46 protein-coding genes and 1 pseudogene are annotated in these 47,647 nt (G+C 75.1%); 19 read left to right on the top strand and 28 right to left on the bottom strand.

The genetic code is table 11. The features are described from left to right. Nucleotides 1-177: 177 nt before the first annotated feature. The gene (locus tag ACIA8Q_RS25385; protein ID WP_360213661.1) at nucleotides 178-1,278 is read right to left on the bottom strand and encodes a chemotaxis protein; all 1,101 of its coding nucleotides are present in this window, start codon (nucleotides 1,276-1,278) and stop codon (nucleotides 178-180) included. A gap of 213 nt (nucleotides 1,279-1,491) precedes the next feature. Here ACIA8Q_RS25385 and ACIA8Q_RS25380 point away from each other — a divergent pair, with 213 nt between their 5' ends. Further along, complete coding sequence (locus ACIA8Q_RS25380) at nucleotides 1,492-1,713, top strand: hypothetical protein (RefSeq protein ID WP_360213659.1); 222 nt, start codon at nucleotides 1,492-1,494, stop codon at nucleotides 1,711-1,713. Nucleotides 1,714-1,836: 123 nt separating this feature from the next. On the opposite strand, the gene ACIA8Q_RS25375 is transcribed toward ACIA8Q_RS25380, so the two are convergent. The 3 genes from ACIA8Q_RS25375 to ACIA8Q_RS25365 all read right to left on the bottom strand — a co-directional run bounded on the left by ACIA8Q_RS25375 (nucleotide 1,837) and on the right by ACIA8Q_RS25365 (nucleotide 5,234). After that, on the bottom strand, nucleotides 1,837-3,405 hold the full coding sequence (locus tag ACIA8Q_RS25375) for a sigma-70 family RNA polymerase sigma factor (RefSeq protein WP_360213657.1): 1,569 nt from the start codon (nucleotides 3,403-3,405) through the stop codon (nucleotides 1,837-1,839). A 145-nt stretch (nucleotides 3,406-3,550) separates the two neighbouring features. Continuing rightward, nucleotides 3,551-4,372: a CAP domain-containing protein gene (locus tag ACIA8Q_RS25370; RefSeq protein WP_360213655.1), complete on the bottom strand. Its 822-nt coding sequence runs from the start codon at nucleotides 4,370-4,372 to the stop codon at nucleotides 3,551-3,553. 394 nt (nucleotides 4,373-4,766) lie between these two features. Continuing rightward, nucleotides 4,767-5,234, bottom strand: coding sequence for a GNAT family N-acetyltransferase (locus tag ACIA8Q_RS25365; RefSeq protein WP_360213653.1), 468 nt, complete (start codon nucleotides 5,232-5,234; stop codon nucleotides 4,767-4,769). 234 nt (nucleotides 5,235-5,468) lie between these two features. Here ACIA8Q_RS25365 and ACIA8Q_RS25360 point away from each other — a divergent pair, with 234 nt between their 5' ends. The 5 genes from ACIA8Q_RS25360 (at nucleotide 5,469) to ACIA8Q_RS25340 (ending at nucleotide 9,617) form a co-directional block, all read left to right on the top strand. Further along, a complete protein-coding gene (locus ACIA8Q_RS25360; protein ID WP_360213651.1) occupies nucleotides 5,469-7,010 on the top strand; it encodes an ATP-dependent DNA ligase in 1,542 nt (513 codons plus the stop codon). Nucleotides 7,011-7,205: 195 nt separating this feature from the next. Next, nucleotides 7,206-7,466: a ferredoxin gene (locus ACIA8Q_RS25355; protein ID WP_360213649.1), complete on the top strand. Its 261-nt coding sequence runs from the start codon at nucleotides 7,206-7,208 to the stop codon at nucleotides 7,464-7,466. Nucleotides 7,467-7,570: 104 nt separating this feature from the next. Continuing rightward, complete coding sequence (locus tag ACIA8Q_RS25350) at nucleotides 7,571-8,788, top strand: cytochrome P450 (protein WP_387904132.1); 1,218 nt, start codon at nucleotides 7,571-7,573, stop codon at nucleotides 8,786-8,788. A 226-nt stretch (nucleotides 8,789-9,014) separates the two neighbouring features. Further along, nucleotides 9,015-9,179: a hypothetical protein gene (locus tag ACIA8Q_RS25345; RefSeq protein ID WP_360213647.1), complete on the top strand. Its 165-nt coding sequence runs from the start codon at nucleotides 9,015-9,017 to the stop codon at nucleotides 9,177-9,179. A gap of 99 nt (nucleotides 9,180-9,278) precedes the next feature. Beyond that, complete coding sequence (locus ACIA8Q_RS25340; protein ID WP_360213645.1) at nucleotides 9,279-9,617, top strand: hypothetical protein; 339 nt, start codon at nucleotides 9,279-9,281, stop codon at nucleotides 9,615-9,617. A 138-nt stretch (nucleotides 9,618-9,755) separates the two neighbouring features. On the opposite strand, the gene ACIA8Q_RS25335 is transcribed toward ACIA8Q_RS25340, so the two are convergent. From ACIA8Q_RS25335 to ACIA8Q_RS25310, 6 genes are all read right to left on the bottom strand, one after another. Further along, nucleotides 9,756-10,652: a hypothetical protein gene (locus ACIA8Q_RS25335; RefSeq protein WP_360213643.1), complete on the bottom strand. Its 897-nt coding sequence runs from the start codon at nucleotides 10,650-10,652 to the stop codon at nucleotides 9,756-9,758. A 36-nt stretch (nucleotides 10,653-10,688) separates the two neighbouring features. Next, nucleotides 10,689-10,973 carry a DUF427 domain-containing protein gene (locus tag ACIA8Q_RS25330; protein ID WP_360213641.1) on the bottom strand — a complete coding sequence of 95 codons (285 nt, stop codon included), beginning with the start codon at nucleotides 10,971-10,973 and terminating at the stop codon, nucleotides 10,689-10,691. Nucleotides 10,974-11,052: 79 nt separating this feature from the next. After that, nucleotides 11,053-11,289 carry a DUF6296 family protein gene (locus ACIA8Q_RS25325; RefSeq protein WP_360213639.1) on the bottom strand — a complete coding sequence of 79 codons (237 nt, stop codon included), beginning with the start codon at nucleotides 11,287-11,289 and terminating at the stop codon, nucleotides 11,053-11,055. A gap of 55 nt (nucleotides 11,290-11,344) precedes the next feature. Further along, nucleotides 11,345-11,581 (bottom strand): DUF2277 domain-containing protein, encoded by a 237-nt coding sequence (locus ACIA8Q_RS25320; protein WP_360213637.1) that lies wholly within the window; start codon nucleotides 11,579-11,581, stop codon nucleotides 11,345-11,347. Between the two features lie 45 nt (nucleotides 11,582-11,626). Beyond that, the gene (locus tag ACIA8Q_RS25315; protein WP_360213635.1) at nucleotides 11,627-12,166 is read right to left on the bottom strand and encodes a gamma carbonic anhydrase family protein; all 540 of its coding nucleotides are present in this window, start codon (nucleotides 12,164-12,166) and stop codon (nucleotides 11,627-11,629) included. Between the two features lie 164 nt (nucleotides 12,167-12,330). Continuing rightward, a complete protein-coding gene (locus ACIA8Q_RS25310; RefSeq protein ID WP_360220272.1) occupies nucleotides 12,331-12,897 on the bottom strand; it encodes a DJ-1/PfpI family protein in 567 nt (188 codons plus the stop codon). Between the two features lie 260 nt (nucleotides 12,898-13,157). Here ACIA8Q_RS25310 and ACIA8Q_RS25305 point away from each other — a divergent pair, with 260 nt between their 5' ends. Both ACIA8Q_RS25305 and ACIA8Q_RS25300 read left to right on the top strand, forming a co-directional pair. Further along, a complete protein-coding gene (locus ACIA8Q_RS25305; RefSeq protein ID WP_396317723.1) occupies nucleotides 13,158-13,703 on the top strand; it encodes an RBBP9/YdeN family alpha/beta hydrolase in 546 nt (181 codons plus the stop codon). Nucleotides 13,704-13,722: 19 nt separating this feature from the next. Further along, a complete protein-coding gene (locus ACIA8Q_RS25300; protein WP_360220266.1) occupies nucleotides 13,723-14,319 on the top strand; it encodes a hypothetical protein in 597 nt (198 codons plus the stop codon). A 108-nt stretch (nucleotides 14,320-14,427) separates the two neighbouring features. On the opposite strand, the gene ACIA8Q_RS25295 is transcribed toward ACIA8Q_RS25300, so the two are convergent. The 7 genes from ACIA8Q_RS25295 to map all read right to left on the bottom strand — a co-directional run bounded on the left by ACIA8Q_RS25295 (nucleotide 14,428) and on the right by map (nucleotide 21,643). After that, nucleotides 14,428-14,724, bottom strand: coding sequence for a hypothetical protein (locus ACIA8Q_RS25295; RefSeq protein WP_360220264.1), 297 nt, complete (start codon nucleotides 14,722-14,724; stop codon nucleotides 14,428-14,430). A 116-nt stretch (nucleotides 14,725-14,840) separates the two neighbouring features. Further along, a complete protein-coding gene (locus ACIA8Q_RS25290) occupies nucleotides 14,841-17,123 on the bottom strand; it encodes a transglycosylase domain-containing protein (RefSeq protein ID WP_363364637.1) in 2,283 nt (760 codons plus the stop codon). A 181-nt stretch (nucleotides 17,124-17,304) separates the two neighbouring features. Further along, a complete protein-coding gene (locus ACIA8Q_RS25285) occupies nucleotides 17,305-18,798 on the bottom strand; it encodes an alpha/beta hydrolase (RefSeq protein WP_396317722.1) in 1,494 nt (497 codons plus the stop codon). 147 nt (nucleotides 18,799-18,945) lie between these two features. Beyond that, nucleotides 18,946-19,371 (bottom strand): acyl-CoA thioesterase, encoded by a 426-nt coding sequence (locus ACIA8Q_RS25280; protein WP_387904112.1) that lies wholly within the window; start codon nucleotides 19,369-19,371, stop codon nucleotides 18,946-18,948. Between the two features lie 81 nt (nucleotides 19,372-19,452). Next, complete coding sequence (locus tag ACIA8Q_RS25275; protein ID WP_396317740.1) at nucleotides 19,453-20,130, bottom strand: HAD-IA family hydrolase; 678 nt, start codon at nucleotides 20,128-20,130, stop codon at nucleotides 19,453-19,455. A 117-nt stretch (nucleotides 20,131-20,247) separates the two neighbouring features. Next, nucleotides 20,248-20,745, bottom strand: a complete 498-nt coding sequence (locus tag ACIA8Q_RS25270; RefSeq protein ID WP_387904111.1) for a hypothetical protein — start codon at nucleotides 20,743-20,745, stop codon at nucleotides 20,248-20,250. Between the two features lie 130 nt (nucleotides 20,746-20,875). Beyond that, nucleotides 20,876-21,643, bottom strand: coding sequence for a type I methionyl aminopeptidase (gene map, locus ACIA8Q_RS25265; RefSeq protein WP_360220246.1), 768 nt, complete (start codon nucleotides 21,641-21,643; stop codon nucleotides 20,876-20,878). 126 nt (nucleotides 21,644-21,769) lie between these two features. Between map and ACIA8Q_RS25260 the strand changes: the two genes are divergently transcribed. Further along, the gene (locus tag ACIA8Q_RS25260; protein WP_360220243.1) at nucleotides 21,770-22,039 is read left to right on the top strand and encodes a helix-turn-helix transcriptional regulator; all 270 of its coding nucleotides are present in this window, start codon (nucleotides 21,770-21,772) and stop codon (nucleotides 22,037-22,039) included. A gap of 219 nt (nucleotides 22,040-22,258) precedes the next feature. On the opposite strand, the gene ACIA8Q_RS25255 is transcribed toward ACIA8Q_RS25260, so the two are convergent. From ACIA8Q_RS25255 to ACIA8Q_RS25230, 6 genes are all read right to left on the bottom strand, one after another. Next, the gene (locus ACIA8Q_RS25255; RefSeq protein ID WP_360220240.1) at nucleotides 22,259-23,650 is read right to left on the bottom strand and encodes an ABC transporter substrate-binding protein; all 1,392 of its coding nucleotides are present in this window, start codon (nucleotides 23,648-23,650) and stop codon (nucleotides 22,259-22,261) included. A 154-nt stretch (nucleotides 23,651-23,804) separates the two neighbouring features. Beyond that, nucleotides 23,805-24,710 (bottom strand): carbohydrate ABC transporter permease, encoded by a 906-nt coding sequence (locus ACIA8Q_RS25250; RefSeq protein WP_360220237.1) that lies wholly within the window; start codon nucleotides 24,708-24,710, stop codon nucleotides 23,805-23,807. Next, complete coding sequence (locus ACIA8Q_RS25245; protein WP_360220234.1) at nucleotides 24,707-25,627, bottom strand: sugar ABC transporter permease; 921 nt, start codon at nucleotides 25,625-25,627, stop codon at nucleotides 24,707-24,709. The genes ACIA8Q_RS25250 and ACIA8Q_RS25245 overlap by 4 nt, the downstream gene beginning before the upstream one ends. 300 nt (nucleotides 25,628-25,927) lie before the next feature. Then, nucleotides 25,928-26,689 carry a glucose 1-dehydrogenase gene (locus tag ACIA8Q_RS25240; protein WP_360220231.1) on the bottom strand — a complete coding sequence of 254 codons (762 nt, stop codon included), beginning with the start codon at nucleotides 26,687-26,689 and terminating at the stop codon, nucleotides 25,928-25,930. Next, the gene (locus ACIA8Q_RS25235; protein WP_396317721.1) at nucleotides 26,686-28,080 is read right to left on the bottom strand and encodes an MFS transporter; all 1,395 of its coding nucleotides are present in this window, start codon (nucleotides 28,078-28,080) and stop codon (nucleotides 26,686-26,688) included. Before ACIA8Q_RS25235 ends, ACIA8Q_RS25240 begins: the two co-directional genes overlap by 4 nt. A 76-nt stretch (nucleotides 28,081-28,156) precedes the next feature. Then, the gene (locus tag ACIA8Q_RS25230; protein WP_360220225.1) at nucleotides 28,157-28,738 is read right to left on the bottom strand and encodes a TetR family transcriptional regulator; all 582 of its coding nucleotides are present in this window, start codon (nucleotides 28,736-28,738) and stop codon (nucleotides 28,157-28,159) included. Between the two features lie 146 nt (nucleotides 28,739-28,884). Between ACIA8Q_RS25230 and ACIA8Q_RS25225 the strand changes: the two genes are divergently transcribed. Continuing rightward, nucleotides 28,885-29,370: a DoxX family protein gene (locus ACIA8Q_RS25225; RefSeq protein ID WP_396317720.1), complete on the top strand. Its 486-nt coding sequence runs from the start codon at nucleotides 28,885-28,887 to the stop codon at nucleotides 29,368-29,370. Nucleotides 29,371-29,507: 137 nt separating this feature from the next. Here the strand turns inward: ACIA8Q_RS25225 and ACIA8Q_RS25220 are convergent, their stop codons facing one another. Both ACIA8Q_RS25220 and ACIA8Q_RS25215 read right to left on the bottom strand, forming a co-directional pair. After that, complete coding sequence (locus ACIA8Q_RS25220; protein ID WP_360220219.1) at nucleotides 29,508-29,804, bottom strand: MTH1187 family thiamine-binding protein; 297 nt, start codon at nucleotides 29,802-29,804, stop codon at nucleotides 29,508-29,510. 241 nt (nucleotides 29,805-30,045) lie between these two features. After that, nucleotides 30,046-31,530: a SulP family inorganic anion transporter gene (locus ACIA8Q_RS25215; protein WP_360220275.1), complete on the bottom strand. Its 1,485-nt coding sequence runs from the start codon at nucleotides 31,528-31,530 to the stop codon at nucleotides 30,046-30,048. Nucleotides 31,531-32,447: 917 nt separating this feature from the next. Here ACIA8Q_RS25215 and gcl point away from each other — a divergent pair. The 3 genes from gcl (at nucleotide 32,448) to ACIA8Q_RS25200 (ending at nucleotide 36,271) form a co-directional block, all read left to right on the top strand. Further along, the gene (gene gcl / locus ACIA8Q_RS25210) at nucleotides 32,448-34,229 is read left to right on the top strand and encodes a glyoxylate carboligase (protein WP_360220216.1); all 1,782 of its coding nucleotides are present in this window, start codon (nucleotides 32,448-32,450) and stop codon (nucleotides 34,227-34,229) included. 193 nt (nucleotides 34,230-34,422) lie between these two features. Beyond that, nucleotides 34,423-34,911, top strand: coding sequence for a glutathione peroxidase (locus ACIA8Q_RS25205; protein WP_360220213.1), 489 nt, complete (start codon nucleotides 34,423-34,425; stop codon nucleotides 34,909-34,911). 145 nt (nucleotides 34,912-35,056) lie between these two features. After that, the gene (locus tag ACIA8Q_RS25200; protein WP_360220210.1) at nucleotides 35,057-36,271 is read left to right on the top strand and encodes a metallophosphoesterase; all 1,215 of its coding nucleotides are present in this window, start codon (nucleotides 35,057-35,059) and stop codon (nucleotides 36,269-36,271) included. Nucleotides 36,272-36,313: 42 nt separating this feature from the next. Here the strand turns inward: ACIA8Q_RS25200 and ACIA8Q_RS25195 are convergent, their stop codons facing one another. After that, nucleotides 36,314-37,237, bottom strand: coding sequence for a LysR family transcriptional regulator (locus ACIA8Q_RS25195; protein WP_396317719.1), 924 nt, complete (start codon nucleotides 37,235-37,237; stop codon nucleotides 36,314-36,316). A gap of 96 nt (nucleotides 37,238-37,333) precedes the next feature. Between ACIA8Q_RS25195 and ACIA8Q_RS25190 the strand changes: the two genes are divergently transcribed. The 4 genes from ACIA8Q_RS25190 (at nucleotide 37,334) to ACIA8Q_RS25175 (ending at nucleotide 41,419) form a co-directional block, all read left to right on the top strand. Beyond that, nucleotides 37,334-38,038, top strand: coding sequence for a succinate dehydrogenase cytochrome b subunit (locus ACIA8Q_RS25190; RefSeq protein WP_360220204.1), 705 nt, complete (start codon nucleotides 37,334-37,336; stop codon nucleotides 38,036-38,038). Further along, nucleotides 38,035-39,981: a fumarate reductase/succinate dehydrogenase flavoprotein subunit gene (locus ACIA8Q_RS25185; protein WP_396317718.1), complete on the top strand. Its 1,947-nt coding sequence runs from the start codon at nucleotides 38,035-38,037 to the stop codon at nucleotides 39,979-39,981. Before ACIA8Q_RS25190 ends, ACIA8Q_RS25185 begins: the two co-directional genes overlap by 4 nt. Beyond that, nucleotides 39,978-40,715, top strand: coding sequence for a succinate dehydrogenase/fumarate reductase iron-sulfur subunit (locus ACIA8Q_RS25180; RefSeq protein ID WP_360220198.1), 738 nt, complete (start codon nucleotides 39,978-39,980; stop codon nucleotides 40,713-40,715). Before ACIA8Q_RS25185 ends, ACIA8Q_RS25180 begins: the two co-directional genes overlap by 4 nt. A 401-nt stretch (nucleotides 40,716-41,116) precedes the next feature. Continuing rightward, nucleotides 41,117-41,419 carry a hypothetical protein gene (locus ACIA8Q_RS25175; RefSeq protein WP_360220195.1) on the top strand — a complete coding sequence of 101 codons (303 nt, stop codon included), beginning with the start codon at nucleotides 41,117-41,119 and terminating at the stop codon, nucleotides 41,417-41,419. A gap of 66 nt (nucleotides 41,420-41,485) precedes the next feature. Here ACIA8Q_RS25175 and ACIA8Q_RS25170 read toward each other — a convergent pair whose 3' ends face one another. Continuing rightward, nucleotides 41,486-42,421, bottom strand: coding sequence for a DUF2797 domain-containing protein (locus ACIA8Q_RS25170; protein ID WP_360220192.1), 936 nt, complete (start codon nucleotides 42,419-42,421; stop codon nucleotides 41,486-41,488). Nucleotides 42,422-42,597: 176 nt separating this feature from the next. Next, nucleotides 42,598-44,793 (bottom strand): FUSC family protein, encoded by a 2,196-nt coding sequence (locus tag ACIA8Q_RS25165; RefSeq protein WP_396317717.1) that lies wholly within the window; start codon nucleotides 44,791-44,793, stop codon nucleotides 42,598-42,600. 427 nt (nucleotides 44,794-45,220) lie between these two features. Between ACIA8Q_RS25165 and ACIA8Q_RS25160 the strand changes: the two genes are divergently transcribed. Then, complete coding sequence (locus ACIA8Q_RS25160; RefSeq protein ID WP_360220186.1) at nucleotides 45,221-47,368, top strand: restriction endonuclease; 2,148 nt, start codon at nucleotides 45,221-45,223, stop codon at nucleotides 47,366-47,368. A gap of 174 nt (nucleotides 47,369-47,542) precedes the next feature. After that, a pseudogene (locus ACIA8Q_RS25155) lies at nucleotides 47,543-47,647 on the top strand (ABC transporter ATP-binding protein); the annotation flags it as partial.

Here is a 47,647-nt window from a genome sequence, read left to right as displayed (position 1 = left end):
TCGACCCCCACCCCCGGCGCCCCCGGGCGTCCGTCCTACCCGGGCGTCCGGGGCGCGCCCGCCCCCAGCTCTAACCCAGCGGGGGGGCCCCCGCGGGGGGGGGGCCCGCACCACGGGGCCGCGTCGGCGCCGGCCGACGGTGGTGGCCGGAGGCCGGGCGGGTCGGTGCCGGGAGGGTCAGTACCGTAGGACGGCGGCGATGCGGCCGCGGGACGCGAGGTCGCCGGTGGGGACGAACTGCACCTTGGCCCCGGTGTCGAGAGCACGCTCGACGATCTCGTCGACCATGTCCTCGCGGACGTCGGGCTCACCGGCGGGCGCCGGGACGAGGTGGTTGTCCGTCACCCGGACGGGCTCCCAGTAGTCCTCCTCGACCGCGACCACGGCGGCCCGGCCCTCGCTGACGGACTGCCAGACCTCGTCCATGCCGGCGGCCAGGCCCTTCACGCCCTGGGCCTGGTCCAAGCGCTCCTGCAGCTCGGTCACCGCCCTGCGGCCCTGCTCGGCGACGGCGGCCCGGACGGCCTCCGCCACCGCGGCGGCGGAGGCGTGGCCGAGGCCGCCGCGGGAGACCTGGGCGGCGGCCCGCTTGGCGGCGCCGCCGACCTCGTCGAGCAGCGAGAGCGCCGCCGCCTCGCCGAGCACGAAGAGCGGCCGGTTGTCCGCCTCCAGCACGGCGGCCAGCGCGGTGTCGGCCGAGCGCAGGAAGCGGCGGGTCTCCTCGTCGCGGAAGGTGCTCGGCACGTCCCCGATCCGTTCCTGGCGCTCGACGTCCCAGTCGGGCCGGACGTGGTCGACGGGGAAGCCTCCCCCGGTGTGCTCGACCAGGGTCGTCCCGCTCCCCCCGAACAGGGCGGCGCGGTCGGCGGCCACGGTCAGCACCCAGAAGGGCGCACCCCCGGCGTGGGCGGCGACCAGGTTGCGGGTCAGGAAGGTGTCCGACACCACGACCCGGGCCGGCACCGGGCGCGGCAGGGACCACACCTGGTACTCGCCGGGCGCCGCGAAGATCACCAGGCCGTCCTCGGCGTGCACGAGGTCGACCTCGGTGAGCGCGCGGTCCAGCTGTTCGACGACGTCCAGCCGGTCGGCCCGGCTGACGGCCTCGTCGGCGTGCAACCGGTTCTTCGCCTCGGCGACGAGGTTGCGCAGACGGACCGGGTCCTGGCTGTTTTCGGGCTCGCTGCGGTGGGTGGGCAGCAGGACGGAGACGGCCGGGTAGCGCCGGGGGCGGCGCAGCTCGGCGAGGACGGCCGGGGAGAGCTCGGCTGCGTGCATCGGTTGCCCTTCGTGTCGCGGTGGAGGTCCTGACAGGTCCTGGCGGCGACTCCGACACACGGCGAATCGACCGATTTGCCGGAATCATTCCCGACCCCTCCCCATCCCACCGCCCTCCCATACCTCCCGCCACCGGAAAGGTCGCCCGGCGTCGGCCCCGACCCGTAACCCGGGCGGCCCATTCTCGTTGGGCCTGCCATGAAGAAGCGCAGCATGCTTGCCGTTGCCTCGCTCGCCGTGGGCTTCGTCGCCTCGCTGACCGCGCCGAGCGCGCACGCCAGCGCCGTCGGGGGGCAGGACGGTACGCCCGGGCCGTCGACGAGCGCGCCCGACGCGCTGCCCGGGCAGGTCGGGGACGCCGGGGGCGTCGTCGGCGAGGCCACCGGGTTCGTGACCGGGTCCGCGGACGGCCTGGTCGGGGTCACCCCCGCCTAGCGAGGCCGCCCGCCGCCCCGGCCCCCTCCGGCCGCGACCCCTCCGACCACAGCGACTCCGGCCAGGGGCTTTCCGACCACGGCGGGCCCGACCGGGCCCGCCCCGGCCCGGCCGGTCGGGGCGTCAGCTCAGCGGCGCGCCCAGGTCCTGGGTCCAGTAGCCGCCGGCCGGGCCGGTGGCCACGCCGACGCCGACGTCCTTGAAGCCGCAGTCCAGCATGTTGGACTGGTGGATGCCGCCGTCCATCCAGCGCGTGAACACCACGGCGGGCGCGGTCGGCCCCCGGTCGAGGTTCTCGCCCCACTGGGACCAGCGGTAGCCGGCCGCGGTGATCCTGGCGTCGGTGCGGACCCCGTCGGGGTTGACGTGGTCGAAGAACCCGCGCGCGACCATGTCCTCGGCGTGCTTCTGGGCGGCGGCGTGCAGCCGGGTGTCGATCCGCAGCGGGGCGCAGCCGACCTTGGCGCGCTCGGCGTTGACCAGGTCGACGAGCTGCCGCTCCGGGCTGGGCGGCGGGGCCGCGACCGACCGGGTGGCGGTGGGCGTCGCGCTGGGCGTGGGCGTGCCGGCGGGAGTGTCGGTGGGCGTCGGCGCGGGCGCCGGGGTGGCGGCGAGGGTGACCGGGGCGGCGACCGGGGTGGCGGTGGCCGTCGGGGTGTCCACCACCGGGGTGTCGAGGGCGGCGGCCGGGGTGGTGGGCTCGGGAGCCGCCTCGACCGGGGTCTCGGCGGGGCGCGACCAGACCAGGGCGAGGGTGGTGACGGCCACCACCGCGACCGCCCCGCTCGCCAGGACGGCCTTGCGGGCGGCCGTCCCGGCCCAGCCGCCGTGGGCGCCCGCGGCGCCGTGGCCGGCGGCGGAGCCCTGGGCGCCGGCGACGGTGGCGGCGGTGTGCTGGAAGTGCAGCAGTGCGGGCGAGTCGAACGGGATCGGGACGAGGGCGAGGCCGGCCAGCAGTCCTTCGGCGGGGAAGAGGTCGCGGCCGAGCCGGTCGCAGGTGACGCAGCTGCGGATGTGGCGGGCGATGCGCTTGCGCCACACGGAGTTCGGGGTGCCGTCGAACCCGACGGTGACCTCGGCGAGTTCGGGGCATCGGGGGTAGGCGCCGAGGGCCCGGACGACGACCCGGCCGGCTTCGAGCTGCTTCTTCATCCGCTGGACCCGGACGGCGGTGTGCTGCGGGCTCAGGTCGAGGGATTCGGCGAGCTCGGCGCGGGTGAGCTCGCCGCTGGCCTCCAGCCACCAGAGGGAGAGCAGTTCGCGGTCGTCGGGGTCGAGCCAGCGGGTGGCCTCGGCGACCTCCCGGCGCTGGCCGGAGAGGCCGAGGCGCAGGATGGTGAGGTCGGTGAAGTCGGCCCGCGGGTCCGGGACCTCCCAGGTCTCGTCGAGGCCGCCGACGGTGGGCTGCTGCTGCCCGGCGGCGTGGCGCCGGCGGACCTGGTTCATGGTGATGGCGACCAACCAGGACCGGAAGCAGTCCGGGTCGCGCAGCCCGTCGAGGCCGTCCAGGGCGCGGATCATCGTCTCCTGGGCGACGTCGTCGACGTCGGCGTGGCCGCCGAGGGCGCGGCCGGCCACGTTGTAGACGAGCGGCAGCCAGGCGGCGACCAGCGCCTCCTGCGCCTGCCGGTCGCCCGCCTGGGCCGCGCGTACCAGGGTGGTCCCGGTCCTGTTCTGCACGTCAGCGTTCATGGTCCGCACTCCGTCTTGCCGTGTTCCGTCCGCCGATGCCTCCTCGGAGACCCGTGGGGAGTGATCAGATAACAACAATGTTCGCGGAATCGGAAAATCGGCCTGGACCAATGGGCTGGACCGGAGGCTGGACCAAGGGGGCCGATCAGGCCGGGGCGGCGAAGACCTGGGTCCACCACGGACCGCCGGACCCGGTCCGCACGCCCACCCCGAGCTGCTTGAACGCGCAGTTCAGGATGTTCGCGCGGTGGCCCGGGCTGTTCATCCAGGCGTCCATCACCGCGGCCGGGTCCTGCTGGCCGCGGGCGATGTTCTCGCCCCAGGTGCTCCAGCGGTAGCCGACCGCCTCGATCCGGTGGTCGGCGTGGTACCCCTCGGGGCTGGCGTGGTCGAAGTAGTTGCGGTTCGCCATGTCGTCGCTGTGCGACTGGGCGGCGCTGGCCAGCCGGGACTCGGCGGTGACCGGGCCGCAACCGGCCTTGGCGCGTTCGGCGTTGACCAGGTCGACGACCTGCTGGGCGTACGAGGGGGAGGCGCCGCCGCCCACCGGAGCGGGCGCGGCGGTGCTCGCGGCGGCGGACCCGCCGCTGCGCGGCGTGCCGGTCGGGGTGCCGGTGGACTTGGCGGTGGCGGTCGGGCTCGGCTTCGTGGTGGCGGTCGGGCTCGTGGTGGCGGTCGCGGTGGCGGTGGGCGAGGGCGTGGCGGTCGCGGTCGGGGAGGCCGGGGCGGTGGAGCCGGTCGGGGTCGGCGCCGGCTCGGTGGCGGACATGTTGACCGGGGCCCCGGACGCGCCGAAGTCGGCTCCCCCGGCGCCCGGCACCTGGATGCCGTCGTGCGTGCCGGCCTCCGCGGCGATCAGCGCGGCCGCCACCGCCTCCTGGCCCGCCTGGTCGCGGTCGGTCTGCTTGCCGCCGTACGCCGCGTAGCCGGCCCCGGCGAGGGCGGCGAGCAGCCCGGTGCCTGCCACCGCGGCGACGACCGCGGTGACCGGTCCGAGCGGGCCGCGCCTCCGGCCCCTTCGGCTCCGGCCTCCGTGGTGTTCCGCGTGCCGCTGGGCGGCCCGGCGGGCGGAGCGTCCGGGCGCTCCGCCCCGCACGCCCCCCTCGGCGCCGTTCGCCGGGAGGATGGTCGTCCTGTCGTCGCTGTTCACGTGGCCACGCTTTCTGTCCGGGTCGGCCGTCGGGTGCCGACACCTGGGAGACCCTCCGGCGGCGCGCGGATAACAGAAAGTCCGAACGAATGTCCGGCGGAGTCGTCACGGGCCCGGTCCCGCCGCGGTCCGCGGCGGCGCGGGCGCCCGGTGACACGCCGCCGCGGTGACACGCCGCCGCGGTGGACCGGCGGCCGGTGGGGCCGGCGGATCAGGGCTGGTCGGGGGCCATGTCGTAGGTGACGAACATCGTCCGGGTGGCCACCTGGTCGTACTTGCTGCGGGCCCGGTGGTTGTCGTCCGCGGTGATCCAGCGGACGGTGGTCCAGCCGCGCTCGGCGGCGATCTCCCGCAGGCGCGCCAGCAGCTCGTCCACCGCACCGCCGCCGCGCACCCCGGGGGCGACGAACAGGTCGTCCAGGAAACCGCCGACGGCGCCGTGCAGGGGGCGCGAGAACGGGCGGTAGTGGGCCAGGCCGACCGGCGTCCCCCCGGCGTCGCGGACCAGCAGGCCCCACAGCTCGTGCTCCGGGTCGGTGAGCCAGGACCAGACCAGTTCGGCCTTCTGCTCCGGCATCGGCACCCGGTAGAACGCGCAGTAGCCGCGGAAGAGTTCGCGCCAGGCGGGGTAGTCGGCGGCTTCCGGCGCGCCGACGGTCCAGCGGGTGGTGGTGGTCAACTCGGTCTCCTCGGTCGGGCGGGCCCGGGATCGCCGGGCCGCGTGTGGCGCCAGCATGACGGCCCGTCGGCCCCGCGCCGATCTCCGCCGCGGACAGGACCGACCGTCCGCGTACTCCACTCCGGCGGTGTACCGGATGCGCGCCACCGTGCGGGGCCCGCCGCGGTCGCCGATCCTGGACCAGGCCGCCCGGATCCGTCGGCGGCCGCACCGGGACCACCCGAGGAGCGCCTCATGCGGCTGCGGCACCTGGCCCTCACCTCCCGCGCCGTGGCGGCCGAACCCGGACGGCGGGCCAAGACCACGCTGCTCGCGGACTGCCTGCGCGAGCTGGGCCCGGCCGAGGCCCCGTCGGCGGTGGCCCTGCTCTCGGGCGAGTCGCAGCGGCTGCGCACCGGGATCGGCCCGGCCGGCCTGCGCGACCTGCCGCCGCCCGCCGCCGGGGCCTCCCTCGGCGTGCGGGAGACCGAACGGGAGCTGGAGCGGATCGCCGCGGTGCACGGGACGGGCGCGCAGGCCGAGCGGCGGCGGCTGCTCACCGGGCTCTTCGCGCGGGCGACGGAGGTCGAGCAGGCGTTCCTGCGCGCGGTGTTGGTCGGCGACCTGCGCCAGGGCGCGCTGGACGCGGTGGTCGGCAACGCCGTCGCACTGGCCGCCGGGGTGCCGGCGGCGGAGGTGCGGCGGGCGCTGATGTTCCGCGGCTCGGCCCGCGCGGTGGCCGAGGCCGCGCTGAGCGGCGGGGTGCCCGCGCTGGCGGCGTTCCGGCTGGAGGTCGGCCGGGCCGTGCGGCCGATGCTCGCCGCCTCCGCGCCGGACGTGGTCTCGGCCCTGGAGCGCACCGGGCCGGCCGCCCTGGAGTGGAAGCTGGACGGCGTCCGGATCCAGGTGCACCGGGACGGCGGGGAGGTCGCGGTGTTCACCCGCGGCCTGGACGACATCACCGCGCGCGTCCCCGAGGTGGTCGAGGCCGCGCTCGCCCTGCCGCTGCGCTCCGCGGTGCTGGACGGCGAGGCGATCGCGCTCGGGCCCGACGGACGGCCGCGCCCGTTCCAGGAGACCGCCGCGCGCACCGCGTCCCGCCGGGATCCGGACCGGCTGCGGGCCGAGGTCCCGCTCCACGCCTACTTCTTCGACCTGCTGCACCGGGACGGCGAGGACCTGGTGGACCGACCGGGCCGGGAGCGCTGGGCGGCGCTCGCCGAGGCGGTCCCGGACGGCCTGCGGGTGGCCAGGACGGAGACCGGCGACACCGAGCGGGCCCTGGCGTTCTTCCGCGACACCCTGGCGCTCGGCCACGAGGGCGTGCTGGTCAAGGACCAGGCGGCCGGCTACGCCGCCGGACGCCGCGGGGCAGGATGGATCAAGGTGAAGCCCCGGCACACCCTGGACCTGGTGGTGCTGGCCGCCGAGTGGGGCAGCGGGCGGCGGCGCGGGTTCCTCAGCAACCTGCACCTGGGCGCCCGGGCGGCGGACGAACCCGGGGCCGCCCCCTGGGTGATGCTCGGCAAGACCTTCAAGGGGCTCACCGACGAGGTGCTCGCCTGGCAGACCGCCGAACTCCTGGCCCGCGAGACGGACCGGGACGACTGGACGGTTCGGGTCCGACCGGAACTGGTCGTGGAGATCGCCTTCGACGGCGTCCAGCGCAGCCCCCGCTACCCGGCCGGGCTGGCGCTGCGGTTCGCCCGGGTGGTGCGCTACCGGCCGGACAAGACCGCGGCCGAGGCCGACACCCTCGCCGCCGTCCGGGAAATCGCGGCCGCCGAGGGGCTGTGAACCGTACGTTGACGGAGTAACGTCAATTCAAACCTCCGGTACCGCGGTCGAGTTCCGAACCCGTACCGAATCGGCCAATCTGGACGATCCCGGCACCGCACCCTCCGTGGACGCAGGACTGGCGGTTAGGTTGGCAATGACAACGAGAGGCGGCCGCCGGACGCCCGGCGCCGCCCTGGCGAGAGGTGCCCACCCATGCAGGTGAGCGTCGACCGGGACCGCTGCTGCAGCTCCGGCATGTGCGTCATGAACGCCCCCGAGATCTTCGACCAGGACGACCGGGACAGCCTGGTGAGGCTCCGTCAGACCGAGTTCCGGCCCGAGCAGTTCGCGGTGCTGAGACTCGCAGCCCAGCTCTGCCCCGGCGGCGCGATCAGCGTCGTCGAGCCCGCGCCGGGGACCGGGTCCGACCACGCGGCGGAGTCCGAGCCGCAGCCGGCCGCGGACGCGGGCTGACCGCGGGCGCCGGCCCGCCGGCGCCCAGGACCGCCGCCGGACCACGACATCACTCCCGACACCGATTCCCCCACCGAGGACACGCGACGCAAGGAGACCCCACCTTGACGAGCACACCCACCACCCGGGCCGTGCCGATGCCGGCCCCGCGCGACACCGGCTGCCCGTTCAGCCCGCCGCCCGCCTACACCGAGGCCGCCGCGACCGCGGCCGTCACCCGCGCCGACCTGCCGGGCGGCGAGTCCTGCTGGCTCGCCACCGGCTACGCCGAGGTCCGCACCGTGCTGTCCGACCGCCGGTTCAGCGCGGACATCCGCCACCCGGCCTTCCCGATGCTGGTGGCCGGCCGCCGGGAGCTGATCCTCGCCAGTCCCCCCAGCTTCCTGCGGCTCGACGACCCCGAGCACGCCCGGCAGCGCCGGATGGTCACCGGCGACTTCCTGGTCAAGCGGGTCGAGGCGATGCGCCCCGACATCCAGCGGATCGTCGACGAGGCGCTCGACCGGATGACCGGGGGCAGGGACGGGGCCGACCTCGTCGCCGACTTCGCCCTGCCCGTCCCCTCGCTGGTGATCTGCCTGCTGCTGGGCGTCCCGTACCAGGACCGGGACCGCTTCCAGGGCCTCAGCCGGACGCTGCTCAGCAAGCACAGCACGGTCGAGGAGGTCTCCGCCGCCCAGGACGAGCTGCTGGACTACCTCGGCGACCTCACCTCCCGCAAGCGGGAGGAGCCGGGCGAGGACATCCTCAGCCGGCTCGCCGTCCGGGACGACCTCACCCCGCGCGAGGTCGCCGCCACCGGCCTGCTGCTGCTGATCGCGGGGCACGAGACGACCGCGAACATGATCGCGCTCTCCACCGCCCTGCTGCTCGAACAGCCCGACCAGATCCCCCGGCTCGCCGATCCCGCCGCACTGCCCGGCGCGGTGGAGGAGCTGCTGCGCCACCTCACCATCGTGGACAGCGGACTGCCCCGGGTGGCGCTGGAGGACGTCGAGCTCGGCGGCACCCTGATCCGGGCCGGGGAGGGCGTGATCGCGCTGCTCTCCACCGCCAACCAGGACGAGGAGCTCTTCGGCGGCGCCGACCGACGACCGGTCCACGAGCTCGACCTGGACCGGGACGCCAGGCGGCACATGGCCTTCGGCTTCGGCGTGCACCAGTGCCTCGGACAGCCGCTGGCCCGCGCGGAGCTCCAGATCGCCCTGGCCACGCTCTTCCGCCGGCTGCCCGGCCTGCGGCTGTCGGCCCCGCGGGAGGAGCTGGAGTTCCGCTCCGAGGCGCTCATCTACGGGATGCGGTCGCTGCCCGTCACCTGGTGACGCTCGCGGCGGACGGCGGGGCACCGCACGGACGGGCACTGCACGGACGGTCGGCGCTCCGCCGGGCCGCCGAGTCCGACCGGACGGCGCCCCCGCCCGGCCGCGGACCGGTCACCCGGCTGGCCCCGGCGGCGGGGTGGAGGCACGCTGGAGGGGAGGGACAGACCCGACCGGGTCACGCCTGCGGTCAGGCGCGCCCGGGCCGGCCGATCGGACGGAGCCCGCGATGACCGACATGAGCGAACGGTTCGAGGTGAGCACCGACCGCGACGAGGACGTCCGCGCCGCGGATCCCGAGGAGGGCGTCACCTCGATGCAGAACCTGCACGCGCAGGAGACCTCCCAGGCGGAGGGCGAGCCCACTCCGGACGAGTGGGGCGTGGACGGCTGAACATCCGTGAGCAGCGGCCGCCCGGCGGGACCGGGCGGCCTTCGTGACCGCAGGTGTCGCTGCCCCGGCGGCGACCCACCGGCGGGGGAGGATAAGCGCATGACCGAACACGATCAAACCAGCGGGCAGACCCGACCGCCCGTCGACCCGCACACCACGTGGGCGACCTGGACCACCCAGTCGATCATCAGCGGGCCCGGCGGGGTCACCACCGCCGAAGTCGGCCCGATCTCCGGCGACCTCACCGTGCACACCACCTGGGTGGACGGCGAGGCCCGGCTGACCGTGCAGTACACCGGCGCACTGGACTGGTACACGGTGGCGGGAAGCCCGGTGGCGGCCGCCGACGAGATCACCGCCCGGGCGATCCACCAGGCCATGGTCAACGCCGTCAAGGCCGGCCGCGGCGCGGGCGCCCCCGGACCACCGGGGACCTGAGCCCGGCCCCTCTCCGGCCCACGCCCCCTCTCCGGCCCGGGCGTGGGCCGGCCTCCGCCCCGGGGCCCGCCGCTCCCCCGGCTCCCGCCTCACCGGCCCCGCCGGCCCCGTCCGTCCGAGCCGTCGACGCCGTGGCCGTCAGCCCCCGTCGACCGCCTCGCCCTTGACCACCGGCGCCGCGGCGGCCCAGTAGCCGCGCTCCACCGGGCGGCGCGCGCGCAGGTCCGCGCGGACCTCGTCGGCCAGTCGGCGGGTGTCGCGCCGGTTCATGGTGGCGCCGATCCCGGCCCCCACCAGCAGCGGGGTCACCGACGGCAGCCGGCGCAACGAGCTGCGGGTCAGCCGGCGGCTGACCTGCTGGCGGACCTCCGCACCGACCGCCAGGGCGGCGAAGCCGGCCGGCCGGGCCAGCACCCCGGCGTCCACGCCCCGCCGGTTGGCCCAGGCCCCCAGGTAGGCCCCGGCGCGCTGCGCCCCGGAACCCGGCGCCCGGGCGCCGTAGACCTCGTGCAGCTCCGCGATCAGCTTGATCTCCACGGCCGCCACCGCGAGCGTCTCGGCCGCGATCTCCAGCGCCATCGCGGGCGGCACCGGCAGCATCGCCATCGCGCCCACGCCCGCCCCGAGCGCGCTGGAGGCCCGGACCGCACCGCTCACCAGCAGGTCGGCGAGCGCCTCGGGGTGGGCCGCATCGGGGTGCTGGGCCCGCAGGGTGGCGAGGTCGCGTACCGGGAGCCGGGGCGCCGTCTGCACCAGCTGCTCGGTGAGCGCCCGGCCGCCCAGCGTTGCGCCCTTGGCCGCCGCCCTGCCGCCGCTCCCGAGCCGGCGCGCCGTCCTGGCCAGCAGGGCACGGGCGCGGCCGCGCTCGGCCCGGTACTCGGCGACCTGCCAGTCCCCGAGGGGCCGCTCGGCGCCCTCGACCAGTTCGGCGAGCTCGCCCGCCAGGGCGCCCTCGGGAACGGCGTCCGGCCCCGGGACGGCGGGAGCGGCGGCCGGCTCGGGCTCCGAACGTCCGTTCTTTCGGAAGAGTGCCATGGTGGTCGGGTACCCCCTCCGCCCCACCGGTACGCGCTACTCGCTGATCTCCACCCCTCGCCAGAAGGCCACCCGGTCGCGCACCTGCTCGGCCTCCGGCTTCGGATCCGCGTAGAACCAGGCCGCGTCGGGGTTGGTCAGGCCGTCCACCTCCAGCGTGTAGTAGCCGGCCGTGCCCTTCCAGCCGCACACGGTGGTGGTGTCGGACGGGCGCAGGAACTCGCCCCGGACCGAATCGGCCGGGAAGTAGTGGTTGCCCTCGACGACGATCGTCCGGTCGCTCTCGGCGACGACGGTGCCCTGCCAGCGCGCTGTGGTCATGGGGGCGATTCTGCCCCGGGCACCACCGCGCGCCGGGCGGTTCGGCGAAATCCGGCCGGCGGACCTCCGCGTCGACGCGTCAGGGCAGCGGCTGTGCGTGCACCGGCAGGTGCGGCGTCTGGTGGCCGCCGCTGGCGAGCATCCGGACCTCCCCGGCGTCGCTGATCTCCGCGCGGACGATGCCGCTGGCGTCCTCGTACACGGGGTGTCCGCCGGGGCCCTTCCCGCTGGTGCGGGTGACCACGACGACGTCCTGCGGGGCCTGGGTGCCCGGGGTCCCGGGGAAGGTCAGCGCGTAACGGTCGGGTGGGTTCATCGCCATCTCCTGGTCCCGGCGGGCCGGCCCGCCGCTCGCCCGGCTGGGGCCTGTCCTACGCGGTGGCCTCGGCGGCCCGGGCGGGTGCGCCCCGGACCTCGAGTTCGGCGAGCAGCCTGGCGGTGGCCTCGGCGACGGCGTCCACCGCCCGGTCGAAGGCCTCGCGGTTGTGCGCCGCCGGGGCGCGGAACCCGGACACCTTGCGGACGTACTGCAGCGCGGCGGCCCGGAAGTCGGCCTCGTCGGCGTCGGGCGTCACCGGCGGTCGCAGCGTCTTGATGTTGCGGCACATGACCCCAGTCTCGCGCGTGGACGCCGGACTGGCGAGCCCCGGCCGTCAGCCCCCGGCGCCCCGGGGCTCGATCTCCCGGTGGGCCTCGGCCAGCAACAGGTAGCCCAGGCCGTTGGACTTGATGCCGGCCCGCTCGTCCTCGGTCAGCTCCCGGCGGACCCTGGCCGGCACGCCCGCGACCAGGCAGCCCGGCGGCACCTGCATGCCCTGCGGCACCACCGCACCGGCCGCGACCAGCGACCCGGCGCCGATCCGGGCGCCGTTGAGCACGGTGGCGTTCATCCCGACCAGGGCGTCGTCCTCGACCAGGCAACCGTGCAGCACCGCGTTGTGGCCGACCGAGATCCGCTCGCCGACCACCAGCGGGAACCCGGGATCGGCGTGCAGGGTGCAGTTGTCCTGGATGTTGCTGTCCCGGCCCACGGTGATGGACTCCGCGTCGCCGCGCAGCACCGCGCCGTACCAGACGCCGGCGCCCGCGCCGATCGTCACGTCCCCCACCACGACCGCGTTCGGCGCGACGAAGGCGCCCGGGTCGACGGCGGGCACCCGGCCCCCGACTGCGGCGATCAACGGCTCTGCCATGGCGCGTCCTCCTGGTGGCGGTCGGCGGTTCCTGTCGGCGGTCAGCGTAGGGGTACGCACCGGCGCCGCCGCACGGGCCCCCGTCGCGACCGCCCCCGCCACGACCACCCGCGCCCGGCCGCCGCGCCCCGGTCGGTTCCGGAGGCGCGGCGGCCGGGCGCGGGTCAGGCCAGCGGCGCCTTGGTGCGCAGCACCTCGACGAAGGCCCGCAGCCAGGCCGGGTGGTCGGGCCAGGCACGCGCCGAGACGACCACGCCGTCGACGACCGCCTCACCGTCGACGTACTCGGCGCCGGCCGCCTTCACGTCCGGCTCCAGCGCCGGGTAGGCGGCGCTGCGGCGGCCGGACAGCACCCCGGCGGCCGCGGTGATCAGCGGGCCGTGGCAGATCTGCGCGACCGGCTTGTCCCCCTCGAAGAAGTGCCGGACGATCCGCTGCAGGTCTGGGTCGTTGCGCAGGTACTCGGGGGCGCGGCCGCCGGGGATGACCAGGGCCACGTAGTCGGCCGGGTCGACGTCGGCGAGGGCGAGGTCGGCGGGCCAGGTGTAGCCGGGCTTCTCGGTGTAGGTGTCGTAGCCCTCGACGAAGTCGTGGACGACGAACTGCAGGCGCTTCTTCGTCGGGGCGGCGATGTCGACCTGGTAGCCCTCCTCGCGCAGCCGCTGGTACGGGTAGAACACCTCCAGCGACTCGGCGGCGTCCCCGGTGACGAGCAGGATCTTCGATGTCATCGCCGACATCCCTCCACATGATCGAACGACCGACCTGGCACGCCCCTCGGATGTCCCCACCCACCGTGGCGCCGGTCCAAACTCCCGCACCGGCACCTCCGTTGGCAACAGGGCGCACCGGGCGTGCTGCGGCGCGTGAGCGGCGGGGCACGCCGGGCATGGGTCGTGTGCGCCGGGTCACCGCCCCGCTGCGGCGGACGGCCGGGCGCGGCCTAGACTCCTGCTGCCCGCCACCGACCGACCGCCTCCCGGGGGAGCCCATGCCGGACCGCACCACCTACCTCGTCCTGCCGGGCTACCAGAACTCCGGGCCGGAGCACTGGCAGAGCCGTTGGGAGGCCGCCGAGCCGGAGTCCTTCCGGCGGGTCGTACAGGCGGACTGGGACCGGCCCGACCCGCAGGACTGGGTGGCCCGGGTGGACGCGGCGGTGGCCGGGGCCGCCGACGGGGCGGTGGTGCTGGTGGCCCACAGCCTCGGCTGCATCGCGGTGGCCCGCTGGGCGGCCACCGCGCCGGCCGCACGGACCTCCGCCGTGCGGGGGGCGCTGCTGGTGGCTCCGGCCGACATCGACACCGCGGACGTCCCGGAGCTGGTGGGCTTCCGCCCGGTGGCGCTGGCGCCGATCCCGTTCCCGAGCGTGGTCGTGGCCAGCTCCGACGACCCGTGGGCCGCCCCCGAGCGGGCCCGGCAGTTCGCGCGGGCGTGGGGTGCCCGGTACGTCGAGCCGGGCGCGTTCGGGCACCTCAACTCGGAATCGGGGCTGGGTGACTGGCCGGAGGGCCGCGAACTGCTCGCGCAGCTGTGACACCTCGGACGGGGGGACGATGAGGAAACGGACACCGAAGGCCCGGCGGATCCTGGTCAGGCTGCTGGTGGCGGGCGGGGTGGCCGCCGTGCTGCTGTACACCGAGGGGCAGTGGGAGAGCCGGTCGGGCGGGCTGATGCTCGTCGCCGACCTGCTGAACCGGCCCGAGCTGTTACTCGGCGCGGCCCTGGCCGCACTGATCGCCGCCGCCTGGCTGGGCGACCGCCGCACCGCCCTGCGCACGGCCACCCGGACCGTGACGGTGACCGCCGGGGTGGTGTTCCTGCTCGGCGTACTGGCCGCGCACAAGGTCGCGGCGGCCGAGACCCGCAGCCGGGAGACCGCCCCGGCGCGGCCCGAACGGGCCCTGGTCGTGGTGCACCGCTCCTACGCGGCCACGGCGCGGACGGGCGACAGCTGGCAGGTGCTGCTGGAGTCCGGCGAGGGCTGGTCGGCCCGGCGCTGGTCGCTGCTCGAGATCGGCCGGGCCCCGGACGAGGCCCGGCTGGTGGAGGCCAGCTGGACGGGGCGGGACCAGATCACCGTGGTCACCGACTCGTACCGGCGCGTCTTCAACCTGGACCAGGACAGCGGCGAGCCGGTCGAGGCTCGGTAGGCGCCGGGGCGCCTCCGGCGGCGCGGCGCAGTCCGTCGAGCCGGTCCGGTCCGTCAGGCCCGGTCCGGTCCGTCAGGCCCGGTCCCCCGGCCAGGCCCGGACGACGCCTCAGCGCAGTCCGGCGGCGTGTGAGAACAGGACCAGCAGCACCGCGTTTCCCGCCGCACCGGCGGCGGTGGCGGAGAGGAAGCGGCCCGCGGTGCCGTCCGGCAGCGGGTTGAGGACCAGTGCCGGCGGGAAGCCGGGCATCGTCCAGACCGCGGCCGCCCACCGGCCGGCCGTGCCGGTCGCGCTCCGGCCCGTGCGCAGTTCCCGGGCCGCGGCCAGCCCGATCGGCAGGCACCCGGCCAGGTAGCCGATCGAGGGCCAGAACACGGCGGGGACTCCGAGGATGCTGTGCGGCATGGCGCCATCGTGCGCCGTCGGACCGCGGCCCCGCATGAGTACGGGTACTCATGCGGGGCCGCGGGGTTCGCATCGCCTCGGTCCACCGGCCGGCGGCGATCACCGGCCGCCGTCGTTCAGTGGTCCTCCGGGTCCTGCGGGGCGGCCGGCGCCGTCGGGGTGGCCGACCCCGCCCGGCCCACCGGGCTGTTGGTGGAGCGCGGCTTCCCGCCGGACGTGCAGGTCGGGGTGGCGGACCCGCTGGGCGTGCTGCAGGCCGGGTCGCGCTTGGGCGGGTCCGGGATGTACACGGTCGGGAAGTCCTTCTCCGGCATGGTCCGGACGGCCTCCTCCATCGCCTGCTGCCAGATCGGGCCGGGGCCGGTCGCCCCGAACACCTCCTGCTGGTAGTGGCCGCCGATCCGGATGTTCTTCATCGGCACCTTGGTGCCCGGGCTGCCCAGCCAGACCGAGGCGGCCAGGTTGCCGGTGTAGCCGGTGAACCAGGCGGACTTCTTCTCGTCCGTGGTCCCGGTCTTGCCGGCGATCTGGCGGCCGTCCTCCAGGCCGAGGTCCTTGGCGGTGCCCTTCTCCGTCACGCCGAGCAGCACGCTGTTGATCACGTCGGCGGTGCTCTGCGACATCACGTCGGAGCACTTGGCCGGGCTGACCGGAACGTCCTTGCCGTCCACGGTGGTGATCCGGTTGATCGCCAGCGGCGCGCAGTAGCTGCCGCGGGCGGCGAAGGTGGCGTACACATCGGCCATCACCAGCGGGCTCACCTCCTGCGTGCCGAGGCCGAGGGCGGGCACCTCCTGCAGCGGGTCGCCGCTCGCCTTCCCCGCCACGCCCAGCTTGTTGGCCATCTGCTTGACGGCGCAGAGGCCGATCTCCTGCTCCATCTGCACGAAGTAGGTGTTGACCGAGAGCGCCATCGCCTCCTTGAGCTCGTACGGGCCGACCTCGCGCGCGCTCTCGTTGGGGATGCTGCCCTCCTTCTTGCCCTTGCTGAGGTTCTTCCAGGTGCCGTCGCAGGTCTTCATCGTCGGCCAGTCCATGCGGTTCGGGGAGTCGTACCGCTGGGTGGGCGACAGGCCGGCCTCCAGGGCGGCGGCGGCCACGATCGGCTTGAAGTTGGAGCCGGGCTGGAAGCCGATGCCGCCGCCCATCGCCGCGTCCACGTTGTAGTTGACGACGGTCTCGTTCTTCTCCTTCGCGAGGCCGTAGGGGCGGGTCTGGGCCATCGCCAGGATCTTTCCGGTGCCGGGCTCGACCATCGTGATCGCCGCCGACACCGGGTCGGTGACGTACACCTGCTGGGAGACGGCGTTCTGGGCGGCGGCCTGCTTCTCCGGGTCCAGCGTGGTGTAGATGTTCAGGCCGCCCTGGTCCCAGAGCTTCTTGCGGTCGGCGGCGTTCTTGCCGAACACCGGGTCCTGCTTGACGACGTGGCGCACGTAGTCGCAGAAGAAGCCCATGCCGGCCTTGGCGGTGATGCAGCCGTTCTGCGGGTCCTTGTACTTCAGGCCGAGCGGGGCGGCCTTCGCCTCCCTGGCCTGGTCCGCGGTGATGTGCTTGTTCTCGACCATCTTGTCGAGGACGGTGTCGCGGCGCTTCTGGGCGGCCACCGGGTGCAGCTTCGGGTCGTACTGGGAGGGGTTCTGCACCAGCCCGGCGAGCATGGCCGCCTCGGGGAGGGTGAGGTCCTTGGCGTCCTTGCTGAAGTACCGCTGGGAGGCGGCCTCGATGCCGTACGCCTGGTGGCCGTAGAAGGTGATGTTGAGGTAGTTGGTGAGGATCTGCTCCTTGGTCAGGTCCTCCTCCAGCTTGATGGCGTACCGGAGTTCCTGGATCTTGCGGCCCAGGGTCTTGCGCTGTGCCTCCAGGACCGCGACCGGGTCGTCGCCCGCCTTCTCCACGTTCACGTTCTTCACGTACTGCTGGGTCAGCGTCGACGCGCCCTGCACGGCCGCGCCGCTCTCGGCGTTCTTGGTGACCGCCCGCAGGATGCCCTTGAGGTCGACGGCGCCGTGCTCGTAGAACCGGGCGTCCTCGATGTCCACCTGTGCCTGACGGATCAGCGGCGACATCTGCTCGGCCGGGATGACCGTGCGGTCGCGCTCGTAGACCTTGGCGATCAGGCCGCCCTTGGCGTCGTAGATCTGCGTCGCCTGGGTCAGCGGAGGGGTCTTGAAGTCGTCGGGGATGCTCTCGAAGCTCTCGGCGCCGCTCTTCGCGCCCAGCCCGACCGCGCCGGCCGCGGGGAGGACCAGGCCGGCCAGCAGCACCCCGCCGAGGGTGCAGCTGCCGAGGAAGGTGACCGTGTGGCCCAGGAATCCGAGGGGGGTCACACGGCGCCGGGGGCGCGGCACCCAGGTGTCGCCCGCGTCCGGGGCAGGTATGCGACTCTTCCGTGACATAGCTGGAACACTACGGCCGCGAATCGCCTGCGAGGGCGGGGTGTTGGCCAACCTTTGTCACAAATCCGCCACAGATTCGGCTCATTCCAGTCGGTCGCACGGGCGGTCGCGCCGAGGCAAGGGCCGTTCGTCCACGGTCCGTCACCCCGGCACCGCCGCAGTGCGGTCCGGCCCGGCCCGGTCAGCCCGCCGGGCAGAAGGTGTCCGCGGCCGGTCGACGGCCGGTGACCAGGAAGTCCGTCACCACCGCGTCACCGCAGGCGTTCCCGTTCGCCACGTACACGTCGTGGCCGCCGGAGTCCACCGTGACCATCCGGGCCCGCTCCCCCAGCGCGGCGCGCAGCCGGAGCGCGCCCCGGTACGGGGTGGCCGGGTCGCGCAGGTTCTGCGCCAGCAGGACGTTCGCCGGGCCCCGGTCGGTCACCCGCACCGGCGGCTCGGCGGGCGCGAACGGCCAGAAGGCGCACGGCATCGCGTTCACCGGCATGCCCGCGGTCAGTGGCCGGGCGGCGCGCTCGGCGGCCACGTCCTCGGCGAGGGCGGCCGGGTCGGCGGGCCAGGAGACGTCGTTGCAGAGCGTGCCCACGGAGACCGCGATGGTGTTCTGCAGCACCTGCTCGGGCGGCGCCACGGGGGCGGGCAGCGGCCGGCGGCCCAGGGCCGCCAGCACCAGCCGGGCCAGACCGGGGAACCTGGCGTCCGCGTACAGGCTCTCCAGCATCGTCTCGCGCAGCACGTTGCCGTTCAGTTCGGCCGGGTTGGCGCCCGGCCAGGGCAGCGGTACGGCGTCCAGGCGGGCCGCGAGGTCCAGGAAGAGCGGGCGGACCTCCTCCGGGGTGTCCGCGAGGCGGTCCGGGTTCCCGGGGGCCGACGCCCACCTGGCGAAGTCCGGGAAGCGGTCCTCGGCGCCCTGTCCGAAGGCGGCCAGCCAGCCGCGCCCCACCCGCGCCGGGTCCGGGTCGTCGTTGCTGTCCAGCACGATCCGGTCAGTGCGCCCGGGGAACAGGGTGGCGTACACCGCCCCCGCGTACGTGCCGTAGGAGGTGCCCCAGGCGGAGAGCCGGCGCTCGCCGAGGGCCTCCCGGATCCGGTCGATGTCCCGGGCCTCGTTGCGGGTGGAGATGCTGCGCAGCACCGGGCCGCCGTTGCGGGCGCAGGTCTCGGCGACCCTGCGGGCGGTGGCCAGGTTCCCGTCGACGGAGCCGTCCGCGGCCGGCCACGGGCGCAGCTTCACCATGGCGAGGTCGTCGTGCTCCAGGCCACAGCTGACCGGGGTGGAGCGGCCCACCCCGCGCGGGTCGAAGCCGACCAGGTCGTAGCGGTCCAGGACGGACTGCGGCAGGCGCTTCACCGCACTGCTCGGGACGTCGACGCCGGAACCGCCCGGCCCGCCCGGCACGGTCAGCAGCACGCCCCGGCGCAGGCCCGGCTTCGCCGACGCGATCCGGGAGACGGCGAGGGTGATCCGCTCGCCCTCCGGGTGGGCGTAGTCCAGCGGGACGCTGACGGTGGCGCACTGCTGGCGGGGGTCGGCGCCGCCCTGGCAGGACGTCCAGGCGAGGCGGTCCCGCCCCGCGGTCTCCGGGCCCGCCGCGGCCGGCTGGGCGACCAGGGCGGTGACGGCGAGGGCGGCGGCCGCGATGGCGGCGGCGAGGGTGCGGTTGATGTTCGGCATGCCGGGAAGTCTGCTGCGCCGGGGGCGGCCGGCCCATCCGGGCAGCGGGCCGGTCGGGGGTGGGGCAATCCCCCGGCCCGGCACCGCTCCTGGCTGACTGTCAGGCGCTCGCGAGCACCCCGGATCGGGGCACGCGCCGCCGGGGGTTCAGAGGCCGAGCAGCTTCGGTTCGGCGGCCAGCGCGCGCAGCGGCTCGCGCGGGTCGGCGACCAGGCGGCGCTCGGCGAGGTCCAGGATGCCGCCGACCCCGGTCACCTCGGCGGCGAGCACGCCGTCCGCCCGGGTCAGGCGCTGCACCACCTGGAAGGTCTTGCCGCCCCGCCAGACGAACTCGCAGCTCACGTCCACCACGTCGCCCGCGCGCAGCTCCCGCAGGTACTTGACCGTGGTCTCCAGCACGACCGGGCCCACCCCCTTGGCCACCAGTTCGGCCTGCCGGATGCCGGCCGCCTGCAGGTACTCCCAGCGGGCGTGCTCGGCGTACTGGAGGTAGACCGCCTGGTTGAGGTGGCCCTGGGCGTCGGTCTCGTACCCGCGGACGGTGATCCGCGTCGTGAAGTCCTGATCGGTCATGCCCCGCACGCTACTCCGGGCGTCCGGGCGCCGGGCTGTGACCTGCGTCGCGTCGCGTCGGGACGCCCGCCCGGGGCGCGGTCAGGCGAACCGGTCGAGCAGCGGGGTGAGACCGGCCGGGCGCTGCTCGACCGGCAGGTGCTCCACCGGGTGGAAGCCGCAGCCGAGGGCGGTCGCGCCGCCGTCGCAGGTGCGGTCGTCGCCGACCATCAGCACCTCGGCCGGGGCCAGGCCGAGGTGCTCGCAGGCGGCCTCGAAGATCGCCGGATCGGGCTTCTGGACGCCGAGCTCGAAGGAGAGCACGTAGGCGTCGACGAGGCCGTCCAGCCCGTGGGCTCGGAAGACCGGCCGCAGGTCCCAGCCGATGTTGCTGACGACCGCGACCGGCACGCCCCGGCGGCGCAGTTCGCGCAGCACCGGCGCGGTGTCCGGGTACGGGCGCCAGCTCTCCGGCGCCATGTGGGTGTCGTAGAGCGCGTCGACGTCGAGGCCCGCGGGCGGCTCCGCCGCGCCGGTGAGCGCGGTGTACGCGGCGCGGTGCCGTTCGGGCGTGAGGTCGCGGGTGCGCCAGGCCTCCTCGACCTCCGCGGGGACGTGGCGCGGCGGCACTCCGCCGGGCAGGGCCCCGAACTCCTCCAGCCGCCCCAGCAGTTCGGCGCGCTCGCGGGGGGCCAGCGCCGGGCCGGCGGCGGCGGTGAAGGCGTCCAGCCACTGGGCGGTCGAGGCGACCCGGAAGAGGGTGCCGGAGAAGTCGAACATCACACCTTTGGTCACGCCGCCGAGCCTACCGGGCACCCCGGCGGGGCCACCGAGCGGCCGGAAGCCGGGTGCCCGGCTTCCGGCCGCCCGCGCCCCGCGCCGAGGAGCGCAGGCCGGTCAGCTGTGGCAGTAGTCCACGTTGCCCTGGCCCGCACCGTAGGTGTTGCTCGCCCAGGCGGCACCGCCGTTGGTCTTGTAGAAGACGAAGTTGCCGTCGTCCTGGATCCTGGCCCGCCCGCCCGGCGCGGAGTTGGTCGCGCCGATGGTGCAGAGGTGGTGCCCGAAGTCGTCGATCAGGATGATGTAGCCGCTCTGCGACCAGTCGACCTGGGTGGGGATGTAGTTGCCCCAGTAGGTGCCGCTCGCCCAGAGCGCCTGGCCGCCGTAGTAGAGCACCAGGTTGCCGTCGCACTGGAACGTCAGCCTGGTGTTACCGGAGATGCGGGACTCCCCGCAGCGCCAGTTGGGCTGGCTGAGCGTGAAGTTGGCCGCGGTGGTGTCCGCGACGGCCGCGGTGGCCGTCAGGCCGAGGGCCGTCGCCGCCGCGCCGAGGACCAGGGCGGCGCGGGAGGCGGTTCGCCGGATCGACGATCCCTTGAACGTGCTGAGCTTCATGCCGGAATGCCTTCCGATCGAGGACCAGTTCGTTGGATCGAGCGCGCCAACTGTAGTCACACGGAAGGTTCGTGACGAACGGTTATTTCCGGCCGCGACGGGCTTCCGGGCCCCGGCCGGGCCCCCGGGATCAGCGGACGGTGAGGATGCGCGGCCCGTCCTCGGTGATGGCGACGGTGTGCTCGACGTGGGCGGCCCGGCTGCCGTCGTTGGTGCGCAGCGTCCAGCCGTCCGGGTCGGTGCCGTAGTCGTCCCGGCCGCCGGCGATGAGCATCGGTTCGATGGCCAGCACCAGGCCGGGCCGCAGCGGGTAGCCCCGGCCCGGGCGGCCCTCGTTGGGGACGTGCGGGTCCTCGTGCATGCGGCGCCCGATGCCGTGGCCGCCGAAGCCCTCCAGCAGTCCGTAGCGGCCGGCCCGGGCGACGGCGCCGATGGCGTGCCCGATGTCGCCGGTGCGGTTGCCGACCACGGCGGCGGCGATCCCGGCGGCCAGGGCCCGCCGGGCGGTCTCGATCAGGGCGGTGTCCTCGGGGCGGGCGGTGCCGACGGTGAAACTGACGGCGGCGTCCCCGGCCCAGCCGTCCAGGACGGCGCCGCAGTCGATGCTCACCAGGTCCCCGTCGCGCAGCCGGTAGCCGTCCGGGACGCCGTGCACGACGGCGTCGTTCACGGAGGCGCAGATGACGGCGGGGAAGGGCACCGGCGCGAAGTCGGGGCGGTAGCCCAGGAACGGCGAGGTCGCCCCGGCGGCCCGCAGCACCCCGCGCGCCACCTCGTCCAGGTCCAGCAGGCTGACGCCCTCCGCCGCCGCGGCCTCGACCGCGGCGAGGGCGTCGGCGACGACCCGCCCGGCCTCCCGCATGGCCTCCAGGGCGGCGTCCGTCTTGATTTCGACCATGGTGATGCGACTCCCCTTGCTCCAATTCTTATACCGGTATTTGTATCACGGTCTGGCGGCCCCTGGACACCGGCCCGAAGGGGCCGGGCCCGCGGGGGCCGCCGGCGAGGGCCTAGAATCGGCGGCATGGTGAGGACTCCGCTGACCCCGTGGGAGCGCGAGCGCGGCGAGCGCTTCGGCGCGCTGCTGCGCGGGGCGCGTGGCGAGCGCAGCATGGTCGAGGTGGCTGCCGTGGCAGGAGTCTCGGCGGAGACGCTGCGCAAGATCGAGACCGGCCGGGCGCCGACCCCGTCGTTCTTCACCATCGCGGCGCTGGCGTTCGCGCTGGACCTCTCCCTCGACGAGCTCGCCGCGGCGTGCGTGCTGCCCGGGGGCGGCGAGGCACTGTCGGCCTGACGCCCGACGGCCGGTGCGCGAAGGAGTGCGCGGCGCACGGACCACGACGGCCGAGGCGTGACGGCCGACGCACGGCGTTCGACCCACGGCGGCCGACGCACGACGGCTGACGCATCGCATTCGACCCACGACGGCCGACGCACGACGGCCCGCCCGGGCGGTGGTGCCGCGCCGGGCGGGCCGTCGTGGGGCGTCCGGGCCGGAGCCCGGGCAGCCGGGTCAGCCGACCGAGCTGTTGTAGCTCTCGATCGCGGGCTGGAGCTCCTTGGCCGCGTCGGTGAGCGCCTGCTGGGCGCTCTTCGAGCCGGCGATGGTCTGCTCGATGGCGGTCTCCACGCCCTTGCGGGCCTGCGGCATCACGCCGAGCAGACAACCGGCCGTGGCCGGGGACGGCTTGGTCGCCTTGAGCTGGTCGATGGCGGTCTGGAACTGCGGGTACTTGGCCACCCACTCCTTGTCCTTGGGGTCGTCCAGGGACTTGCGGTTGACCGGGAAGTAGCCCGTGCCGGTGTGCCAGACGGCCTGCTGCTCGGGCGCGGTGAGGAACTTCTCGAACTCCCAGGCCGCGCGCTTCTCGGCGTCGGAGTGGCCGGGGCCGCTGATCCACAGCGAGGCGCCGCCGATCACCGGGCCGCCCTGGTCGGTGGCCGCGACCTTGGGGAACGCGGCCGTGCCGACGGTGAACTTGGCGGCCTCGGTGTAGCCGCGCAGCACGCCGGTGGACTCCAGGTGCATGGCGACGGTGCCGGCCTTGAAGGCGGCCTGCGCGTCGTCCGTGGTGCGGCCGGTGTTGGCCGCGTAGCCGCCCTTCACCAGGTCGGCCCACCACTGGACGATCTGCGCGCCCTGGGCGGAGTCGAAGACCGCCTTGCCCGCCTTGTTGCCACGGCCGTTGTCCTGGTCGCAGTACATGGTGCCGGACTCGGCGAGCAGCTGCTCGACGAACCAGCCGTAGATCGCGGCGCCGAAGCCGTAGCGGACGGTCTTGCCGTCGGCGTCCTTCTTGGTCAGCTTCTTCGCCAGCTCGCCGAGCTCGGCGAGGTCCTTGGGCGGCTGGGCCGGGTCGAGGCCGGCCTCCTTGAAGGCGTCGGTGTTGAGGTAGAGCAGCGGCATGGAGGAGTTGAACGGCATCGAGACGAGCTTGCCGCCGACCGAGTAGTAGTTGCGGATGTTCGCGTCGAGGTCGTCCAGCGGGTAGCCGTCCTTGTCGGCGAAGGCCTGGGCCGGGACGGTCTGCTTGGAGTCGATCATGAACCGGGTGCCGATGTCGTAGACCTGCACCAGCGCAGGGGTGCCCTTCTGCTGCACCGCCGCCTTGTACTTGGCGACCAGGTCGTCGTACTTGCCCTGGAACTGCGCCTTGATCTCGATCTTGCCCTGGTGGGCCGCGTTGAACTGGCCGACCAGGCCGGTGAGGACCTCGGCGTTCTTGCCGGTCATCGAGTGCCAGAACTCGACGCCGGTGACACCGGTGGCTTGGTCGAGCGCCTGGGCGCCGGGGGCGGCGTCGGAGGAGCCGCCGGAGCCGGCGGTGGAGTCGCCGGAGCTGCAGGCGGTCAGGGACAGGCCGGCCACCAGCAGGGCCGCGAGCGCGCGGGCACTCTTGTTCACGGGGTTCTCTCTCTGTCGGGAGGGACGGGCGCGGACGGACGGACGGGACGGGCGGCGGGAGCCGGAACCCGCGGTGCGAGGTGCGCGGTGCTCGGTGCCCGGTGCTCGGTGCCCGGTACGGGAGCGACCGGCCGGAGGGCTCCGGGTCGACGGCTCAGCGGACGGCGCCCGCGGTCAGCCCGCGGACGATGAAGCGCTGGCCGAACACCACCAGGGCGAGGGTGGGCAGCAGGGAGAGCACGACGCCGGCCAGGATCAGGCCCGGGTCCGACATCTCGGAGTCGCGCAACGAGGTGAGGCCGATCTGCAGGGTCTGCATGTTCGCCGTGCGGGTGATGATCAGCGGCCAGAAGTACTGGTTCCAGGCGGAGAGGAAGACGTAGATCGACAGCGCCGCCAGGGCGGGCTTGTTGAGCGGGACGACGATCCGCCACAGGAACCGCCAGTGCCCCGCGCCGTCGATCCGCGCGGCGTCCCGCAGTTCCCCGGGCAGCTGGCGGAAGGCCTGCCGCAGCATGAAGGTGCCGAAGCCGGAGGCGAGGAAGGGCAGTACCAGGCCGAAGTAGGTGTTGCCCAGCCCCCAGCCCGACAGCGTCAGGTAGTTGGGGATGATGATGGCCTCCCAGGGGACCATCAGCGTCGCCAGGAACACCCCGAACACCGCGGCCCGCGCCCTGAGCGGCAGGAAGACGAAGGCGTACGCGGCCAGGATCGAGGTGAACAGCTGGGCGAGCGTGATGACCGTCGCCGTGATCGCCGAGTTGGCGTACTGCCGGGCCAGCGGGACGGTGTCGACGGCTCCGGCGAAGTTCCGCCCGGTGACGGAGTGCGGGACGAGTGCCGGCGGGTAGGAGGAGAGCTCGGACGGGCCCATGAAGGCACCGGCGACGGCGTAGTACACCGGGAAGGCCACGGTGACGACGGCGACGGCGAGCAGCAGGTGGACGGCGGCGCGGCCGATCAGGTCGCGCGGCGAGCGGCCGGCCAGGGGGCGCCGGCGCGGCGGCGCCCCGGACTCGCTCCCGGTCTCCGCCCGGGCCTCGGTGGCGAGGGTCGTCATGCGTAGTGCACCTTCCGCTCCAGGACGCCGAACTGGACCGCCGTACAGGCGAGGACGACCACCAGCAGCACCACGGCCTGGGCGCTGGCCGTGCCGAAGTCGCTGGAGCCGTAGGCGAAGGCCTTCTCGTAGACGGAGTAGACGAGCGTGCGGGTGGCGCCGTCCGGGCCGCCCTTGGTGAGGATGTGGATCTGGCCGAAACTCTGCAGCGCGTGCACGGTGGAGACCACGGTCAGGAAGAAGAGGTGCGGCCCGAGCATCGGCACGGTGATCGAACGGGCCAGTCGCAGGCCCGACGCCCCGTCGATGCGCGCCGCCTCCACGATCTCCGGCGGGATCGAACCGATGCCGGCGGAGAGCACCAGGACGTTGTAGCCCAGGCTCATCCAGACCGTGGTGAGGGCCACCGAGAGCAGCGCGTAACGGGAGTCGGTCAGCCAGCCGATCGGCCCCCGCCCGAGGTGCGAGAGCAGGCCGTTGAGCACCCCGCTGGCCGGGTTGAAGAACACCGCGAAGACCACGGAGGCGCTGGCCACCGAGAAGGCGAAGGGCAGCGCGAAGGCCGAGCGCAGCAGCCGCACGCCCCTGATCCGGTTCTCCAGCAGCAGCACCAGCGCCAGCGCGCCCAGCACCCCGGGCAGCACCGTGAACAGGGTGAACAGGGCGGTGGTGACCAGGGTGCGCCGGAAGTCCGCCGAGGTCAGCAGGTCCGTGTAGTGCTTCGCCCCGACGTAGCGGGAGGGCGCGCCGAAGAGGTCGTTGGCGTGGCCGCTCAGGTAGACCGTCCGTCCCAGCGGGTAGCCGATGAACAGGACGAAGACCACCAGGGAGGGCAGCAGGAAGGCCCAGGCGAGCCCGTGTTCGCCCCAGCGGCTCCGGCGGCCCGGGTGGGGCGCGTTGTGCGGTGCGGTCGGCATGGGTTGGCGCGTCCGCCTTTCGTTGCGTCGGTTCCGGCCGAAACCGTGTCTTGCCCACACGACGCGTCGGAAACCTCACGATGAGCAACGAGTGTCAGCAGGATTACGCGTTCGCGTCAGATTCCGGCCGACCGGGCACGCGCGGTGCGGCGCCCACCGGGGCAGCCGCGCGCGGAGGGGCGCGGGCCCCGGGCGGGCCCGGTCGCCGACCGGGCGGGGGACGACGGACGAGGGCTCGGCGACCGGTCGGTGACCGGTCGTCGGGCCCTCGGGTCCGCCGTCGGGGACGCCTGTGCGGGATCAGCCGGTGATGCCGCCGTCCAGGACCAGGTCGGCGCCGACGGTGTAGCCGGCCTCCGGCGAGGCGAGGTGGAGGACGGCGGCGGCGATCTCGCCGACCTCGCCCGGGCGGCCGACCGGGACGGTGGACTTCATCCGGTCCGCCTTGTCGGCGGCGCTCTCGCCGGGGCGGCTGGACATCGGGGTGTCCACCGGGCCGGGGCTGACCAGGTTGATCCGGACGCCGTCGGCGATGTGGTCCAGCGCGGCGGTGCGGGTCAGCGCGGTGACGGCGGCCTTGCTGGCCGCGTAGGCCGCGAGGCCGGGGATCCGCATGTGGGCGCCGACGTTGGAGGAGACGTTGACGATCGCGCCGCCGCCGTGGGCCCGCATGTGGGCGATCTGGTGCTGCATGGCGAGCAGGGTGCCGGTCACGTTGACGGTGAGGACCCGCTCCCACTCCTGCGCGTCGATCTCGGCGACCGGGCCGACGGCGCCGAGCACACCGGCGTTGTTGACGGCGACGTCCAGGGCGCCGAACGCCTCGACGGTCTCGCGGACCAGCCGGGCCGCGTCCCGGCCGTCGGTCACGTCACCGGTCAGGGCTACGGCCGTGCCGCCGGCCTCCTCGATCAGCTCGACCGTCCCGGCGAGCGGTCCGGCGCTGCGGCCCGCGACGGCGACCCGGGCTCCCTCCCGGGCGAAGGCGAGGGCGATGGCCCGGCCGATGCCGCTGCCGCCTCCGGTGACCAGGACGGACGTGTCGGCGAAACGCGTGGTCATGACGAGTACTCCTCGGGGTGATCGGTGCTTGCGGTCGTGGTGCTGGTTCGGGGCAGGGCGGCGACCGCGACGGCGGTGAGCGCCAGCCCCGCGGCGGCCGCCGCGAACGCCGCGGCGTAGCCGCCGACGACGGTCGGGCGGGTGGCGGCGAGCGCCATCAGGGCGGCGACGCCGGTGGTGGGGCCGAGTTCCATGGCCGTGTTGAGGACACCCGCGGCGAGGCCGGTCCGTTCGGGCGGCACGCCCCCGGTGGCGAGCACCGCGGAGCCGGCGAAGGCGGCCGCGGCGCCGGCGGGCAGCAGGAGCAGCCCGGGCAGCAGCCCGGTGGCGTAGCCGCTGCCGGGGGTGAGGCCGGCCAGCAGCCCGAGGCCGGCGGCCGCGAGGGCGAGACCGGCGGTGGTGACCGCGGCGGCGCCGTACCGGGCGGTCAGCGGGGCGGCGAGGCGGCCGGCCAGCAGCAGGGCCGCGGCGTACGGCAGGAAGGCGGCCGAGGTGGCCAGGGTGCCCCAGCCGCGCTGCTGTTGGAGGTAGAGGGCGAGCATCAGGAAGGTCAGCGCGGTGGCGGTCGCAGTGGCCGTGACGGCGGCGAGCGCGGTGGCCCGGCGCCGGTCGGTAAGGAAGCCGGCCGGCAGCAGCGGGTCGGCGGCGCGGCGCTGGGCGGCGGCGAAGCCGAGCAGCAGGGCGAGCCCGACGGCCAGCGGGCCGATCACGGCGGGCGCGGACCAGCCGTGTTCGGTGGACGCCACCAGGCCGTAACTCGCCGCACAGACACCGGCGGTGGCGAGTACGGCGCCGCGCAGGTCCAGGGCCGGGCGACGACCGGCGGGAGCGGCGGGCGGCAGCGAGCCGGAGCGGGCGAGCCCGAGCAGGGAGACCAGTACGGGCACCGCGAAGAGCCAGCGCCAGGAGACCCAGGCGGTGACCGCGCCGGAGAGCAGGTTGCCCGCCGTGGCACCGAGCACCGAGAGGCCTCCCCAGGCGGCCATCGCCCGCCGGTGGTCCGCGGGTCCGGGGCGCAGCACGCGGACCACCGCGACGGCGGCGGGTGCGGCGAGGGCCGCGCCGACGCCCTGGGCGAAGCGGCCGGCGAGGAGGGCCGACTGGCCGGGGGCGAGGGCGCAGCCGAGCGAGGCGACGGCGAGCAGGGCGAGCCCCGCCCGCAGGACGGGCCGGCCGCCGTGGCGGTCGGTGAGTCGGCCGCCGAGCAGGAGCAGGGAGCTGAACGAGAGTCCGTAGGCGGCGCTGAGCAGCAGCACGCCGGACGGGCCGAGGCCGAACTCCCGGGCCACCAGGGGCAGCGGCACGGAGAGGATCATGATGGTGAAGATCAGCGTGGCCTGGACGCCGCCGAGCAGCGCGAAGCCGGAACGGGCGGCCGTGGTGGCACCCATGAAAAAATCCCCCCTTATACGACCGTTCGGTCCAGTATCGACACAGCAGTGCATCCCGACGCCCCCGGCGGGCGGGTCAGTCGAGCAGCACCAGCGCCTGCTCGGCGGCGTCCCGCACCCTGGCCGCCCCGTCGACGGTCTTCCCCATCACCCGCATGCCCTGCAACAGCACCATCAGCATCCGGGCCAGCGCCCGGGGTTCCCGCCCGGCGGGCAGCTCCCCCTGTGCCTCGGCGCGCACCAGCGCGGCGACCAGCACCGTCTCCAGGTGCCCGAGGCTGGCCGCCACCCGGCGGGCCGCCGCCTCGTCGTGCGGACCGAGCTCGACCGCGGTGTTGGTGACGAAGCAACCGCGCTTCAGCCCGTCCTCGGCGGAGGCCGTCGCGTACCGACGGACCAGCGCGCGGACGGCCGGCAGCACCGGCCCGGGCTGGGAGAGCTCGGCGAGCAGCACCGGGTCGGTCTGCTCGGCGTAGCGCTCCAGCGCGCGCAGGTAGAGCTCGCGCTTGCTGCCGAAGGTGGCGTAGATGCTCGCCCGGGCGATCCCGAGCCCCTCCACCAGGTCGGCCATCGAGGTGGCCTCGTAGCCGCGCCGCCAGAACAGCTCGAGCGCCGCCTGAAGCGCCGCGTCCGGGTCGAATTCCTTCGTTCGCGCCATGGGAGGACGCTAACCCTTTCCAGATCGATCGGTCAAGAAAGGTCGAAGAGGGGGCGTGATCGACATTTGACGGAGCATTGCCAAGTGGACTAGACCAAAGCTACCCTTACCGCCCCGTACCTCCTCCCCCCACAGGAGGCGTTTCCATGTCCCTGAACCTCCCCGCCACCCGCCGGCAGGCCGCCGAGGCCGCCCGCCCACTCGTCCTGACGGCCTTTCGGGCCGTCGTCGGACTGCTCTTCGCCTGCCACGGCGCCGCCTCGCTCTTCGGCGTCCTCGGCGGCGCGAAGGGCGGCGGCACCGTCCCGGCCGGGCAGTGGCCCGGCTGGTGGGCCGCGCTGATCCAGCTGGTCGGCGGCACCCTGGTGCTGCTCGGCGTCGGCACCAGGGCGGCCGCGCTGCTCTGCTCCGGCTCGATGGCCTACGCCTACTTCACCGTCCACCAGGAGCACGCCCTGCTACCGCTGCAGAACGGCGGCGAGCCCTCCGTGATGTTCTGCTGGGCCTTCCTCGCCATCGCGGTGCTGGGCTCCGGCCCGTTCGCACTGGACCGGCTGCTCACCCGGAACGCCGACGCACCCGCGGCCACCGAGCCCGCCCCGACCGGCGCCCGGCCCGGGCCCACCGGCTGACCGACTGACCAACCGGCCGACTGACCGGTCAAGGTCGGAACGGTCGGCCGACCGTTCCGACCTTGACCGGCGCGCGTCCGACCGGCACGCGTCCGGCGGGCACGGGCGCGGCAGTGCGGCGGGCCGACCGCCCGCGGTCAGCCCTCCGCCAGGTGCCGTTCCACCGAGGCGACCTTGCCGGTGAGGCCGTCGGTCACCCCGGCCCGGTCGTCGATCTTGATGACCGTGCTCACCCGGCCGCTGTAGGCCTTCACCGCCTCGATCGCCTCCCTGATCACCGGCATCACCTCGTCCCACTCCCCCTCGACGCTGGTGAACATCGCGTCCGTGCGGTTGGGCAGACCGCTCGCCCGCACCACCCGGACGGCGGCGGCCACCGCCTCGCCCACCTCCTCACCGATCCCCAGCGGGGTCACCGAAAACGCCGCGATCACCGTTCTGCGCTCCTCACACCGGCACTGCACACACCGACCGCACCGACGGCGCCGGGAGCACCGACGGCACCGGTCGCGGCCCGGAGGAATCCCCGGACCGCGACCAGGCTAGACACTCCCCCGCGCCGGCAGCGGAACCGACGGACGGTCGGCGCGCGGACGGGCGGGCGGCCACCGACCCGCGGTCGGGAGCCGTCGGGCGCTCGGGCCTCCGACGGGGACTCAGGCCTCCGACGGGGGCTCAGGCCACCGTCGGCAGCGGTGGTTCGACGGCCAGCGGGGCGGTCGAGCGGGCCCGGTGCTGCGCGGCCCAGGCGGCGAGGGCGACGGTGCAGGCGTGGTCCAGGTGGCGCAGGCCCGACCAGTCCAGCTCCACCGGCCGGTCGGCGGGCAGCCGCTCCAGGGCGTCCAGCAGCCGGGGCAGCCGCAGGAAGGTCGCGTTGCCGCTGAGCCGGACGCGGTGCAGCGCGGCCCCGGTCGGCAGGACCAGCTCCTCCACGGCGATCTGCAGGTGCGAGGTCTGCCAGGCCGACTTCACCACGGCCAGCCCCACACCGATCAGCACGCCCTCGAACAGGTCGGTGGCGATGATCGCGGTCGCGGTGACCCCGAGCACCAGCGCCTCGCCGTGGTGCTCCCGGCCCAGCGCGGCGATCCGCCGCAGCGGGACGAGCTTCGCCCCGGCGTGCACCAGCACGGCGGCGAGCGCCGTCAGCGGGACGAGCCCGAGCGCGCCGGGCAGCAGGGCGGTGAACAGCAGCAGCCACAGCCCGTGCATCGTGCGCGAGGCCCTGCTGCGGGCGCCCGCCTGGACGTTGGCGGCGCTGCGGACGATCACCGCGGTCATCGGGAGGGCCCCGAGCAGTCCGCACACCGTGTTGCCGACGCCCTGGGCCGTCAGCTCGCGGTCGTAGTGGGTGCGCGGCCCGTGGTGCATCCGGTCGACGGCGGCGGCGCTGAACAGCGTCTCGGCGGAGGCGATCAGGGTGAAGGCGACGACGGTGCCGAGGCCGGCGGTGCCGACCAGGGCGTCGAGCGCGGCGCCGCCCGGCGGCTGGACGACGTCGAGCAGTCCGGCCACCCGGACCCTGGCCACCGGCAGGTCGGCGGCGGCCGTCACGGCGGCGGCCAGGCCGACCGCGGCCAGCGGTGCGGGCACCGCGCGGGCGACGCGCCCCGGTACGTACCGCCAGCCGACCAGCACCAGCAGGGTGCCCAACCCCAGCGCGATCGCGCTCGGGGCGGCCGCGCCGGTGAGCACGTCCGCGAGCAGGCGGGGCAGCCCGGCGATCTTCTCCGGCCCGGTGGCCGGGGCCCGGCGGTCGGCGAGCGCGTAGAGCTGGCCGAACAGCAGGGTCAGCCCGATGCCGGCCAGCATGCCGTGCACCACGGAGGCGGACATCGCCCGGAACCAGCGGCCGAGCCGCAGGGCCCCCATGACGATCTGGAGCAGCCCGGTGCCGAGCACCAGCAGGCCGAGCGCGCCGACGCCGAACTGCTGGACGGCGTCGTAGACCAGGACGGTCAGCCCGGCGGCCGGGCCGCTCACCTGCAGGCTGCTGCCGGGCAGCAGGCCGACCACCAGACCGCCCACGATGCCGGTCACCAGGCCCAGTTCGGCCGGGACGCCGGAGGCGACGGCCACCCCGACGCAGAGCGGCAGGGCGACCAGGAACACCACCAGCGAGGCGGGCAGGTCGTGGCGCCAGGGGACGGCGCGCAGCACGGCGAGCGGGCTCCGGCCGCGGCCCGGCGGGGCGGGCTTGCGGGGGCGGCCCGCGGGGGCGTTCCGGGGCGGTCGGCTCACCCGGTCACCGCCGGGGGGCGGTCAGGGCGATCAGGGGAACAACGCATGGGGACGTTCCTTTCCCGCGCCCGGCACCGCGGGCGCGCCGTCACTGGGCAGGGGGCGGCGTGGGCGGACACGACGGTGGCGGACGGGCGCCGGAGCGCGCGCCGGGGGCGGCAGGCGGCTTGCCGGCGGGGTGGCGCGAGGACCACCAGGCGGTGCGGGGGCCGGGCGTCGGGCGTCGGGCGTCGGGCCGGAAGATCCGGACGACGGAGGGCGTCGGGGGCCGGGCGTCGGGTCGGAGGATCCGGACGACGGAGGGGTCGGTCGAGTCGGGGCCACCGGAGCTCCGGACCGCCCCCGCCACCCCCCGCCGCGGCCACGGCCGGACCTGCCGGGCCCGGCGTGGCACCGACGGTACCCAGCGCCCCGGGGCGGCCCGACACCGGACACCCCCCCTTCACCCGCCCTGCACACCGGCGCCACACCCAGGCCCGGAACACCCGGTTCCACGGGCACACCAGCACGACCCGCGGCCGCGTGTACGAACCAGACCGGTGCGGCACGGTTTGCAGCAATCGACGACTCGGTCGCCCCGGAGGCCGTCGAGCGCTGGAGGAAGCGGCGATGGTCCGGCCGGACCCGCCGTGACAGCCTGGCCGGACACCCGGACGCCCGCACCGACCTGCGGTTTCACCGCCGGCGGCCCGCTTCCACATTCTGTTGAAACTCCCCTTGACGCCCCGACAGGGCCCGCCGTACCGTGCTTCCACATACAGAAACCGTTCTTCCGTATGGTGGAATTCTGGAGATGAGCCCTCCGACCCACTGCCGGCCGACGCAGGAGAAACCCGATGCCTCGTATGACAGCCGCCCGCGCGGCGGTGGAGATCCTCAAGCTCGAAGGCGTTGAGGTCGCGTTCGGCGTGCCGGGCGCAGCCATCAACCCGTTCTACGCCGCCCTCAAGGCCTCCGGCGGGATCAGGCACACGCTCGCCCGGCACGTCGAGGGCGCCTCCCACATGGCCGAGGGCTACACCCGCGCCAAGGCCGGCAACATCGGTGTCTGCATCGGCACCTCGGGCCCGGCCGGCACCGACATGATCACCGGCCTGTACTCGGCCATCGCCGACTCGATCCCGATCCTGTGCATCACCGGCCAGGCCCCCGTCGCCCGCCTCCACAAGGAGGACTTCCAGGCCGTCGACATCGCCTCGATCGCCAAGCCCGTCACCAAGGCGGCCACCACCGTCCTGGAGGCCGCGCAGGTCCCCGGCGTGGTCCAGCAGGCGTTCCACCTGATGCGCTCCGGCCGTCCGGGCCCGGTCCTGATCGACCTGCCGATCGACGTCCAGCTGACCGAGATCGACTTCGACCCCGAGGCCTACCAGCCGCTCCCGGTCTACAAGCCGACCGCCAACCGGATCCAGATCGAGAAGGCCCTCGCGCTGCTCCAGGAGTCCGAGCGCCCCCTGATCGTGGCCGGCGGCGGCGTCATCAACGCCGACGCCTCCGAACTGCTCCGCGAGTTCGCCGAGCTCACCGGCGTCCCGGTCGTCCCCACCCTGATGGGCTGGGGCATCGTCCCCGACGACCACGAGCTGAACGCCGGCATGGTCGGCCTGCAGACCTCGCACCGCTACGGCAACGAGAACTTCCTCGCCTCGGACTTCGTCCTCGGCATCGGCAACCGCTGGGCCAACCGCCACACCGGCGGTCTGGACGTCTACACGGCGGGCCGCACGTTCGTCCACGTCGACGTCGAGCCCACCCAGATCGGCAAGATCTTCGCCCCCGACCTCGGCATCGCCTCCGACGCGAAGGCCGCCCTGGAGCTCTTCGTCGAGGTCGCCAAGGAGCTCAAGGCCGCCGGGCAGCTCAAGGACCGCGGCGAGTGGGCCGCCGCCACCCAGGCCCGCAAGGCGCAGCTGCAGCGCCGCACCCACTTCGACAACGTGCCGCTCAAGCCGCAGCGCGTCTACGAGGAGATGAACAAGGCCTTCGGCCCGGAGACCCGCTACGTCACCACCATCGGCCTCTCCCAGATCGCCGGCGCGCAGATGCTGCACGTCTACAAGCCGCGGCACTGGATCAACTGCGGCCAGGCCGGCCCGCTGGGCTGGACCATCCCGGCGGCGCTGGGCGTCGCCACCGCCGACCCCGAGGGCCAGATCGTCGCGCTCTCCGGCGACTACGACTTCCAGTTCATGATCGAGGAGCTGGCGGTCGGCGCCCAGCACCGCATCCCGTACGTCCACGTGCTGGTGAACAACTCGTACCTGGGCCTGATCCGCCAGGCGCAGCGCAACTTCGACATCGACTTCCAGGTCAAGCTGGAGTTCGAGAACATCAACGCGCCGGAGCTGGGCGTCTACGGCGTGGACCACGTCAAGGTCGCCGAGGGCCTGGGCTGCAAGGCGATCCGGGTCACCGAGCCGGAGGGCCTGCTGCCCGCCTTCGAGGAGGCCAAGAAGCTGGCCGCCGAGTTCCGCGTCCCGGTCGTCGTCGAGGCGATCCTGGAGCGGGTCACCAACATCTCGATGAGCGGCAACGACATCGACAAGGTGAACGAGTTCGAGGAGCTCGCCACCCTTCCCGAGCACGCGCCGACCGCCATCCGGCCGCTGGCGCTCTGACCGGCACCGGACGGGCCCGGGTCCCTCCCCCCGGGCCCGTCCGGCTCGCCGCCCCGCACCCCGGGCAGCGGCGCGCCCGGTCCACCCCGCCCGCGCGGAACACCGGCGGGCCCGGCACGGTTGACCCGGCCGGGGCGGCTACCGTGACCACGGGAGCCACCCGCCATCCCGACCTGCCGAAAGGACCACCACCGTGAGCCTGTACGACATCCCGCTGCGCACCCTCGCCGGCGAGGCCGCCTCCCTTGCCGACCACAAGGGCAAGGCGCTGCTGATCGTCAACGTCGCCTCCAAGTGCGGCCTGACCCCGCAGTACGCGGGCCTGGAGCGGCTCCAGGAGCGCTACGCCGGGCGCGGGTTCACCGTGCTGGGCTTCCCCTCCAACCAGTTCGCCGGGCAGGAGCCGGGCAGCGCCGAGGAGATCCAGACCTTCTGCTCCACCACCTACGGCGTGTCCTTCCCGCTGTTCGAGAAGACCGACGTCAACGGTGACGACCGCCACCCGCTGTACGCGCAGCTGACGCAGCACGCCGACGCCGAGGGCCAGGCCGGGGACGTCACCTGGAACTTCGAGAAGTTCCTCGTCGCCCCGGACGGCACCGTCGCGGCCCGCATCCGCCCGCGCACCGAGCCCGAGGCGGACGAGGTCATCGCCGCCATCGAGGCCGTCCTCCCCGCCTGATCACCCACCCGCCGAAGGCCCGGGGCCCCGCCCCGGGCCTTCGGCGTCTCCGCCCGCCCACCGGTCGGGACCCGGGCGGGGGCGGGGGCGGGGGCTGGCGGATGATGGGGGGGCAGGACGGGGCGGCGGACGTGAGGTGGTCGTGGTGGCGGTCGGGGAATCGACGGAGTCGGGCGCGGCGGACGCGGGCGTGGCGGCCCCGGGCGGGCGGCGGAGGCGGCGGTCCGCGGTCAGGCGGCTGGGCGTCCTCGTGCTGGTGCTCGTGGTGCTGTGCCTTCCGCCGTGGTGGACGGTGTTCGCCGGCGCCGGCTGGCCGTTGCCGGTGGTCCTGGGCGGCACGGCCGTCCTCGCCGCCTGGATGCTCTCCTTCCCCTTCCTGATGATCGCGGGGCACGGGGCGCGGCAGTCCGACCGGGCGGCGCGGGTCGCCGACACCAGCCTCGGGGTGGTCTGGGTGCTGTTCACCTGGTCGGTGCTGGGCGCTCTGGCGGACCTCGTGCTGGGCGGGCTCGACGTCGGCGGCGCCGACCGGTCCAGGGCCGTGGCCGTGGCGGTGGCGGTGGTCTCGGCGGGGCTGCTCGGCTGGGGGCACCACGAGGCGATGCGCGTGCCCCGGGTGCGGCGGCTGGACGTCCACCTCCCCCGGCTCGGCGCCGGCCTGGACGGGACCCGGGTCGTGGTGCTGGCCGACACGCACTACGGGCCGATCGACCGCGCGCACTGGTCGGCGCGGGTCACCGAGGTGGTCAACGGTCTCGACGCGGACGTCGTGGTCCACGCCGGCGACATCGCCGACGGCACGCCCGCCCGGCGCTGGGAGCAGTCCGCGCCGCTGGGGGCGGTCCGGGCCCGGCTGGCCAAGGCCTACGTCACGGGGAACCACGAGTACGGCAGCGAGGCCCAGGGCTGGCTGGACCGCATGGCGGACCTCGGCTGGGAGCCGCTGCACAACCGTCACGTCGTGGTGGAGCGGGGCGGGGACGCCCTCGTGCTCGCGGGCGTCGACGACGTGACGGCGGCGTCCTCCGGCCTGGCCGGGCACCGTGCGAACCTGCTCGGAGCGCTGGCGGGGGCGGACCCGGACCAGCCGGTCCTGCTCGTCGCCCATCAGCCCAAGTACGTCCCGCAGGCCGCCGCAGCCGGGATCGACCTGCAGGTCTCCGGACACACCCACGGCGGCCAGATCTGGCCGTTCAACCTCCTCGTCCGGATCGACCAGCCGGTGGTGCACGGTCTGAGCCGGCACGGCGAGCGGACCCAGCTGTACACCAGCCGGGGCACCGGCTTCTGGGGGCCGCCCTTCCGGGTCTTCGCCCCGAGCGAGATCACCCTGCTCACCCTGCGCGCGACCACCGGATGACGCACCGCGTGACGCCCCGGGCCCGCGCCGCGTCCGGAGGGGTCACGGCAGCAACAGCGTGGTGCCCGGGGGGAGTTCGCCGCTGCCCGCGGCGGTGTGCAGGTGGGCGAGGAGGGTGGCGCGCAGGGCGGCGGCGGCGCGGGTGGGGGGCACCTCGTGGCCGTGGGCGACGGCGATGGTGCGGCCCAGGCCGGGGCCGGCGAACGGGGTGACCGCCAGGCCGGAACGGGCCGCGACCATGCCCGGCAGCACGGCCGGCCCGAGCCCGGCGCGGACGAAGCCCAGCACGGCGTCCATCTCGCCGCCCTCGACCGCGAACTCCGGTTCGAAGCCGGCCGCCCGGCAGGCCGCCAGGGCCGTCTCCCGCAGGTCGTAGCCCTCCCGGAACATCACCAGCGGCCGCCCCCTGAGCTCCGTCACCCGGACCTTGCGGCGGGGGCGCGGCTCGGCCGAGACCAGCACCAGTTCCTCGTGCAGCAGTTCGGTGACGGCCAGGGCGGGTTCCTCCTGCCCGCTCGGCGGGGTGATGATCAGCGCGAGGTCCAGCTCCCCCGCCGCCAGCGAACGGACCAGGTCGCGCGAGCCGCCCTCGCGGACCACCAGGGCCACCCCCGGGTAGCGGTCCCGGAAGACCCGCAGCACGTCCGGCACCAGGCTGGTGCACAGGCTCGGCGGCGCCCCCAGCCGGACCCGGCCGCGGCGCAGCTGCACCGTCTCCTGGACGGCGAGGCGGGCGCTCTCGGTGTCCGCGAGGATGCGCCGGGCCAGCGGCAGCAGGGCGTCCCCGGCGTCGGTCAGCGCGATGTTGCCGCGGGTGCGGTGGAACAGCTCGGCGCCCAACTCCCGCTCCAGGGAGCGGATCTGCTGGGACAGCGACGGCTGGGCGACGTGCTCCGCCTCCGCCGCGCGGGTGAAGTGGCGGGTCTCGGCGACGGCCAGGAAGTAGCGGAGTTGCTGCAGCTGCACCCGGCCAGGATAGAACGCGACGATAGGCACCGGCTATCGTCGCGAGCCGCATCATGTCTTGGACGCACCCTTGTGGCCGTCCCTACCGTTGCTGCCATGACAACCGCGACTCGGACGGGCCGGCGTCCGTCCACCCTGGCGACCCTGTGGCGGTCGACCGTCGGCAAGAAGGCGGTCATGGCCGTCAGCGGACTGGTCATGCTGCTGTACCTGGTCGCGCACATGCTGGGCAACCTCAAGGTCTTCTTCGGCCCCGACGACATCAACGGCTACGCCGCCTGGCTGCGCACCATCGGCCAGCCCTTCCTCGGCCACGAGTGGTTCCTCTGGATCGCCCGGACCGGCCTGCTCGCGGCCGTCGTGCTGCACGGCGTGTCCGCGTACCAGCTGAGCCGGCGCGACCTCGCCGCCCGGCCGAACCGGTACGTGCACCGGCGCCACCGGACGAGCTACGCGACCCGCACGATGCGCTGGGGCGGGGTGATCCTGGCGTTGTTCATCGTCTGGCACATCCTCGACCTGACCACGCTCACCGTGAACCCGGCCGCCGAGCACGGCCACCCGTACCAGAACATCGTGGCCTCCTTCGGCACCTGGTACGGCGGCCCGATCTACGTCGTCGCGATGCTGGCCGTCGGCCTGCACGTCCGGCACGGCTTCTGGAGCGCCGCGCAGACCCTCGGCGCCAACAACGCCCGGCGCGACCGCGCGCTGAAGCTGACCGCCAACGGCCTGGCGCTCGTGCTGACCGCCGGCTTCCTGTCCGTCCCCGTGGCCGTGATGACCGGAGTGGTGAGTTGAGCACCTACAGCGACTACACCGTCGGCGAGCCGATCGCCGACACCAGGGCCCCCGGCGGGCCGATCGAACAGCGCTGGGACCAGCGGCGCTTCGACGCCAGGCTGGTCAACCCGGCCAACCGGCGCAAGCACACCGTGATCGTCGTCGGCACCGGGCTTGCGGGCGGCGCGGCCGGCGCCACCCTCGCCGAACAGGGCTACCACGTCGTCCAGTTCTGCTTCCAGGACTCCCCGCGACGGGCCCACTCGATCGCCGCCCAGGGCGGCATCAACGCGGCCAAGAACTACCGCAACGACGGCGACTCCGTCCGCCGGCTGTTCTACGACACCGTCAAGGGCGGCGACTTCCGCGCCCGCGAGTCCAACGTGCACCGGCTCGCCCAGGTGTCGGTGGAGATCATCGACCAGTGCGTGGCCCAGGGCGTCCCCTTCGCCCGCGAGTACGGCGGACTGCTCGACACCCGTTCCTTCGGCGGCGTGCAGGTCTCCCGCACCTTCTACGCCCGCGGCCAGACCGGCCAGCAACTGCTGCTCGGCGCCTACCAGGCGCTGTCCCGGCAGATCGCCGCGGGGAACGTGGAGATCCACCCGCGCACCGAGATGCTCGACCTGCTCGTGGTCGACGGCCGGGCCCGCGGCATCGTCGCCCGCGACCTCGTCACCGGGCGGATCAGCACCCACACCGCCGACGCCGTGGTGCTGGCCAGCGGCGGCTACGGAAACGTCTTCTACCTCTCCACCAACGCCAAGAACTCCAACGCCACCGCCGTGTGGCGGGCGCACCGGCGCGGCGCGCTGTTCGCCAACCCGTGCTTCACCCAGATCCACCCCACCTGCATCCCGCGCTCCGGCGACCACCAGTCCAAGCTCACCCTGATGAGCGAGTCGCTGCGCAACGACGGCCGGATCTGGGTGCCCAGGGCGAAGGGCGACACCCGGCCGCCCGCGCAGATCCCGGAGGAGGAGCGCGACTACTACCTGGAGCGGATCTACCCGGCCTTCGGCAACCTGGTGCCGCGCGACATCGCCTCCCGGGCCGCCAAGAACGTCTGCGACGAGGGCCGCGGCATCGGGCCCGGCGGGCAGGGCGTCTACCTGGACTTCGCCGACGCCATCCGCCGGATGGGCCGCGACGCCGTCGCCGCCAGGTACGGCAACCTCTTCGAGATGTACGAGCGGATCACCGCGGAGGACCCGTACCGGGTGCCGATGCGGATCTACCCCGCGATCCACTACACGATGGGCGGACTGTGGGTCGACTACGACCTGCAGACCACCGTGCCCGGCCTGTTCGCGATCGGCGAGGCCAACTTCTCCGACCACGGCGCCAACCGGCTCGGCGCCAGCGCCCTCATGCAGGGCCTCGCGGACGGCTACTTCGTCCTCCCGCCCACCCTCAACGACTACCTGGCCCGCCACCCGCTGCCCGCCGTCCCCGCCGACCACCCCGCGGTCGCCGAGGTCGAGGCCGAGGTCGAGGACCGGCTCAACCTCATCCTCGCGGTGGACGGTGACCGGACCCCGGACTCCTTCCACCGCGAGCTGGGCGAACTGCTCTGGGACGAGTGCGGCATGGCCCGCGACGAGGCCGGGCTGCGCCGCGCGCTGACCCGGATCCCGGAGCTTCGCGAGGAGTTCTGGCGCCGGATCAAGGTGCCCGGCACCGGCCTGGAGCTCAACCAGTCGCTGGAGAAGGCCAACCGGCTCGTCGACTACTTCGAGCTCGCCGAACTCATGTGCCTGGACGCCCTGCACCGCGCGGAGTCCTGCGGCGGCCACTTCCGCACCGAGAGCCAGACCCCCGACGGCGAGGCCGCCCGCCGCGACGAGGCCTACTCCTACGCCGCGGCCTGGGAGTTCACCGGTACCGGGAGCGCGCCCGTGCTCCACCGCGAGGCCCTCGAGTTCGAGTACGTCCACCCCACCCAGCGGAGCTACGCATGAACCTCACCCTGCGCATCTGGCGCCAGGCGGGCCCGGACGCACCCGGCTCGATGACCACCTACCAGGTCGGCGGGATCAGCCCGGACATGTCCTTCCTGGAGATGCTCGACACCCTCAACGAGGAGCTGATCCTGCGCGGCGACGAGCCCGTCGCCTTCGACCACGACTGCCGCGAGGGCATCTGCGGCGCCTGCGGCATGGTCATCAACGGGCAGGCCCACGGCCCGGAGCGCACAACCACCTGCCAGCTGCACATGCGGCACTTCCGGGACGGCGACACCGTCGACGTCGAGCCCTGGCGGGCCGCGGCCTTCCCGGTGGTCAAGGACCTGGTCGTGGACCGCTCCGCGTTCGACCGGATCATCGGCGCCGGCGGCTACATCACCGCCCCCACCGGCAGCGCGCCCGACGCGCACGCCACGCCCGTCCCCAAGGAGGTCGCCGACACCGCCTTCGAGCACGCCGAGTGCATCGGCTGCGGCGCCTGCGTGGCCGCCTGCCCGAACGGTTCTGCGATGCTGTTCACCTCCGCCAAGGTCGTCCACCTGAACGTGCTCCCCCAGGGCGCGCCGGAGCGCGCCTCGCGGGTGCGGGACATGGTCGGGGCGATGGACGCCGAGGGGTTCGGCGGCTGCACCAACACCGGCGAGTGCGCCACCGCCTGCCCCAAGGGCATCCCGCTCCCCAGCATCGCGGCGATGAACCGCGAGTTCCTGCGGGCCGCGCGCCGTTGACGGCCCCGCCCGGCCCCCACCCCGGACCCCACCCGGGCCCCGGACCGTCACCGGCCCGACCCCGCCCCACCCGCGCCCGGCCCCTCCGCCGGCCCCGTGTCCCCGGACGCGGGGCCGGCGGCGTGTCCCGGGGCGTGCGGGGTGATCGCGCGCTCCCCGAAGGGGTGGTGGATCGTCAGGAGCGGTGCTGTCGTGCGGGAAATCGCGCTACGGTGGTGCTCCGCTACGGAGGGACGGCATATGCCCGAGGTTCAGTCCTGTTCCGGTTGCGGCGGGTCCGGGGGGACCCAGAAGACCGAAGCCACGGTCGAACGGGACGAGGAAGGAAGCATGGTGCCGAGGATCCACACCTTCTGGTCGCCATGCGGTCGGTGCCACGGATCCGGGACGGTGATCGTCGGATGAGATTGGTCTTCGAGTGTGTCGAGTGCGGTGGGCACTACCTGCCGCCCGAGGCGATGGCGTACCCGGACGGGCCCGCCTCGCCGATCTGGTGCACGCCCTGCCAGGGTGCCAAGCGGGACGCCGGGATCCGGGAGGACCCGCTGCTCGCCCGGCTCGCCCTGGCCGCGGCCCGGGCCGCCCTGGCCCGGCGTGCGGCGGAGGCCGAGCCCGGCGGGCGCGGCGACGTCCGCCCGTCCCGGCCGCCGTTGTCGCGCCGGGCGCGTTCCGGGCCCGGCGGGGTGCGCAGCCGGCTGGGGTAGCAGTCCTTCCGCAGGGCGACTGCCCGCCCCGGGACGGTGGCACCGTCCCGGGGCGGGCCCCTGGCGTCAGAACAGCGCCTCCTGGGTGTCCGGCTCGGGCGGGCGGACGCACTCCTCCAGCCCCAGCCCCTCGGACGCCCGGCCGGTGACCGGGGTCAGCGCCCAGCCGGTGAGCTGCCGGGTGTCCAGCAGCAGCGGACAGGAGCCGTCCGCCTGGTCCAGGAAGAGGTGCCGGCCGACCGGCGGCCTGAGCCGCCCCGCGACCACCGCACCGGCGGCCAGCCCTCGGACGTACCGGTAGGCCTCCGGGGCGCCGCCGGTGAGGCCGAAGCGCTCCACGTGGTCGGTCACCGGGCGGTCGGCGGGCAGTTCCAGGGCGTGGCCGTCCAGCAGCCGGTGGGCCCGGGCGCGCGCCTCGGTGAGGACGGTCCGGCGGTGCGCCGCGTCGCCGTGCGACCACCAGTGCGCCGTCTTGACCCGGCTCTTGAACCGCTCCCGGGCCAGGCCCGAGGCGGCGATGGTCAGTTCGGCGCGGCGCACCGACGGAAGGCTCCCCCGGGCGGTGAACGCGTAGGCCAGCGCGCCCTGTTCGAGCAGCCGGCTGTCGCCGCGCTGCTCGGCCGTCAGGCCCACCTTGAGCAGGCCCTCGCCGAACCAGGCGAGGTAGAGCAGGTAGGTGCGGCCGTCGTCGAGGATCTGGTCCCGCGCGAGGGCCAGGCCGCGGTCCACGCTCTGGCAGGCCGGGCACTGCACCGCGGCCCCGTCCGGATCGATCACCGCGTGGTGCGGGCAGGGCGTCCGCTCCGTCGCCCCCGCCAGCCAGGCCCCGGTGCAGCGGCGCGGGCCGCCGAGCAGCCACCCCACCTCCGCGCCCGGCACGACGGCCCGCTCGTGCACCTGCGCGCCGCGCACGGCGCCCAGCACGGCCCGCCCGTCCTGCCAGCTCAGCCCCGTGGAGACCCAGCCGCCGGGTCGTTCCGGGTGCTGTGGTGCGATCGTCACGGGCGTCCCCTCCCTCTGGTCCTTGCCGACCCAGCGAGGCTACCCGCACCCGGCGACACCACGGGCCGGCCCGGGGGAACCGGCGGGGACCAGGGCCGACCCGAGCCGACCCCACCCGGACCGACCCGGGCCGGCCGCGGGCGGAGGCACGGCCGGGCGGCGGGACGGGGCAGGGCTCACTCCGGCGGAGGGCCGTGCACCTGCTCCAGGTCGTCGAGCAGCCCGGCGAGCCAGACCGCGACGTCCACGGTGTGCGGCGACACCTCGCCGTCCGGCCGCCCGCCCGGCCCGTCGAGCCCGCCCACCAGGGCGGCCCGGGCCCTGGCGAGGTCGGGCTGTACGACCCCGGCCGGTTCGCGCGCCCGCAGCGCCGCGGCCTGCCGGCGGAACACCTCCGCGACCTCCGCCGCCCGCCGCTCCAGCACCGCCGCGCCGCCGGGGCCGGCGGCCGCCGTCCCGGGCGGGATGCGGGCCAGCAGGGGCTCGGCCCCGTGCACGGTGTGCTGTCCGGCGCGGACGGCGGCCTGCCAGTTGGGCCCGTCCGCAGCCGGGTCGTGCCGCTCGCTGCGGTACTGGGCGTACATCGCCTCGGTGAGCAGGGCCGAGCGGCGGGCCCGGTGCAGCGCGCCCGTGGCCGGCCCGGCGCCGGTGACGACGGCGACCGTCTCCCGCAGGGCCCCGGCGCTGTCGTCGAGCATTCCGGCGGTGCGCCGGCGGAGGTCCTGGGCGCCGCCGCGCGGCCAGGCGCAGAACCCGGCGAGGATGCCGATCGCCGCACCGGCGGCCACGTTGACCAGCCGGGCCTCCGCCAGCCGCCAGCTCGCGGGCGCCAGCTGGGTGAAGACCAGCGCGACCACCACCGTGAACAACCCCTGCCCCCAGGCCAGTCCGAGCACCGGGCCGACGGTGAAGGCGAACAGCATCACCGGGGGCAGGGCGGTCGCGTACACCAGCGGGTGCTCCCCGATCCCGAGCAGCAGGGCGGCCGTGACGGCGGCGCCGCCGGCCGTGCCGACCAGCGCCGGGCGCAGCGTCATCCGGGTGTCGGCCGCGCTGGTGCGCATCAGGGTGAGGGTCGCCAGCAGCACCCAGAAGCCGTGCGAGAGGTCGAGGCCGCCGGCCAGCAGCCGGGCCGCGCCGAGCGCCCCGGCGGTGCGCAGCGCGTTGCGGAACGCGACCGAGCGCGGGGTCAGGTTGGCCCGGAAGCGGCGCCACCAGAGCAGCGGGGCGGGGTCGTAGGCGTACCAGAACGGCCCGGGCCGCTGGTCGGCGGGCGTGTCGTCGGGCGGCAGCGGCGCTCGACGGCTGACCCTCGTCGCGCGGGCGACGAACCGGGCGCCCTCGGCGGCGTCCAGGGCGGCCGTGCCGAGGGCCGTCCGCGCGAGCGGGCCGGGGTCGGGTCCGGAGCCGTCCCGGTGCGCGGAGCGCTCGGTGTCGAAGGCGGTGAGCGCCCCGTCGACCCGCGCGGTCCCCGGGGCGGCGCCGCCCCGCCGCACCCCGGCGGCCGTCGCGCGCAGGGTCGCGGCGGTGGCCGCGGTGAGGTCGGCCGCGCCGGGGTAGGGCCCGCCGGCGCGGGCCAGCCGGAGGATCCGGACGAGCTGCGGGCCGGTGTAGTGCAGCGCCGTCGCGCAGTGGGTGAGGGCGCGGTCGACCGCGCCGGCCGAGGCGGGCCGTTCCATCAGCGGGATCCGGGAGAAGCGCAGCTCGTCCAGGCGGGCGCGGGCCCGGTCGGTGGCGGCGGTGACGGCCGCCGCGGGGGCGGCCCGGTCGGCGGTCGCGCGGGCCGCCAGATCGGCCAGGTCGGCGACCGCGGTGGCCGCGCCCGACAGCCGGTCCCGGTAGTCCGGCGGGGCCGGCTCGGGCCACAGCAGCAGCTCGGCCGCGGCGAGCAGCAGCAGGCCCGCGGCGACGCCGAGCAGCCGTTGCGGGAGGGTGTCGGGGCTGTACGGCGGGAAGCAGGGGAGGATGTAGAAGAGCTGCAGGCCGTTCGCCAGGCCCACCAGCCGGGGCCCGCCGACCGCGCCGAAGGCCACCGCGAAGCCGACGCCGACCATGCCCAGCGCCGCCGTCCAGGCGTGCACGGCGAGCGCGGTGCCGACGCAGACGAGCGCGCCCGCGAACGGCAGCGCCAGCAGGACGGTCCGGGCCCGGGCCCGGGCGGAGCCCTCGATCCGGGACAGCACGCCGAGCGCGATCGCCGCGAACAGCGCGTAGGTGGCCGCCACTGGGCGGTCCAGGACGTAGCGGAAGGTGTAGAAGCCGGCGCACGCGGCGAGCGTGACCCGCACCGCGCGGTGCACCGTCGAGGCGTCGGGGCGGACGCGGCGCGGCTGCTGCTGCGGCGGCGGCGTCGGCCCTGACGATCGGCGCATCGCTCCTCGCTCCCGCGCGGCGGGCCGCCCCGGCGCGGGTGCCGCCGCCGGGCGCGGGCATCGGACTCCTCCACGGTAGGACGCCCTCGCCGCGGGCGCCGACCGGAGACGGGGCCGCAAACGCGGGCACCGACCGCAGGCGCAGGCACCGACCGCAGACGCGGGCACCGACCGCAGACCCGAGCCCCGTCGAAGCGGCCGGCCCCGCCGCGACCGGCAGCGGCCCCCGCGACGTACGGCTGCGGCCCCCCTCTGGCGACCGGCGGACGCCCGAGGACACGGGCCGGGGCACGCCCCCGGGCGGCGGCCCCGCACGGGGGCGGCGCCGCAGGTCGCGGGCGCTTGGCCGGGCAGGGTGTCCACGTTCTATTGTGGCGGGCGCGGTCGGTGGCGTCGCCGGGAGGCGACGCGGACAGGAGGGGTGGACGTGGCGGGGCGGCGGAACGACGGGGTGCTGGCGATCTGGGCGGAGGCGCAGCGGCAGCAGCAGCGCCGGGAGGAAGCCCGCTGGCGCGCCGAGGCGGCGGAGGAGCGCCGCCGGGAGCGCGAGCAGCGGGAGGCACAGCGGGCGACGGCCCGGACCGAGCGGGAGGCGAAGGCCGCGTACCAGCAGTCCCGGGAGGCGGAGGCGGCCCGGCGGACCGCCGAACTGGACGCCCGGGTCGAGGAGTTGCGCGGCCTGCTGGCCGCCGGACTGGCGGCGCCGGCGTTCGGCCCGCAGGCGCTGCTGGCGCCGCGCGCGGTGCCGCCGTTCGACCCCGGCCCGCTGGGCGTCCCGGTGCCGATGCCGGACCAGGGCGCCCCGGCGTACTACGTGCCGCCGCCGGACCACCTGCAGGCCCGCAACCCCGGCGTGCAGCGCCAGTACGAGCAGTACCTGGCGCAGGCCCGGGCCCGGTTCGAGCAGGACTGGTACGCCGCGCAGGCGCAGGAGGCGGACCGGCAGCACCGGTTGGCCGCGTACCACCGGGAGTACCTCGCCTGGGCCGCGCAGTTCCGTCACCAGGACGAGGAACGCGCCGCCCGCACCGAGGAGTTGCTGCGCCGGCTGCGCGCCGGCGATCCGGAGGCCGTGCAGGAGTACTTCACGGCCGGCCTGTACGCGTCGGCGGCCTGGCCGGAGGGCTTCCCGCACCGGCTGGTGGCCGCCTGGGAGGCGTCGAGCCGGCAGCTGGTGGTGAACTGGGAGCTGCCCGGCGCGGACGTCGTCCCGGCCGCCGCGCGGGTGCGGTACGTGAAGGCGGACGACCGCGAGGCGGAGGTGGCCCGCCCGGCGACGGAGCGCAAGGCGCTGTACCGGGAGGTGCTGGCGCAGTCCGCGCTGCGGCTGGCGGCGGAGCTCTTCCGGGCGGACCGCGACGGCATGCTGGACTCGGTGGTGCTGAACGGCTTCGTCCGCGGCATCGACCCGGCGACGGGCCGGGAGGCCGAGCGCTTCCTGTCCACCCTGACCGCCTCCCGGGCCGGTTTCGCCGGGCTGGCGCTGGACCGGGTGGCACCGGTGGAGTGCTTCCAGGGCCTGGGCGGCAAGCTCTCGGCGCGACCGGAGCGGCTGGACGAGGTGCGGCCGGACCGGCTGCCGGAGACGGTCGGCGGGAGCCTGGCCGGGCACGGCGGCGAGGACGACCCGGACCTCTTCGAGATGGACCCGATCGACTTCGAGGAGCTGATCGCGGAGCTGTTCCGGCTGCGCGGCTTCCGGGTGATGACCACGGCCCGCAGCGGCGACGTCGGCGTGGACGTGGTCGCCGAGGACCTGGACCCGGTGACCGGCGGCAAGATCGTGATCCAGGCGAAGCGCTACCGGAAGACGGTGCCGCCGACGGCCGTGCGCGACCTGGAGTCGACGGTCCGTCACCACGGCGCGAACAAGGGCATCCTGGTGACCACCGCCGGGTTCGGGCGCGGCTCGTACAGCTACATCGAGGGCAAGCCGCTGACCCTGGTCAGCGGGCCCGAGCTGGTCGAGCTGCTGGCGGAGCAGGGGCTGCGCGGCCGGCTCGGCGGGGGCGCCGGGGCTCCCGCCGACGGGGTGGCCCGGGCGGCCGAACCGGCCGAGCGGCACAGCAGTCTGACGGTCAGCTGGCAGAGCCGGACGGCCGGCGGGGACGCGGTGGAGCTGGACGTGACCGCGTTCCTGTGCGCCCGCGGACGGGTGCTGACCGACGAGCACTTCGTGTTCTTCAACAACCCGCAGGACCCGGACGGCGCGGTGCGGCTGCACCCCACCCACTCGGTGCCGGGCGAGCCGGCCCGGGCCGTCCGGCTGACCGTGGACCTGGAGCGGCTGGCGCCGGCGGTGGACGAGGTGGTGGTCGCCGTCTCCACCGAGGAGGAGGAGCCGCCGGCCCTGCCGCTGGGCTACGTGCACGGGGTCGCCATGGCGGCGACCTACGGCCCGGGCACGGCCGGCCCGGCGCAGTGGGCGGCCGGCACCGGGGGCGTGCCGGACAGCGCGATGCTCGTCGGTTCGTTCCAACGGTCGGGCGACGGCTGGACGTTCAGCCCGTCGGGCCGGTCGGTGGCGAACGGGCTGCTCGGGCTGGCGGGCGCGTTCGGGGTCGCGGTGGAGTAGCGAGGGGGACGAAGGTCCTCAGGGACCGGCGTCATACCTCAGGAGGAGAAGGCCCCCGCCGCGCCGCCGGGACGGCGGGGGCCGACCCTCCCCGGGGCATACGCGTCGGGCCCGAACGGCTTGGGAGGATGGATCGGAATCCGAAAGTCCGTTCCCAGCCCCTGGAGCACCCCCGTGACGTTCCCCGCAACCGCCGTCCGCACCGGCCGGGCGGCCGCCCGCGCCACCGGCCTGAACAAGGTCTACGGGGAGGGGGAGACCCGCGTCGTCGCCCTCGAC

Source organism: Kitasatospora sp. NPDC051705 (assembly GCF_044453265.1).
Classification (GTDB): domain Bacteria; phylum Actinomycetota; class Actinomycetes; order Streptomycetales; family Streptomycetaceae; genus Kitasatospora.
This window is presented reverse-complemented; position numbering and strand designations above follow the sequence as displayed.

Excerpts from the sequence above, each read along its gene's own strand:
- ACIA8Q_RS25230 (WP_360220225.1), bottom strand. The coding sequence starts at position 28,738 with ATGGCGCGAACGAAGGAATTCGACCCGGACGCGGCGCTTCAGGCGGCG.
- ACIA8Q_RS25305 (WP_396317723.1), top strand. The coding sequence starts at position 13,158 with ATGCCGGACCGCACCACCTACCTCGTCCTGCCGGGCTACCAGAACTCC.
- ACIA8Q_RS25360 (WP_360213651.1), top strand. The coding sequence starts at position 5,469 with ATGCGGCTGCGGCACCTGGCCCTCACCTCCCGCGCCGTGGCGGCCGAA.
- ACIA8Q_RS25345 (WP_360213647.1), top strand. The coding sequence starts at position 9,015 with ATGACCGACATGAGCGAACGGTTCGAGGTGAGCACCGACCGCGACGAG.
- ACIA8Q_RS25240 (WP_360220231.1), bottom strand. The coding sequence starts at position 26,689 with ATGACCACGCGTTTCGCCGACACGTCCGTCCTGGTCACCGGAGGCGGC.
- ACIA8Q_RS25270 (WP_387904111.1), bottom strand. The coding sequence starts at position 20,745 with ATGAAGCTCAGCACGTTCAAGGGATCGTCGATCCGGCGAACCGCCTCC.
- ACIA8Q_RS25380 (WP_360213659.1), top strand. The coding sequence starts at position 1,492 with ATGCTTGCCGTTGCCTCGCTCGCCGTGGGCTTCGTCGCCTCGCTGACC.
- ACIA8Q_RS25335 (WP_360213643.1), bottom strand. The coding sequence starts at position 10,652 with ATGGCACTCTTCCGAAAGAACGGACGTTCGGAGCCCGAGCCGGCCGCC.
- ACIA8Q_RS25290 (WP_363364637.1), bottom strand. The coding sequence starts at position 17,123 with ATGTCACGGAAGAGTCGCATACCTGCCCCGGACGCGGGCGACACCTGG.
- gcl (WP_360220216.1), top strand. The coding sequence starts at position 32,448 with ATGCCTCGTATGACAGCCGCCCGCGCGGCGGTGGAGATCCTCAAGCTC.
- ACIA8Q_RS25325 (WP_360213639.1), bottom strand. The coding sequence starts at position 11,289 with ATGAACCCACCCGACCGTTACGCGCTGACCTTCCCCGGGACCCCGGGC.
- ACIA8Q_RS25295 (WP_360220264.1), bottom strand. The coding sequence starts at position 14,724 with ATGCCGCACAGCATCCTCGGAGTCCCCGCCGTGTTCTGGCCCTCGATC.
- ACIA8Q_RS25275 (WP_396317740.1), bottom strand. The coding sequence starts at position 20,130 with ATGTTCGACTTCTCCGGCACCCTCTTCCGGGTCGCCTCGACCGCCCAG.
- ACIA8Q_RS25310 (WP_360220272.1), bottom strand. The coding sequence starts at position 12,897 with ATGACATCGAAGATCCTGCTCGTCACCGGGGACGCCGCCGAGTCGCTG.
- ACIA8Q_RS25330 (WP_360213641.1), bottom strand. The coding sequence starts at position 10,973 with ATGACCACAGCGCGCTGGCAGGGCACCGTCGTCGCCGAGAGCGACCGG.
- ACIA8Q_RS25180 (WP_360220198.1), top strand. The coding sequence starts at position 39,978 with ATGAACCTCACCCTGCGCATCTGGCGCCAGGCGGGCCCGGACGCACCC.
- ACIA8Q_RS25355 (WP_360213649.1), top strand. The coding sequence starts at position 7,206 with ATGCAGGTGAGCGTCGACCGGGACCGCTGCTGCAGCTCCGGCATGTGC.
- ACIA8Q_RS25315 (WP_360213635.1), bottom strand. The coding sequence starts at position 12,166 with ATGGCAGAGCCGTTGATCGCCGCAGTCGGGGGCCGGGTGCCCGCCGTC.
- ACIA8Q_RS25245 (WP_360220234.1), bottom strand. The coding sequence starts at position 25,627 with ATGCCGACCGCACCGCACAACGCGCCCCACCCGGGCCGCCGGAGCCGC.
- ACIA8Q_RS25190 (WP_360220204.1), top strand. The coding sequence starts at position 37,334 with ATGACAACCGCGACTCGGACGGGCCGGCGTCCGTCCACCCTGGCGACC.
- ACIA8Q_RS25320 (WP_360213637.1), bottom strand. The coding sequence starts at position 11,581 with ATGTGCCGCAACATCAAGACGCTGCGACCGCCGGTGACGCCCGACGCC.
- ACIA8Q_RS25175 (WP_360220195.1), top strand. The coding sequence starts at position 41,117 with ATGAGATTGGTCTTCGAGTGTGTCGAGTGCGGTGGGCACTACCTGCCG.
- ACIA8Q_RS25260 (WP_360220243.1), top strand. The coding sequence starts at position 21,770 with ATGGTGAGGACTCCGCTGACCCCGTGGGAGCGCGAGCGCGGCGAGCGC.
- ACIA8Q_RS25375 (WP_360213657.1), bottom strand. The coding sequence starts at position 3,405 with ATGAACGCTGACGTGCAGAACAGGACCGGGACCACCCTGGTACGCGCG.
- map (WP_360220246.1), bottom strand. The coding sequence starts at position 21,643 with ATGGTCGAAATCAAGACGGACGCCGCCCTGGAGGCCATGCGGGAGGCC.
- ACIA8Q_RS25250 (WP_360220237.1), bottom strand. The coding sequence starts at position 24,710 with ATGACGACCCTCGCCACCGAGGCCCGGGCGGAGACCGGGAGCGAGTCC.
- ACIA8Q_RS25225 (WP_396317720.1), top strand. The coding sequence starts at position 28,885 with ATGTCCCTGAACCTCCCCGCCACCCGCCGGCAGGCCGCCGAGGCCGCC.
- ACIA8Q_RS25300 (WP_360220266.1), top strand. The coding sequence starts at position 13,723 with ATGAGGAAACGGACACCGAAGGCCCGGCGGATCCTGGTCAGGCTGCTG.
- ACIA8Q_RS25385 (WP_360213661.1), bottom strand. The coding sequence starts at position 1,278 with ATGCACGCAGCCGAGCTCTCCCCGGCCGTCCTCGCCGAGCTGCGCCGC.
- ACIA8Q_RS25280 (WP_387904112.1), bottom strand. The coding sequence starts at position 19,371 with ATGACCGATCAGGACTTCACGACGCGGATCACCGTCCGCGGGTACGAG.
- ACIA8Q_RS25285 (WP_396317722.1), bottom strand. The coding sequence starts at position 18,798 with ATGCCGAACATCAACCGCACCCTCGCCGCCGCCATCGCGGCCGCCGCC.
- ACIA8Q_RS25235 (WP_396317721.1), bottom strand. The coding sequence starts at position 28,080 with ATGGGTGCCACCACGGCCGCCCGTTCCGGCTTCGCGCTGCTCGGCGGC.
- ACIA8Q_RS25340 (WP_360213645.1), top strand. The coding sequence starts at position 9,279 with ATGACCGAACACGATCAAACCAGCGGGCAGACCCGACCGCCCGTCGAC.
- ACIA8Q_RS25165 (WP_396317717.1), bottom strand. The coding sequence starts at position 44,793 with ATGCGCCGATCGTCAGGGCCGACGCCGCCGCCGCAGCAGCAGCCGCGC.